At 65.7% G+C, this 57671-nt stretch carries 49 protein-coding genes and 2 tRNA genes (1 of these 51 running past the window's edge); 31 read left to right on the top strand and 20 right to left on the bottom strand.

Going from position 1 to position 57671, the window contains the following annotated elements; all coding sequences use genetic code 11:
• The 5 genes from AC1DZT_RS22515 to AC1DZT_RS22495 all read right to left on the bottom strand — a co-directional run.
• Window positions 1–399, bottom strand: partial view of an ABC transporter ATP-binding protein gene (locus AC1DZT_RS22515; protein WP_478008893.1) — the 5' portion only. It extends 276 nt beyond the left edge of the window; the window shows 399 of its 675 coding nt (coding positions 1–399); the start codon lies at window positions 397–399; the stop codon falls past the left edge of the window.
• The gene (locus AC1DZT_RS22510) at window positions 392–1639 is read right to left on the bottom strand and encodes a lipoprotein-releasing ABC transporter permease subunit (RefSeq protein ID WP_478008937.1); all 1248 of its coding nucleotides are present in this window, start codon (window positions 1637–1639) and stop codon (window positions 392–394) included. The genes AC1DZT_RS22515 and AC1DZT_RS22510 overlap by 8 nt, the downstream gene beginning before the upstream one ends.
• Window positions 1640–1816: 177 nt before the next feature.
• Entirely contained in the window at window positions 1817–3781 is a 1965-nt protein-coding gene (locus AC1DZT_RS22505) for a beta strand repeat-containing protein (RefSeq protein WP_478008892.1), read from the bottom strand.
• Window positions 3782–3920: 139 nt separating this feature from the next.
• Complete coding sequence (locus AC1DZT_RS22500; RefSeq protein WP_478008891.1) at window positions 3921–4415, bottom strand: DUF2937 family protein; 495 nt, start codon at window positions 4413–4415, stop codon at window positions 3921–3923.
• 75 nt (window positions 4416–4490) lie between these two features.
• A complete protein-coding gene (locus AC1DZT_RS22495; RefSeq protein WP_478008890.1) occupies window positions 4491–5072 on the bottom strand; it encodes a DUF998 domain-containing protein in 582 nt (193 codons plus the stop codon).
• A gap of 189 nt (window positions 5073–5261) precedes the next feature.
• Here AC1DZT_RS22495 and AC1DZT_RS22490 point away from each other — a divergent pair, with 189 nt between their 5' ends.
• Window positions 5262–6017 carry a hypothetical protein gene (locus tag AC1DZT_RS22490; protein WP_478008889.1) on the top strand — a complete coding sequence of 252 codons (756 nt, stop codon included), beginning with the start codon at window positions 5262–5264 and terminating at the stop codon, window positions 6015–6017.
• Between the two features lie 142 nt (window positions 6018–6159).
• Here the strand turns inward: AC1DZT_RS22490 and proS are convergent, their stop codons facing one another.
• Window positions 6160–7497 (bottom strand): proline--tRNA ligase, encoded by a 1338-nt coding sequence (proS, locus tag AC1DZT_RS22485; protein ID WP_478008888.1) that lies wholly within the window; start codon window positions 7495–7497, stop codon window positions 6160–6162.
• Window positions 7498–7631: 134 nt separating this feature from the next.
• On the opposite strand from proS, the gene AC1DZT_RS22480 reads away from it, so the two are divergent.
• From AC1DZT_RS22480 to AC1DZT_RS22435, 10 genes are all read left to right on the top strand, one after another.
• Window positions 7632–9440: a methyl-accepting chemotaxis protein gene (locus AC1DZT_RS22480; protein ID WP_478008887.1), complete on the top strand. Its 1809-nt coding sequence runs from the start codon at window positions 7632–7634 to the stop codon at window positions 9438–9440.
• 187 nt (window positions 9441–9627) lie between these two features.
• Window positions 9628–10704: an AI-2E family transporter gene (locus AC1DZT_RS22475; protein WP_478008886.1), complete on the top strand. Its 1077-nt coding sequence runs from the start codon at window positions 9628–9630 to the stop codon at window positions 10702–10704.
• A complete protein-coding gene (locus tag AC1DZT_RS22470; protein ID WP_478008885.1) occupies window positions 10701–11369 on the top strand; it encodes a P-loop NTPase family protein in 669 nt (222 codons plus the stop codon). The genes AC1DZT_RS22475 and AC1DZT_RS22470 overlap by 4 nt, the downstream gene beginning before the upstream one ends.
• Before the next feature lie 42 nt (window positions 11370–11411).
• Window positions 11412–13580 carry an RNA degradosome polyphosphate kinase gene (locus AC1DZT_RS22465; protein ID WP_478008884.1) on the top strand — a complete coding sequence of 723 codons (2169 nt, stop codon included), beginning with the start codon at window positions 11412–11414 and terminating at the stop codon, window positions 13578–13580.
• Between the two features lie 77 nt (window positions 13581–13657).
• Window positions 13658–15208, top strand: coding sequence for a Ppx/GppA family phosphatase (locus AC1DZT_RS22460; protein ID WP_478008883.1), 1551 nt, complete (start codon window positions 13658–13660; stop codon window positions 15206–15208).
• Window positions 15209–15221: 13 nt separating this feature from the next.
• The gene (locus AC1DZT_RS22455; RefSeq protein WP_478008882.1) at window positions 15222–15830 is read left to right on the top strand and encodes a VOC family protein; all 609 of its coding nucleotides are present in this window, start codon (window positions 15222–15224) and stop codon (window positions 15828–15830) included.
• Window positions 15831–15841: 11 nt separating this feature from the next.
• On the top strand, window positions 15842–16336 hold the full coding sequence (locus AC1DZT_RS22450) for an N-acetyltransferase family protein (protein ID WP_478008936.1): 495 nt from the start codon (window positions 15842–15844) through the stop codon (window positions 16334–16336).
• A 31-nt stretch (window positions 16337–16367) separates the two neighbouring features.
• On the top strand, window positions 16368–17042 hold the full coding sequence (locus tag AC1DZT_RS22445; protein ID WP_478008881.1) for a TerB family tellurite resistance protein: 675 nt from the start codon (window positions 16368–16370) through the stop codon (window positions 17040–17042).
• Window positions 17039–18082, top strand: a complete 1044-nt coding sequence (locus AC1DZT_RS22440; protein WP_478008880.1) for an endonuclease/exonuclease/phosphatase family protein — start codon at window positions 17039–17041, stop codon at window positions 18080–18082. The genes AC1DZT_RS22445 and AC1DZT_RS22440 overlap by 4 nt, the downstream gene beginning before the upstream one ends.
• A gap of 40 nt (window positions 18083–18122) precedes the next feature.
• Entirely contained in the window at window positions 18123–19277 is a 1155-nt protein-coding gene (locus tag AC1DZT_RS22435) for a benzoate/H(+) symporter BenE family transporter (RefSeq protein WP_478008879.1), read from the top strand.
• A 64-nt stretch (window positions 19278–19341) separates the two neighbouring features.
• Here AC1DZT_RS22435 and AC1DZT_RS22430 read toward each other — a convergent pair whose 3' ends face one another.
• Both AC1DZT_RS22430 and AC1DZT_RS22425 read right to left on the bottom strand, forming a co-directional pair.
• Complete coding sequence (locus AC1DZT_RS22430; protein ID WP_478008878.1) at window positions 19342–21702, bottom strand: ATP-dependent helicase; 2361 nt, start codon at window positions 21700–21702, stop codon at window positions 19342–19344.
• Between the two features lie 83 nt (window positions 21703–21785).
• The gene (locus AC1DZT_RS22425; RefSeq protein ID WP_478008877.1) at window positions 21786–22352 is read right to left on the bottom strand and encodes a MarR family winged helix-turn-helix transcriptional regulator; all 567 of its coding nucleotides are present in this window, start codon (window positions 22350–22352) and stop codon (window positions 21786–21788) included.
• Between the two features lie 130 nt (window positions 22353–22482).
• Between AC1DZT_RS22425 and AC1DZT_RS22420 the strand changes: the two genes are divergently transcribed.
• The 5 genes from AC1DZT_RS22420 (at window position 22483) to AC1DZT_RS22400 (ending at window position 30494) form a co-directional block, all read left to right on the top strand.
• Window positions 22483–24012: an MDR family MFS transporter gene (locus AC1DZT_RS22420; protein WP_478008876.1), complete on the top strand. Its 1530-nt coding sequence runs from the start codon at window positions 22483–22485 to the stop codon at window positions 24010–24012.
• Window positions 24013–24099: 87 nt separating this feature from the next.
• On the top strand, window positions 24100–25932 hold the full coding sequence (locus tag AC1DZT_RS22415) for a M10 family metallopeptidase C-terminal domain-containing protein (RefSeq protein WP_478008875.1): 1833 nt from the start codon (window positions 24100–24102) through the stop codon (window positions 25930–25932).
• Between the two features lie 203 nt (window positions 25933–26135).
• Window positions 26136–29582, top strand: a complete 3447-nt coding sequence (locus AC1DZT_RS22410) for a pyruvate carboxylase (protein WP_478008874.1) — start codon at window positions 26136–26138, stop codon at window positions 29580–29582.
• Window positions 29579–30172, top strand: coding sequence for a DUF2314 domain-containing protein (locus AC1DZT_RS22405; RefSeq protein WP_478008873.1), 594 nt, complete (start codon window positions 29579–29581; stop codon window positions 30170–30172). The genes AC1DZT_RS22410 and AC1DZT_RS22405 overlap by 4 nt, the downstream gene beginning before the upstream one ends.
• A 247-nt stretch (window positions 30173–30419) precedes the next feature.
• A tRNA-Gly gene (locus tag AC1DZT_RS22400) sits at window positions 30420–30494 on the top strand.
• A 38-nt stretch (window positions 30495–30532) separates the two neighbouring features.
• Here AC1DZT_RS22400 and AC1DZT_RS22395 read toward each other — a convergent pair.
• Window positions 30533–31531, bottom strand: a complete 999-nt coding sequence (locus tag AC1DZT_RS22395; protein WP_478008872.1) for an ABC transporter transmembrane domain-containing protein — start codon at window positions 31529–31531, stop codon at window positions 30533–30535.
• A gap of 198 nt (window positions 31532–31729) precedes the next feature.
• On the opposite strand from AC1DZT_RS22395, the gene AC1DZT_RS22390 reads away from it, so the two are divergent.
• A tRNA-Gly gene (locus AC1DZT_RS22390) sits at window positions 31730–31804 on the top strand.
• 175 nt (window positions 31805–31979) lie between these two features.
• Window positions 31980–33332 carry an FGGY-family carbohydrate kinase gene (locus AC1DZT_RS22385; protein WP_478008935.1) on the top strand — a complete coding sequence of 451 codons (1353 nt, stop codon included), beginning with the start codon at window positions 31980–31982 and terminating at the stop codon, window positions 33330–33332.
• Window positions 33333–33339: 7 nt separating this feature from the next.
• Here the strand turns inward: AC1DZT_RS22385 and rhaM are convergent, their stop codons facing one another.
• The 6 genes from rhaM to AC1DZT_RS22355 form a co-directional block, all read right to left on the bottom strand.
• Complete coding sequence (gene rhaM, locus AC1DZT_RS22380; protein WP_478008871.1) at window positions 33340–33651, bottom strand: L-rhamnose mutarotase; 312 nt, start codon at window positions 33649–33651, stop codon at window positions 33340–33342.
• A gap of 8 nt (window positions 33652–33659) precedes the next feature.
• Window positions 33660–34619: an ABC transporter permease gene (locus AC1DZT_RS22375; protein ID WP_478008870.1), complete on the bottom strand. Its 960-nt coding sequence runs from the start codon at window positions 34617–34619 to the stop codon at window positions 33660–33662.
• Window positions 34619–35626, bottom strand: a complete 1008-nt coding sequence (locus AC1DZT_RS22370; protein ID WP_478008869.1) for an ABC transporter permease — start codon at window positions 35624–35626, stop codon at window positions 34619–34621. The genes AC1DZT_RS22375 and AC1DZT_RS22370 overlap by 1 nt, the downstream gene beginning before the upstream one ends.
• Window positions 35626–37140, bottom strand: coding sequence for a sugar ABC transporter ATP-binding protein (locus tag AC1DZT_RS22365; protein ID WP_478008868.1), 1515 nt, complete (start codon window positions 37138–37140; stop codon window positions 35626–35628). Before AC1DZT_RS22365 ends, AC1DZT_RS22370 begins: the two co-directional genes overlap by 1 nt.
• A gap of 75 nt (window positions 37141–37215) precedes the next feature.
• Window positions 37216–38259 (bottom strand): rhamnose ABC transporter substrate-binding protein, encoded by a 1044-nt coding sequence (locus tag AC1DZT_RS22360; RefSeq protein WP_478008867.1) that lies wholly within the window; start codon window positions 38257–38259, stop codon window positions 37216–37218.
• Between the two features lie 31 nt (window positions 38260–38290).
• Window positions 38291–39091 (bottom strand): DeoR/GlpR family DNA-binding transcription regulator, encoded by an 801-nt coding sequence (locus AC1DZT_RS22355; RefSeq protein WP_478008866.1) that lies wholly within the window; start codon window positions 39089–39091, stop codon window positions 38291–38293.
• A 102-nt stretch (window positions 39092–39193) separates the two neighbouring features.
• Here AC1DZT_RS22355 and AC1DZT_RS22350 point away from each other — a divergent pair, with 102 nt between their 5' ends.
• From AC1DZT_RS22350 to hisA, 6 genes are all read left to right on the top strand, one after another.
• A complete protein-coding gene (locus AC1DZT_RS22350; RefSeq protein ID WP_478008865.1) occupies window positions 39194–41293 on the top strand; it encodes a bifunctional rhamnulose-1-phosphate aldolase/short-chain dehydrogenase in 2100 nt (699 codons plus the stop codon).
• 3 nt (window positions 41294–41296) lie between these two features.
• Window positions 41297–42577 (top strand): L-rhamnose catabolism isomerase, encoded by a 1281-nt coding sequence (rhaI, locus tag AC1DZT_RS22345; protein ID WP_478008864.1) that lies wholly within the window; start codon window positions 41297–41299, stop codon window positions 42575–42577.
• A 365-nt stretch (window positions 42578–42942) separates the two neighbouring features.
• Window positions 42943–43527, top strand: a complete 585-nt coding sequence (hisB, locus tag AC1DZT_RS22340; RefSeq protein ID WP_478008863.1) for an imidazoleglycerol-phosphate dehydratase HisB — start codon at window positions 42943–42945, stop codon at window positions 43525–43527.
• On the top strand, window positions 43524–44174 hold the full coding sequence (gene hisH / locus AC1DZT_RS22335; protein WP_478008862.1) for an imidazole glycerol phosphate synthase subunit HisH: 651 nt from the start codon (window positions 43524–43526) through the stop codon (window positions 44172–44174). The genes hisB and hisH overlap by 4 nt, the downstream gene beginning before the upstream one ends.
• Entirely contained in the window at window positions 44171–45109 is a 939-nt protein-coding gene (locus tag AC1DZT_RS22330; RefSeq protein ID WP_478008861.1) for a glutaminase, read from the top strand. The genes hisH and AC1DZT_RS22330 overlap by 4 nt, the downstream gene beginning before the upstream one ends.
• Before the next feature lie 57 nt (window positions 45110–45166).
• Window positions 45167–45886 (top strand): 1-(5-phosphoribosyl)-5-[(5-phosphoribosylamino)methylideneamino]imidazole-4-carboxamide isomerase, encoded by a 720-nt coding sequence (hisA, locus tag AC1DZT_RS22325; RefSeq protein WP_478008860.1) that lies wholly within the window; start codon window positions 45167–45169, stop codon window positions 45884–45886.
• 3 nt (window positions 45887–45889) lie between these two features.
• On the opposite strand, the gene AC1DZT_RS22320 is transcribed toward hisA, so the two are convergent.
• On the bottom strand, window positions 45890–46810 hold the full coding sequence (locus tag AC1DZT_RS22320; RefSeq protein WP_478008859.1) for an HNH endonuclease: 921 nt from the start codon (window positions 46808–46810) through the stop codon (window positions 45890–45892).
• 144 nt (window positions 46811–46954) lie between these two features.
• Here AC1DZT_RS22320 and hisF point away from each other — a divergent pair, with 144 nt between their 5' ends.
• Together hisF and AC1DZT_RS22310 are read left to right on the top strand one after the other, a co-directional pair.
• The gene (hisF, locus tag AC1DZT_RS22315; protein ID WP_478008858.1) at window positions 46955–47716 is read left to right on the top strand and encodes an imidazole glycerol phosphate synthase subunit HisF; all 762 of its coding nucleotides are present in this window, start codon (window positions 46955–46957) and stop codon (window positions 47714–47716) included.
• Complete coding sequence (locus tag AC1DZT_RS22310; protein WP_478008857.1) at window positions 47713–48021, top strand: phosphoribosyl-ATP diphosphatase; 309 nt, start codon at window positions 47713–47715, stop codon at window positions 48019–48021. The genes hisF and AC1DZT_RS22310 overlap by 4 nt, the downstream gene beginning before the upstream one ends.
• Before the next feature lie 118 nt (window positions 48022–48139).
• Here the strand turns inward: AC1DZT_RS22310 and ychF are convergent, their stop codons facing one another.
• Window positions 48140–49237, bottom strand: coding sequence for a redox-regulated ATPase YchF (ychF, locus tag AC1DZT_RS22305; RefSeq protein WP_478008856.1), 1098 nt, complete (start codon window positions 49235–49237; stop codon window positions 48140–48142).
• 179 nt (window positions 49238–49416) lie between these two features.
• Here ychF and AC1DZT_RS22300 point away from each other — a divergent pair, with 179 nt between their 5' ends.
• From AC1DZT_RS22300 to AC1DZT_RS22280, 5 genes are all read left to right on the top strand, one after another.
• A complete protein-coding gene (locus tag AC1DZT_RS22300) occupies window positions 49417–50376 on the top strand; it encodes a glycoside hydrolase family 43 protein (protein WP_478008855.1) in 960 nt (319 codons plus the stop codon).
• A gap of 194 nt (window positions 50377–50570) precedes the next feature.
• Window positions 50571–51362, top strand: a complete 792-nt coding sequence (gene trpA, locus AC1DZT_RS22295) for a tryptophan synthase subunit alpha (protein WP_478008854.1) — start codon at window positions 50571–50573, stop codon at window positions 51360–51362.
• 75 nt (window positions 51363–51437) lie between these two features.
• On the top strand, window positions 51438–52016 hold the full coding sequence (locus tag AC1DZT_RS22290) for a TMEM175 family protein (protein WP_478008853.1): 579 nt from the start codon (window positions 51438–51440) through the stop codon (window positions 52014–52016).
• 4 nt (window positions 52017–52020) lie between these two features.
• Window positions 52021–53184, top strand: coding sequence for an alpha-hydroxy acid oxidase (locus tag AC1DZT_RS22285; RefSeq protein ID WP_478008852.1), 1164 nt, complete (start codon window positions 52021–52023; stop codon window positions 53182–53184).
• Window positions 53181–53990: an alpha/beta hydrolase family protein gene (locus tag AC1DZT_RS22280; protein WP_478008851.1), complete on the top strand. Its 810-nt coding sequence runs from the start codon at window positions 53181–53183 to the stop codon at window positions 53988–53990. The genes AC1DZT_RS22285 and AC1DZT_RS22280 overlap by 4 nt, the downstream gene beginning before the upstream one ends.
• Here the strand turns inward: AC1DZT_RS22280 and AC1DZT_RS22275 are convergent.
• The 3 genes from AC1DZT_RS22275 to AC1DZT_RS22265 form a co-directional block, all read right to left on the bottom strand.
• Window positions 53987–55165: an MFS transporter gene (locus AC1DZT_RS22275; protein ID WP_478008850.1), complete on the bottom strand. Its 1179-nt coding sequence runs from the start codon at window positions 55163–55165 to the stop codon at window positions 53987–53989. The two genes, AC1DZT_RS22280 and AC1DZT_RS22275, sit on opposite strands and share 4 nt — an antisense overlap.
• Window positions 55166–55305: 140 nt before the next feature.
• The gene (locus AC1DZT_RS22270) at window positions 55306–56700 is read right to left on the bottom strand and encodes an aspartate aminotransferase family protein (RefSeq protein WP_478008849.1); all 1395 of its coding nucleotides are present in this window, start codon (window positions 56698–56700) and stop codon (window positions 55306–55308) included.
• Between the two features lie 125 nt (window positions 56701–56825).
• Window positions 56826–57482 carry a GntR family transcriptional regulator gene (locus AC1DZT_RS22265; protein WP_478008848.1) on the bottom strand — a complete coding sequence of 219 codons (657 nt, stop codon included), beginning with the start codon at window positions 57480–57482 and terminating at the stop codon, window positions 56826–56828.
• Window positions 57483–57671 lie beyond the last annotated feature (189 nt).

Genomic DNA, 57671 nt, shown 5'->3' with positions numbered 1-57671 from the left:
CACGCGGTTCAACAGATCGCGCGAGCGGGCGTCGGCCTCGCGCCGCGGCACGCCATTGGCCAGCTGCGGCAGGGTGACGTTTTCCAGCGCAGAGAACTCGGGCAGCAAATGGTGGAACTGGTAGATGAAGCCAACCTCCTGCCGCCGCGCCTCGGTTCGCGCCCTGTCGCCCAGACCAGCCATCTCGCGCGCCCCAAAGCGGATCGCGCCGGCATCGGCCACGTCCAGCAGGCCCGCGATCTGCAACAGCGTCGATTTCCCCGCACCTGAGGGGGCGACCAGGGCCACGACCTCGCCCTCGCCCACCACCAGGCTTGCACCGCGCAGCACCACGACCTCCGAGGGCTTGCCGCGGTTATAGGCCTTCTCGATCCCTTGCAATTCCAAGGCCTTATTCATAGCGCAGCGCCTCCACCGGGTTCATCCGCGCGGCCTTGCGGGCCGGGATCAGGGTGATGACGAAAGACAGGCCCAAGGACAGCGCCATGGCAGAGCCGACGTCATGCCATTGCAGCTTGGCCGGCAGGTTGTAGATGCCGCGGATCGACGGGTCCCAGACGCCGCCGCCGCTCCAGTAATTCACGAAAGAGAAGATCGGGTCGATGTAGATCGCGAAAAGGCAGCCGAGCAGCACCCCCATCGCCGTGCCGATCACCCCGGTGAAGGACCCGCAGAGGAAAAAGACCCGCAGGATCGACCCTTCCGTCAGCCCCATGGTCCGCAGGATTCCGATGTCGCGGCCCTTGTTCTTGACCAGCATGATCAGGCCCGAGACGATGTTCATCGTCGCAATCAGCACCAGGATCGAGAGGATGACGAACATCACGTTATCCTCGATGGTCAGCGCGCGCAGAAAATTGCCCGAGCTCTGCTTCCAGGTCCAGAGCAGCACATCCGGCTCGGCCGCCTGCGAAATCGCATCGAGGTAGCTGTCGATCTGCTCGGGGTCCTTGACCATGACCTCGAACTCGTCGGCCATGCCCTCGCGGTTGAAATAGCTCTGCGCTTCGGCGAGGGGCATGTAGATGCGGATCTTGTCGATGTCATAGCGCCCGGCGGTGAAGATATATTCGACCGTATAGGCATTGACCCGCGGGCTGGTGCCGAAGGCCGTCTTGACGCCCGACGGCGCGATCAGGCGGATGCGGTCGCCCACCGTCACGCCCAAAGTCCGCGCCAGTTCCGAGCCGATGGCGATGCCCTGCGGAAAGTCGGCGAGGTTGCCCTCGGCCTTGGACCCGGTGCCGATCCGCGGCAGCGAGGCGAGGTCCGCCTCCGAGATGCCATAGACATCGCCGCCCGTGGTCTGCTCGCCCGCCGTGACCATGACCTGGCCGCGCACCAGCGGCGCGGCACGGGTCACGCCGGGCACGGAACGCAGCCTTTCGGCCATGGCGTCGTAATCGGTGAAGCCTTTGACCAGATTGCCGTTTTCATCCATATGGCCGGAGGAATAGACCGTCACATGGGCATTGGCGCCAAGGATCGTGTCGACGAACTCGGCCCGGAAGCCGGCCCGCACCGCCAGCGTCGCAATCAGCGCGAAGACGGCCAGGGTGATGCCGATCAGGCTGATCCAGGTCATGACCGAGACCCCGCCCTCGGCCTTGCGGGCGCGCAGGTAGCGCCAGGCGATCATGAATTCGTAAGGCGAAAAGGGGGGCGTGGCCAAGATATGCTCTTTCGATTTGGCGGACGATGGTCTGGCGCGCCGGGGACGTCAAGCCTTAGCCATGGCCCCGGCTTCACTTTTGAGTTGACCCGGGCCACGCGTGACCCGGGTCGGACTGCAGGATATCAGCGAAGGCGCTTGGGTTCAGAAGATGAAATGCGAGGTGTCGTGGATCTGCGCCAGCGTCACGCCATCGACCAGAACCTGATCCGCCCCGACCGTCAGCAGCACGCCGCCGCCCTGCACGGTGAAGCTGATGTCGGCAAGGCTATGGGCCGCGGCAAAATGGATATGGTCCGCCGTCAGCGAGAAATCGGTGATGCGATCATTGCCATCGCTGGTGCCGAACTCGAACTGGTCGGCCCCGGCGCCCCCGGTCAAGGTGTCATTGCCCTGCCCGCCGGTCAGCGTGTCATTGCCGAGGCCACCGGCCAGGGTGTCATTGCCCTGCAGGCCGAACAGGCGATCGGCCCCGGCCAGACCGCTCAGCTTGTTGGCGGCACCATCGCCCTCCAGACGGTCGCCTGCCTTCGATCCGTTCATGTTCTCGAACTCGAAAAGGCTGATCTTGCCGGGCCCGAGGCTCTGGAACGCGCCGTTCTTGTTGAGCGAGATTGTGACGCCTTGCGACATCTGGCTGAAATCGACCAGATCGGTGCCGCTGCTGCCGCGTGCGACGACAAAGGCGCTGGAATTCAGGGCGTTCAGCTTCAGAACGTCATCGCCGGCGCCCAGGGAAACGCTTTCCACTGTCGTATTGGCGCCCAGCACGACCGTGTCATTGCCAAGCCCGGTGACGACCTGCCCGACCCAGGTGCCGCCGCCGATGGTGATGCTGTCATTGCCGCCGCCGGTCGAGACGCTGTTCGCGCCGCCGTTGAACACCGCCGTCGTGGTGGTCTGGTCAAAGCCCTGGAAAGAGCCGACCCAGCCCTCCGAGGTCACCTTGTTGACGCCGCCATCGCCCGACAGGACGATCTGCTGCGCGCCGCCCGTGCCCAGCGTGATCGTGTTGTTCCCGCCATAGCACAGGATGCTCGCGATATAGCCCGCCTGCGAGGTCACCGTATTGGTGCCGCCGCCGAGGTTGAGGTAACCCATCTTCGCCGTGCCGTTCAACGTGATCGTGTCATCGCCACTGCCGCCGATATAGCTCGAGATCAGCGCGCCATCGGCAAGCGTGGCGGTGGAGGTGTCGTTGATGCGGATCGAGTCGGTTTCCGTATTCACCCCGTAGACGAAATTGGCGCTGCCCCATCCGATGATCGACCCGATATAGGCCCCGGCCCCCAGTGTGACACTGTCGCTGCCGTGGCCCAGCGACAGGGCGTTGCCCGTGGCGCTGGCGCCCATGACGACATTGTCATTGCCGCTGCCGAGCTCGGCAGTCGCGAAGGAGGCGCCGGCGAGCAAGGTCAGATTGTCGCTGCCATCAGCCAGACCGATCGAACGCACACCGCCGGTGCCGATGGTGATATGGGTCGTGTCGCCCGCACCGCTGTAGGAATTGATCGTGCCGACGAATCCCGCGCCGGTGGTGATGCTGTCATTGCCTGAACCCAGGCTGATCGACTCGGCCGAGGCCTTCAGCGTCACGGTGTCATTGCCGCCCAGACCGCGGATGAAGCCGACGAAACCGCTGCCACCGATGAAGGTGTTGTCGCCGGCCCGCAGGTCGATCGTGTCGATCGAGCCGCTGCCGCCGCGCACCGTGTCATCACCATTGGCCAGGATCACCGCCGCAGCACCTGCCGAACCGAAGGTCAGGTTCGTCCCAGTGGCGCCGGCGATGTTGTACATCTTCAGCGTCTCGACATAGGTCGTGGTCAGCGTCACCGTGCCGCCATAGCCGGACAGCCTGAGCGTCTCGAGGTTGCGTGACAGGCCATCACTGGAATCGGTGATATTGGTCACCGCCCAGCCGCCAAGGTGCAGGTTGCCGACGATCCAGCTGCCCTGAAAGCTCAGGTTGAAGGTCGGGTTTCCCGTCCCCTCGCTGGCCCAGGCGTCGAGGCTGGCGAGGTAATTGCCGTTCCAGCTATAGGTCGTGCCGTAAAAGGAAAAGCTGTGCGCGCCATCCAGCGTCGCGCTGTAGGTGGTTCCTGCCATGATCTGCCCCGATCCCGTTTTTCACGTCCCGCTTCACCGCGGGGCTGGGGCTGACAATAGACCACAAGGGATGGGTGGCAAAAGATCCCAGGCCCACAACCGGCTGGTTTGGCCCTGCGGTCGGCAGATCTGCGCCGGGTCAGTAGGCAGATTTGCGCCGCCGGAACGGCCGGGTCAAAAGCGCCCAGAGCCCGCCGAGCAGCGCCCAGCCTCCGACATAGCCGATCCCCGCCGTCACCGCCCCGTCCAGCGTGGTCGGGATCGCCGGTTTGTAGTCGGCCCAGGTGTCCTGCAAGGTTTCCACATCGCCAAGCTTCTGCGGCATCATCAGCCGCTCCAGCGGCGAGGCGGCGCGCAGCTGCGCCAGATTATCGGACAGGATCTGCGCCTGGGCGAAGGTCGCCCGCAGGTCGGCCTGGTGGTTCTGGTTGAAGGTCGTCCCGGTCAGCTGCGCCAGCGCCGCCTCGCGGCTCAGCCCGCTTTTGGCCGCCGTCGCATCGAAATCCGCCGTCACGGCGGCGAGGGCATCGACCTTGCCCGCCAGGCGTTGCAGATATTGCTGCGAGAATTCAGGGAATTGCGACAGCGCCACCGCCCCGCTGACCCCGCCCAGGATAGCCACCATCCGCCACATCGCGCGTCCCTTCCCTCTTGCCCCGCAAGGCTTGCACGCCCCGCCCCGCTTGTCGAGCCGTCGCAGCCTCCCCCCTCAGACCGGCGGCAGCGTCAGCGAGGCGGCCAGGCACCAGATCGCGCAGGCGTAAAGGAAGACCCGCTCCGTCAGGCCGAAAAAGCGGCGCAGCGGCGGCGAGACGGTCACCATGACGGTGAAGAAGGCAAAGCTGATCACATGTTTCAGCCCGGCCAGCACCGCGCCGAGCTTGCCGCTGACATGCTCGGCCAGAAGCGGCGTCGCCTCGACCACGGTCATATAGGCGCAGATCGCGGCGAAGAGGGTGGCCGCATGGTGGATATGCCCCGACCGCGTGCGCGGCGCCCCGCGCGGATCATTGGGATAAAGCCCGATCGCCAGCCGCCCGACCATGACCAGCAACAGATAGAGCGGGATGTTCTCGGGATAGGACGGATCGCGCGCCACCCAGAATTGCCAGGCCAGCAGGGGTGCCGCGATGCTGCCAAAGACCACATAGGCCTTGAAGGCCCGCGCCGTGCGCCCCAGCCCATAGTCGCTGACCGGACGGGCCACAGACAGATAATCCCGGCTCAGGACCTGAAAGGAGACCAGCAGCAAGAGATCGGCACAGTAGAGGGCGGCGGCGACCTTCTCCATCAGATCGGGGCCCGACCTGCGTATTCCCGCTGCTGCGCGTCCATGCCATCCCCCTGCCCGCTGCGCCTCGGGCCCGCTGCGGCAAATCTGCCGTCCCGGCCCCCTGGCGAGAGTTAAGCCACGAAAGCCCTTTGACTTCCAGAGGCTACCCACTTCAGCTTGGCCTGCAGCAAAGGCAGGAGGCGGACCATGCTCCGGATCTGGAAGACCACATTCACCAGCATCGGGCGCCACGCCTTGTTCTACCTCATCACCGCCGTCTTGCTGGAGGCTGTCCCCCTGTTCTCCCCCGGCAGGTCGCACCTTGGCGCGCTTCTCTTCGTGCAGTTCGGCTTTCTCTACATCCTGCACCGGCACTTCTTGCTGGGCGAGGCCCCGATGGCGGTCTGGGCGCCGGCGAAAGGCGTCAAGCGCCCCGGGCGTTGGGCGTTTTTCGGGCTGAGCGTCGGCTATTTCATTGCCCTCCTCGCCCTGTCTATTGGCCTCGTCGCCAAAGCCAGTCCCGGCGGGCTTGGCGGACCCAACGCGATCCCCTGGCTCCTTCTTGCGGCCCTTGTCGGCAACTGGATCGGCCTCTCCGTCTTCGGCACCGCCTTTCCCGCCTGCGCCCTTGGCGAAAGGTTCGGTCTGGCCCTGACCCTGCGCCGGGCGCGGTCGACGGCCCTCGGCTTGAGCGGGCGCCTGCTACTGGGACCGGGCCTCTTCGGCCTGATCGCCATGGCCGCCGCCATTGCCCTGATCAATCATTTCGGGATTTCCGCCGGGCTTGAACCGGACGACTTCACCAAAGCCTTCACGCCGATGCTGATCGTGAGCGGGGCTACGGGCATTGCGTTGACGATGATCGGCCTGACCACCTCGGCCCTGGCGGTCGCAACCCTCTGCGACGCCTATCGCCGCGTGCAGCCTGCCGGGGTGCCCGCTGTGGAGCCGGTGGCCGGATAGACACCCAAGTCTTGCACAGCTTCGTCGCAGGGCAAGGTTAACAAAAGATGAAGGCCGCAGGCCATTATTATGTGAAATCAACAAGATAAAGGGGATTGCACGCGTGCAATCCCCCGGTTTTCACAATCTCTGGCGGCCGAGGTCAGATCCCGGCATAGATCTCGACCAGCCGGGCCACGGCGGCCTCGGGGGTCATTTCCTCGGACAGACCGGTGCGGCGCGAGGTCAGTTCCACCACGCCATTGGCCAGACCCCGCGGCCCGACCGTGATCCGCCAGGGCAGACCGATCAGGTCCATCGTGGCGAACTTGGCCCCGGCCCTTTCGTCGCGGTCATCGTAGAGAGGCTCGAGCCCGCGCTGCAAAAGCGCGCCTTCCAGCGCCGCGCAAGCCGCATCCGCCGCCGCATCGCCTTGCTTGAGGTTCACGATCCCCACCGGGAAGGGCGTGACCCCTTCCGGCCAGATGATCCCCTTGTCGTCATGGGAAGCCTCGATGATCGCGCCCAGCAGGCGGCTGACGCCGATGCCGTGGCTGCCCATCTCGACCGGGATCTTCTCGCCCTTGTCATTGACCACCGTGGCGCCCATCGCGGCCGAATACTTGGTGCCGAAGTAGAAGATCTGCCCGACCTCGATGCCGCGCGCAACCTTGCGGCGCTCCTCCGGGATGGCGTCGAACAGGGCCGTGTCATGGGTCTCGTCGGTGCGGGCGTAAAGCGTGGTGAACTCCTTGCAGACGGCAGCGACTTCCTCGCGGTTGTCGTAATCGACCTCGCGGTTGCCCAGCTTCAGCTCGGTCACGGCGCTGTCGAAGAAGACCTCCGACTCGCCGGTGGCGGCCAGGACCAGGAATTCATGCGTGTCATCGCCGCCGATCGGGCCACTATCGGCGCGCATCGGGATCGCGGTCAGGCCCATCCGCTCATAGGTGCGCAGGTAGCTGACCATGTGGCGGTTATAGGCATGCAGGGCCGCGGCCTTGTCGACGTCGAAGTTGTAGCCGTCCTTCATCAGGAACTCGCGCCCGCGCATCACGCCGAAGCGCGGCCGCATCTCGTCGCGGAACTTCCACTGGATGTGGTAGAGCGTCAGCGGCAGGTCCTTGTAGCTGTTGACATGCGAACGGAAGATATCGGTGATCATCTCCTCGTTCGTCGGGCCATAAAGCATCTCGCGACCCTGCCGGTCCTTGATGCGCAGCATTTCCTGGCCGTAATCGTCATAGCGCCCGCTTTCGCGCCACAGATCGGCCGGTTGCAGCGTGGGCATCAGAAGCGGGATGTGGCCGGCGCGGACCTGTTCCTCGTTCACGATAGCCTCGATCCGGCGCAGCACCCGCAGGCCGAGCGGCAGCCAGGAATAGATCCCCGCGGCCTGCTGCTTGATCATGCCGGCGCGCAGCATGTAGCGGTGCGAGACGATCTGCGCCTCGGCGGGGTTTTCCTTCAGGACGGGCAGGAAGTAGCGCGACAGACGCATGCTGGGCCTCATGGGTAGGGTTTTTTCGTTCCTACCGGGTTGCGGGGGGGCAGGCAAGCCAGAGGCGCTTAAGGGCTTCTCAATGTTTTCGGGGCATCGTGACCGGGTTCTGTGTAGGAGGACGCGTGAATCCGATGACTTCCCCCCCTAGCGCCCCGAAGAAAAGCCTGTCGGTTCCCGCCCGGCTCACCCTCGCTGCCAGTTTCGCGATTGCCGGCATTCTGGCAACCTTTCTGGCCGGCTATCTTGGCCTGATGGCAAGCGACAAGGGCTTGCGCGGGTCGATCGCCGCCACCTCGGCCGTGCTGGCCTCGATGGATGGCGACATGATGCATGACGCGCTGCGCGCCGACATGTTCAACGCCATCATCGCCGGGCCCGAGGCGGATGCCGCCTTGCGCCAGCAGATCAGCGCAGATGTCGAAGATCACGGGAAAAGGTTTCTCGACGATATGGAGAAGCTGAAGACCCTCCCCCTGCCGACAGAGGTGCGCATCACGCTCGATTCGACCCTGCCCCATATCCAGTCCTATGTCGCCGCAGCCCGGGCCGGCGTGGCCAAGGCCCTTGCCGACCGGGCGGCGGGCAAGGCGGAACTGCCCGGCTTCCTTCGGGTTTTCGACATGCTTGAGGGCGAGATGGGCACCCTGGGCGGGATGATCGAGGATCTGGGCAATGCGGAGGGGCAAAGGGCGCTCGCTCACAACAAAGGTCTGCTGCACATCGTGATGATCGCCTCGGCCTTCGCGGTGGCGATCCTGGCCTGTTCGAATTTTCTGGTCGGGCGCAGCATCACCAAGCCCCTGACCCGGGTCCGCGATGCGATCCGCGACGTGGTGGGTTTCGGTCAGGCCGATACGGTCGACGGCACGGCGCGGGCCAAGGTCAAGGTCGACGAGGTCAGCGAAATCGCCGCCTATCTGGAGGTGTTGCGGATGCGCCTTGCCGAAGCGCTGGAGATGGAACGGGCCATCAAGCGCACGCAGGAGGAACAGGATGCCGTGGTCTCGGCGCTGAGCGTCGGTCTGGGCAACCTGTCCTCGGGCAATCTCGGCCAGTCGATCGAGGCGAATTTTCCGCCGAATTACGAGGCTTTGCGCCGCAACTACAACACCAGCATCGAAAAGCTGAGCCAAACCATGACCGAGGTGGTGCAATCCTCGCGCAGCATCCGCACCCAGTCGGACGAGATCACCCGCGCCTCGGAAGACCTCGCCCGCCGCACCGAAAACCAGGCCGCCACGCTGGAGGAAACCGCCGCAGCGCTGGATCAGCTGACCGCCTCGGTCCGCTCTGCCGCCAATTCGGCGCGCGAGGTCGAAACCATCGTCCAATCCGCCCGGCGCGAGGCCGAGGACAGCGGCCAGATCGTGCTGGGGGCGGTCGATGCGATGAACGGGATCGAGAAATCCTCCGACCAGATCAGCCAGATCATCGGGGTGATCGACGACATCGCCTTCCAGACCAATCTTCTGGCGCTGAATGCCGGGGTCGAAGCGGCGCGGGCCGGCGATGCCGGGCGCGGCTTTGCGGTCGTGGCCTCCGAGGTGCGGGCGCTGGCGCAAAGGTCGTCGGAAGCCTCCAAGGAGATCAAGACGCTGATCAGCACCTCCTCGCAACTCGTCTCGCGCGGGGTGCAGGCGGTGGGCAGCGCGGGCAAGGCGCTGACGACGATGGTGGACCGGGTCACCAATATCTCGACCCTCGTCTCCGAAATCGCGGTAGGCGCGCAGGAGCAATCCCTGGGCCTGGGCGAGGTCAATGTCGGGGTGAACCAGCTGGATCAGGTGGCGCAGAAGAATGCCGCGATGGTGGAACAATCGCTGCTGGCCAGCCAGGCCCTGCGCGAGGAGGCCGTGGGGCTGGATGGACTGGTGGCGCATTTCTCGACCAAGGGTCAGCCGGGCTCTGCCCTGCCGCGCGCCGTGGGCCAGTCTTTCTGACCGACGCGAGGGGTGGCGCTGCGGATTATGTCGTTGATTTTCTTGGCACAAGGCCGGGGAGTGCGGCGAAACGCACGGAAGATCGCCGCTCCTTGGCCCTGCGGTCAGACCGGCTCTTCCGCCCGCCGCCTTGCATCCGGACGCGACAAGGGCAATATCGCAGGCTGGGGTCAAAGGAGAGCCGAGCGTGCCAAACCAGCTTCAGGGGCGATACTGGACCATCGCGGCCATCATATTCTTCGTGGCGCTTTGGTATCTTGGCGCGGTGCTGCTGCCCTTCCTGGTCGGCGGCGCGGTGGCCTATTTCCTTGATCCGGTGGCGGACCGGCTGGAACGGCTGGGCCTGTCGCGGCTGGCCGCGACGGCGGTCATCACCATGGGCGCCTTCCTTCTGGTCCTGCTGATCGTCCTCGCCGTCATCCCGGTTCTGGTGCAGCAGCTGACGGCCCTGATCAACGCGGCACCCGCCATCTCGGCCCGGCTCGAGGCTTTCATGGTCTCGCGCTTTCCCGAACTGACCGACAGCACCTCGGTCATGCGCACCACACTGGCGCAGATCGCGCAGGCGATCCAGGCCCGCGGCGGCGCGGTGGCGCAGGGGCTGATCACCTCGCTCTTCAGCGTGGTGAGCTGGCTCTTGTTCATCGTCGTCGTGCCGGTCGTGGCCTTTTACCTCTTGATGGACTGGGACCACATGGTCGCCCGCATCGACGAGCTTCTGCCGCGCGACCATGCCCCGGTGATCCGCCGCCTGGCGCGCGAGATCGACACGGTGCTGGCCGGCTTCGTGCGCGGCCAGGTCACGGTCTGCCTGCTGCTCGGAATCTATTACGCCACGGCGCTGATGCTGGCCGGGCTGCAGTTCGGGCTGATCATCGGCGCGATCGCCGGGGCGGTCACCGTCATCCCCTATATCGGCGCGATGATCGGCGGGGCCCTGGCGATCGGCCTCGCCTTCTACCAGTTCTGGGGCGACTGGGTCGCCATCGGCATCGTCGTGGCGATCTTTGCCTTCGGCCAGTTCATGGAGGGCAATGTCGTCACCCCGCGGCTGGTCGGCAAATCCATCGGGCTGCATCCGGTCTGGCTGATCCTCGCCCTCTCGGTCTTTGGCGGGCTCTTCGGCATCGCCGGCATGCTGGTCGCCGTGCCCCTGTCGGCGACGCTGGGCGTGCTCGCGCGGTTCGGGGTCGGCAAGTACAAGGAAAGCCTGCTCTATCTCGGCGAAAGCCGCGGCGTCGACAGCGAGGGGGGCACGGGTTGACCTTGCAGCTGGCCTTCGATCTTCCGGCGCGCGAGGCCTGGGCGCGGGCCGATTTCTTCACCTCGCCCGCCAATGCCGCCGCCCTGCAGAGCCTCGATTCATGGCGCGACTGGCCCGGCGGGCGGTTGATGTTGCTCGGGCCGCAGGGCACCGGCAAGACCCATCTCGCGCATATCTGGGCGGCCGAGACCGGCGCGACCTGGCTTGGCCCGGACGAGATCGACGCCCGCCTGCCCGAGATTGCCGCCGATGCCTGCGTCATCCTCGATGGCGCGCACCGCGTTGCGGGTCGGGCCGAGACGGCGCTGTTCTACCTTTACAACCGGCTGATGCCGCAGGGCCGGCTGCTGCTGACCGCGCCCCTGCCGCCGCGCGACTGGGGCCTTGGCCTCGCCGATCTTCTGTCGCGCCTGCAGGCCATGCCCATCGCCCGGCTGGAACCGCCGGATGACGCGCTGCTTGCCGCCGTTCTGGCCAAGCTTCTGGCCGACCGCCAGATCAGCGCGCCGCCCAACCTCATCCCCTATCTTCTGCCCCGGATGGAGCGGTCGATCGCCGCGGCCCGGGCGCTGATCGCGGCGCTGGATGCGCGGGCGCTGGCCAGCCATCGCCCCCTGTCGCGCCAATTGGCCGCCGAGGTGCTGGACTTGGGCGCGCCGGAGTGAAACAGTCACGCAAGTGTCACAATCCATCAGCATAAGCCGCGCATGACTCAGGCAGATTTCCTTAAGGCCCCCTTCGCAGACGGCGCCTCCTACCCCGCCGCCGAAACCGCAGGCCCGCGCCGGTTCTTCAACCGCGAGCTTTCGTGGCTTGGCTTCAACTGGCGCGTTCTGGACGAGGCTTCGAACCCCGGCGTCCCCCTGCTGGAGCGGCTGCGCTTCCTGTCGATCTCGGCCACCAACCTCGACGAGTTCTATACCGTGCGGGTGGCGGGCCTGCGCGCCCAGGTCCGCAACGGCAACACGACCCTGTCGGACGATGGCCGCAGCCCGGCCGAGCAGCTGACCCTGATCCACGCCGATGCGCGCCGCCTGATGGCGCTGCAGCAGACGGTTTTCAACAAGCTGCGCAAGGAGATGGAGGCCGAGGGGATCGTGATCCTCACCCGGTCGAAGCTGACGGTGCGCGACCTGAAGCTTTTGGAAGAGAACTTCCTGACCAAGGTTTTCCCGGTTCTGTCGCCCTTGGCCATCGACCCGGCCCACCCGTTTCCCTTCATCCCCAACACCGGCTTTTCGCTGGCGCTGGAGCTGGAACGGGTCAGCGACCGCCGCACCCTCAAGGCCCTGCTGCCGATCCCGCAGCAGATCGCCCGTTTCGTCCCCCTGCCCGGCAAGCCCGGCGAGGCGCGTTTCCTCCCGCTGGAGGAGCTGCTGCTCCTCCACCTCGACATGCTGTTTCCTGGCTACACCGACCGCGGGCACTGCATGTTCCGCGTGCTGCGAGACAGTGACCTTGAGGTCGAGGAGGAATCCGAAGACCTGGTGCGCGAGTTCGAGACGGCCTTGAAACGCCGCCGCCGGGGCGAGGTGATCCGGCTGAAGATCTCGGCCACGGCGCCCAAGGAATTGCGCGCGCTGATCATGGAAGAGCTCGCCGTCACCCCCGACGAGGTGGTGGAGGCGCGCGGGCTTCTGGGGGTTGCGGACCTCAAGCAGCTGGTGCTTTCGTCGCGCCCCGATCTGCTTTGGCCGCCCTTCACCCCGCGGGTGCCCGAGCGGGTGCAGGACCACGGCGGCGACATGTTCGCGGCGATCCGGCAGAAGGACATGCTGCTGCATCACCCCTACGAGACCTTCGACATGGTGATCCGCTTCCTCGAACAGGCGGCACGCGATCCCAATGTGCTGGCGATCAAGCAGACGCTCTACCGGACCAGCCACGACAGCCCGATCGTCTCGGCGCTTTGCGAGGCGGCGGAGAATGGCAAGTCGGTCACCGCACTGGTGGAGCTGAAGGCCCGTTTCGACGAGGCCGCCAACATCCTGCAAAGCCGCCGTCTGGAACGCGCCGGGGCGCATGTGGTTTACGGCTTCATGCATCTGAAAACCCATGCGAAAATCTCCACCGTCGTGCGTCGCGAGGGGGAAAACCTCGTCACCTACACCCATTACGGCACCGGCAATTACCACCCGATCACGGCGCGGATCTACACTGACCTCAGCTTTTTCACCTGCGACGCGCCCTTGGGCCGCGATGCGACCAAGGTCTTCAACTTCCTCTCGGGCTATGTGCAGCCCGAGGGGCTGGAGAATCTCGCCATTGCGCCGATCACCCTGAAGCCGCGCCTGTTGCAGCTGATCGCGGAAGAGGCGGAACATGCCAGGGCCGGGCGCACGGCAGAGATCTGGATAAAGCTCAATTCCCTCTTCGAACCCGATGTGATCGACGCGCTTTATGCGGCGTCCCAGGCCGGGGTGAAGATCAGCCTGATCATCCGCGGCATTTGCGGATTGCGGCCCGGAATCAAGGGCTTGTCAGAGAATATTCGCGTCAAGTCCGTGGTCGGCCGCTTTCTGGAACACAGCCGGATCGTCTGCTTCGGTTCGGGTCACGGGTTGCCCTCGAAACAGGCGCGGGTGTTTCTGTCCTCGGCTGACTGGATGGACCGCAACCTGTCGCGCCGGGTCGAAACCCTGGTCGAGATCCACAACCCGACCGTGCGCAGCCAGATCATGGGCCAGATCATGGCCGCCAATCTGGCCGACGAGGCGCAAAGCTGGGTGCTCAGCCCCGATGGCGGCTATGTCCGCGACCTTCCGACCACCGGCAAGACCCTGTTCAACTGCCACCGCTTCTTCATGGAAAACCCCTCGCTGTCCGGTCGCGGCACCGCCGGGGCAAAAGACGCGCCACGCCTCGCCGGAGACTAGCCCGGCCCATCACCGCATTGACCCTGTGCCCATCCTGCGCCATGCAGAGGGTCAGAAGCCCATCGGGGGAACCGCCCATGACTGCCGAAATCATCTCTTCCCCCGCTGCGCCGGATTGGGGCCCCTTTGGCCGCCCCCTCTTCGATGACCCTTCGGTGCGCGCCCTCAGCCGGGTCGGCGTGGTCGATGTCGGCTCGAACTCGGTCCGGATGGTGGTGTTCGACGGCGCCGCGCGCTCGCCCGCCTATTTCTACAACGAAAAGATCATGTGCGGCCTTGGCAAGGGTCTGGCCGAGACCAACCGCCTGAACCCCGAGGGCCGCAAGCGCGCGCTGGACGCGTTGAAGCGGTTTTCCCTGCTCGCCAAGGGCATGGGGATCGAGAAGCTGACCGTCGTCGCCACCGCCGCCACCCGCGAGGCCGAGGATGGCCCGGCCTTTCAGGCCGAGGTTCTGGCCCAGACCGGCTTGAAGATCTGGGTCGTCGACGGGGCCGAGGAGGCGCGGCTTTCGGCGCAGGGCGTGCTTCTGGGCTGGCCCGATGCCAAGGGCGTGGTCTGCGACCTCGGCGGCAACTCGATGGAACTGGCGCAGATCGCCGATGGCAAGGTCGGCCGCCGCGCCACCTCGCCGCTGGGGCCCTTCAGGCTGCAGCAGGTTCCGGGGGGCGCCAAGGCCCGTGCCGAGCATATCGACAAGATCCTCAAGGACTTGCAGGCCGAAATTCGTTCAACGGGTGAACGGATCTATCTGGTCGGCGGTTCGTGGCGGGTGATCGCAAGGCTGGATATGGAGCGGCGGAATTACCCGCTCACCGTCCTGCACGAATACCGGATGATGCCCGACAGCCTCTTGGAAACGCTGGACTGGATCGAGGCTTCCGACCTTTCGACCTTACGCGCCCGCACCGGCACCTCGTCGGAGCGGATGGAACTGGTGCCGCTCGCCTGCGAGGTACTGCGCGAGGTCATCCTGATGCTGAAACCCTCCGAGATCGACGTCTCGGCCTTCGGCATCCGTGAAGGCCTGCTTTACGAGATGATGCCCGAGACCCTGCGCCAGCGCGACCCCCTGATCGAGGCGGCGCGGATGAGCGAGATGACCACCTCGCGCATTCCCGGTTCGGGCAAGCTTCTCTACGATTTCCTGCTGCCCCTGTTCCCCGGCGCCGATTTCGAACGCCAGCGCCTGATCAAGGCCGCCTGCCTTCTGCACGACACGACCTGGCGCACCCACCCCGATTACCGGGCCGAGGCCTGTTTCGACAATGCGACCCGCGCCAACCTTGGTGGTCTCGACCATCCGGGCCGGGTCTTCCTCGGGCTCGCGCTGCTGCACCGCTACAAGAACTCGCGCTCGGGGTCGCGGATGGAGCCGCTCTTCAAGCTGCTGGACGACAGCCAGATCCAGGATGCCGAAGTTCTGGGCAAGGCGATGCGCTTTGGCGCGATGTTCTCGGCGGGCGATCCCTCGCAGGCGGGCACGCTGAGCTGGAACCCCAAGAAGCGCAGCCTGGAACTGAAGCTCACCCCCGAGGGGCACGACCTTTTCGGCGAGGTGGCGCAGGCGCGCTTCGCCTCGCTGGCGCAGTCGCTGAAAGCCTCTGTCAAGATCGTGCAACCTGACTGAACCGGGAGCTTCCATGCTGACCCTCGATCACATCGCGATTTCGGCGCAGACCCTGCAAGAGGGGGTCGACTGGGTCGAGGCCTCGCTGGGGGTCAAGATGGCGGGGGGCGGCCAGCACCCGCTGATGGGCACCCACAACCGCCTGTTGGGCCTTGGCGACATCTATCTGGAGGTCATCGCCATCGACCCTGCGGGCATCCCGCCGGCACGGCCGCGCTGGTTCGACCTCGACCGGTTCACTGGTGCGCCGCGCCTGACCACCTTGATCGCCCGCACCGACAATCTGGAGGCGAGCCTCGCAAAAAGCCCGCCGGGCACCGGTATCCCCACCGCCTTTTCCCGGGGCGATTACCGCTGGCGGATGGCCCTGCCCGAGGATGGCATCCTGCCCTTCGACAGCGCCTTTCCGGCCCTGATCCAGTGGCAGACGGCGCTGCATCCGACGCAAAGCCTGCCCGATTCCGGGCTGCGGCTGAAAATGCTGACCATCACCCATCCCGAGGCCGAGGCGCTGCGCGCCGCCGTTCCCCTGAACGATGCCCGCGTGCAATTCGTGCCGGGCCCGGCCAAGGCGCTGTCCGCCACCTTCCACACGCCCAACGGCGCCCGGAGCCTCGCATGACCGCTAACGCCCTGATCCGCCCTGCCATCGTGCTGGACGCCGCCGCCATCGCCGCGGTCTGGAACCCTTTCATCCGCGACACCGCCGTCACCTTCAACGCCGTCGAAAAGCGCCCCGAGGATGTGGCGGCGATGATCGTCGCCCGCCTTACCGCCGGGCATGGCTTTCTGGTCGCCTGCGACCCGGACGAGGGCACCCTCCTCGGCTTTGCCACCTACACGCAGTTTCGCAGCGGCATCGGCTATGCCAAAAGCATGGAACACACGATCCTTCTGGCGCCCGAGGCCCATGGCAGGGGGCTGGGGCGCGCCCTGATCACCGCGATCGAGAAACATGCCGCCGAAGAGGGCGCGCATCAGATCCTCGCCGGGGTCAGCGGCGAGAATGCCGCTGGCATCCGCTTTCACCTGGCGATGGGCTATGCCGAATGCGCCCGGATTCCGGCTGCGGGCTACAAATTCGGCCGCTACATGGATCTTGTGCTGTTGCAGAAATTCCTCTCCTGACATGGCGGGCTTCACAGGCTAGGATGGCGCCATGTCGATCTGGACCCGTATCTCCGAAGCATTGCAGGCCCTTGCCAAAGGCGAGGGGCTGGGCACCGTCTTCGAACGCCTGCGCGTGTCGCCGGAACGCTCGGTGGGCTTCACCATCGCGGTGATCGCGCTTGGCGCCAAGATGGCCAAGGCCGATGGCCGCGTCACCCGCGACGAGGTGACGGCCTTCCGCCAGGTTTTCCTCATTCCCAAGGGCGAAGAGGCCAGCGCCGCCCGGGTCTTCAACCTCGCCCGGCAGGATGTCGCGGGTTTCGACGTCTATGCCCGCAACATCCGCGCCATGTTCCGCCCCGAGGACCGCGAGGTGATGATCGACCTGATGGAGGGTCTCTTCCACATCGCCCTTGCCGATGGCGAATTTCACCCGGCCGAGGAGGAGTTCCTTCACGAGGTCGCCCGCATCTTCGGCCTCGACGAACGCTGCTTCCGCGCGTTGCGCGCGCGCCATGTCAAGGACGACCCCTATGCCGTGCTGGGCCTGCCGCCCGGCGTGCCGCTGGACGAGGCGCGCAAGGCCTGGCGGGAGGCGGTCAAGGCCTCGCATCCCGACATGATGCTGGCGCGCGGCGTGCCGCCCGAGGCCGTCAAGCTGGCCGAGGACCGCTTGCGCGCCGTCAACGCCGCCTGGGAAGAGATCACCCGGCAGGCCGCATGAGCCTGCGCCTCGCCACCTACAACGTCGAATGGATGAACGCGCTGTTCGACGATGACGGCCGCCTTGACGCCTCGGCCGAGCTTTCCGCGCGTTACAACATCTCCAAGGCCGATCAGCTGGCCGCCCTTGGCATCGTCTTCACCGCGCTCGACGCCGATGGCGTGATGATCATCGAGGCGCCCGATCAGGGCTCGCGCCGCTCCACCACCCGCGCGCTGGAGGCTTTTGCCGCCCATTTCGGCCTGCGCACGAGAAAGGCCATCATCGGTTTCGCCTCCAGCACCGAACAGGAGATCGCCTTTCTCTACGACCCCGATGTGCTGAGCGTGACCCACGATCCGCGCGGCATTCCGGCCCCCGCGAAGGGCGCGCCGATCGGCGCCGAGGGGGCGCCGCGTTTTGACACCGGGCTGCGCCAGGACATCGATGCCGACGGGATCGACGAGCTGGTGGTCTTCTCCAAACCGCCGCTGGAGGTTTCGGTGCGGGCAGGCGACCGCCTCCTGCATCTGGTCGGCGTCCATGCCAAGTCCAAGGCGCCGCATGGCGTGCAGAACCCCGAGGAGTTCCGCCGCATCTCGATCGAGAACCGCCGCAAGCAGCTGGCCGAATGCCACTGGCTGCGCGCCCGGGCCGAGGAGCATCTGACGCGCCACGAAAGCCTGGTCGTGATGGGCGATTTCAACGATGGCCCCGGTCTTGACCGCTACGAACGGCTCTTCGGCCAGTCCGGGGTCGAGGTGATGCTGGGCCTCGGTCTGCCGCGCCCGGACCGGCTTTACGACCCGCATGCCTTCATGGCGCTGAACCAGCGCGCCGGCCTGTCGCCGACCTCGGCCCGGTTCTGGGCCCCGGCGCAGAAATGCTATTTCGAGGCGCTGCTGGATTACATCATGGTTTCGGCCGATCTCTACGACCAGCACCCGACCTGGCGGATCTGGCACCCGTTCAACGACCCGCGGATCCAGAAAGTGCCCGAGCTCTGCGCCGCGATCCTGACCGCTTCCGACCATTTCCCGGTGACTATCGACTTGCCCTGACCCGGGCGCCCCCCGATAAAGGCGAAAAATCGGGGGCGTGATGCGGATTTCGATGATTTCGGCGGCTTTGGTGGCAGCACTGGTCGGCTATGGCAGCACCATCGCCCTCGTGCTGGCCGCGGCCCATGCCCTGGGCGCCTCACCGGAGGAGACCGCAAGCTGGGTCCTGGCGATCTGCCTCGGCAAGGCGCTCGGTTCCGCCGCCCTCTCCTTTTCGACCCGCGTGCCGGTGGTGCTGGCCTGGTCCACCCCCGGCGCGGCGCTGATCGCCGCGACGCAGGGCATCACCATGGCCGAGGCGGTAGGGGCTTTCCTCCTCGCCGGGGTGATGATCGCGCTGACCGGGGTGATCCGGCCCCTGGGAAAGCTGGTCGCAACGATCCCCGATGGCATCGCGGCCGCCATGCTGGCGGGGGTGCTTTTGCCTTTCTGCCTCAAGGGCATGGCGGCTGCGGGCCTGCTCGGCCCGGCGGCGCTCGCGATGGGGGCGGTTTTTGCCCTCGTCCGGCTGGCCAATCCCGCGCTCGCGGTGCTGGCGGCCCTGGCGGCAGGCCTCATCGCGGCCTTCGGCCCCGGCGGCGTGGCTTTTCCGGCCCTCACCCTGCCCGTCCCTGCCCTGACCTTCATCACCCCGGATTTCCGCCCCGACGTGCTGGTGGGCCTCGGCCTGCCGCTCTACCTCGTCACCATGGCGAGCCAGAACCTGCCCGGTTTCGCCACCCTGCGCGCCGCGGGCTACGCGCCGCCGGTGGCCCCGGCCCTGATGACCACCGGGGCGATCTCGGCCATCACCGCGCTTTTTGGCGCCCATACCGTCAGCATGGCCGCGATCACCGCCGCGATCTGCCTCGGCGATGATGTCCACCCCGACCGCAACCAGCGCTGGAAGGTCGGCCTCGTCTATGGTGGTTTCTGGCTGCTCCTCGGCCTCGCCGGTCCGGTCCTCGTGACGCTCCTGCAAGCCATGCCGCCGCAGATCCTGACCCTGCTGGTCGGCCTCGCCCTCCTCGGCCCGCTGACCGGCGCGCTGGCCGGCGCCTATGCCACCCCGCAGAACCGCTTTGCCGCCAGCATCACGCTGACCGTCACCGCCTCCGGCCTCGCCCTATTCGGCGTCGGCGCCGCCTTCTGGGGGCTGCTCGCCGGCCTCATCATGCTGGCGCTGGAGACTGCAGCCAAACGCCTGCGCCCCTGACCCTTTTCATTGGTCCATAAATATCCCGGGGGTGCGGGGGCTGGCCCCCGCTCCTGCCGCCCGTTCAGAACGGCACGTCCGAAACCTGATGCGCCGGGATCACCCAACGCGCCACGATCTTCTTCGACCCGGCATGGTCGAATTCGATGTCGAGCTTGTCACCCTCCACCGCCATCACCTCGCCATAGCCGAACTTCTGGTGAAACACCCGGTCGCCGATGCCATAGGGGCTGATCGCCTCGGCGTCGATGATGATGTTGCGCGCCTCGGTCGGGTGGCTGACCGGGCGCTGGCTGCTGCGTTCGGTCATCCGCTTCCAGCCGGGCGAGTTATAGACATCCGCCTTGGTCGCCCGCTGCTCGATCGTCGAATTGAAACTGACTGCCGCCGCGCCATAGCCGCCGCCGTAAAGCCCGGGCGGGGTCAGCACGGTGACATGATCGGCGGGCAGTTCGTCGATGAAACGGCTGGGCATCTGGCTTTGCCACTGGCCATAGACCCGGCGGTTCGACGCGAAGGAGATGGTGCAGAGCTCCTCCGCCCGGGTGATGCCGACATAGGCCAGCCGCCGCTCCTCCTCCAGCCCCTTCTTGCCGCTTTCGTCCATGCTGCGCTGGCTCGGGAACAGCCCATCCTCCCAGCCCGGCAGGAAGACGGCGGGAAATTCCAGCCCCTTGGCGGCATGCAGCGTCATGATCGAGACCTTTTCGGAGGCCTCTTCCGTCTCGTTGTCCATGATCAGCGAGACGTGTTCGAGGAAGCCCTGCAGATTTTCGAACTGTTCCAAGGCCTTGACCAGTTCCTTGAGGTTCTCCAGCCGCCCCGGCCCCTCCGGCGTCTTGTCGTTCTGCCACATCGCGGTATAGCCGGACCCATCAAGGATCGCTTCGGCCAGTTCGATATGGTTCTGCCCGCGCTGGATCGCCTCGTGCCAGAGGTCGATATTCTCGACAAAGCCGCGCAGCTGGGCGCCGCCCTTGCCGCCGACCACGCCCTGCGCCACCGCCTGCCGCGCGCCGTCCAGAAGCGGCAGACCTGCCCCACGCGCCAGACGCTGGATATCGGCCTGCGCCTTGTCACCCAGACCGCGTTTGGGCGTGTTGATCACCCGCTCGAAGGCCAGATCATCGGCGGGCGAGACGGCGAGTCGGAAATAGGCCATCGCGTCGCGAATTTCCTGCCTCTCGTAGAAACGCGGGCCGCCGATCACCCGGTAGGGCATGCCGATGGTCAGGAAACGGTCTTCGAAGGCGCGCATCTGGTGGCTGGCGCGGACGAGGATCGCCATGTCGTCCAGCGTCAGGGCGCGGATGCCCCGGGCGCCGCGTTGCAAGGCCTCGACCTCTTCGCCGATCCAGCGCGCCTCTTCCTCGCCGTCCCAATGGCCGATCAGGCGGACCTTCTGGCCTTCGGTCTCTTCCGTCCAGAGCGTCTTGCCCAGACGCCCGGCATTGGCCTTGATCACCCCCGAAGCGGCGGCGAGGATATGCGGGGTGGACCGGTAGTTCTGTTCCAGCCGCACCACCTTGGCGCCGGGAAAATCGGTCTCGAAGCGCAGGATGTTGCCAACCTCGGCCCCGCGCCAGCCATAGATCGACTGGTCGTCATCGCCCACGCAGCAGATGTTGCGATGGCCTTGCGCCAGCAGCCGCAGCCAGAGGTATTGGGCGACGTTGGTATCCTGATACTCGTCGACCAGGATATATTTGAACCAGCGCTGGTACTGTTGCAGCACGTCCGGGTAGGTCTGAAAGATCGTCACGCAATGCAGCAGCAGGTCGCCGAAATCGGTGGCGTTCAGGGTCTTCAGACGCTCCTGATAGGCCTCGTACAGCTCGGTGCCCCGGTTGTTATAGGCCGAGGCTTCCGAGGTCGGCACCTTGTGCGGCAAGAGGGCGCGGTTCTTCCAGCCGTCGATCAGGCTGGCCAGAAGCCGGGCGGGCCAGCGTTTCTCGTCGATATTGGCGGCGGCGATCAGCTGTTTCAAGAGGCGGATCTGGTCGTCGGTGTCGAGGATGGTGAAGTTCGACTTCAACCCCACCAGTTCGGCATGGCGGCGCAGGATCTTGACCGAGAGGGAGTGGAAGGTGCCCATCCAGGCGATGCCCTCTGCCGTCTCGCCCAGGATGCGCGAGATGCGGGATTTCATCTCCCGCGCGGCCTTGTTGGTGAAGGTGACCGAGAGGATCTCGTTCGGGCGCGCCTTGCCCATGGCCAAGAGATGCACGATGCGGGCGATCAGCGCCTTGGTCTTGCCGGTGCCTGCGCCGGCCAGCATCAGGACCGGGCCATCCAGCGCCTCGACCGCCTCGCGCTGTGCGGGGTTGAGGTCGTCCAGATAGGGCGCGGGGCGCGCGGCGAGGGCGCGGCGCGACAGCGGGATCATATCAGGCGCGGGGTCGGAGGGGGTGGCAGAGTCGCTCATCCCCCAAATCTAGCGCCGAAGCCCCCAAAGGGGAAGCGCCGTTCTTGGAATGTTCAGGATATGCAGGCCATTTGCCGGCACGCCTAGCCGCGATCCGGGCCGCGGGTCGGGTAAAGATCGTGCATCCCGTCGATATAGCGCCCGTATAGCCGGGCGAAGGTCAGGATCTCTTCCTCTGACCAGCTGGCGAAAAGCCGCATCGTGCGTTGCCATTTCGCCTGCAGAAAGCTGTCGAGCAGGGTCCAGGCCGCCTCGGTCGGCACCAGGACCGAGCGGCGGCCGTCCTCCTGGCTGACCGAACGTTCGACCAGACCGCGATCGACGAGGTCGGCGGCGATCCGGCTGGCGCGCGAGGGGTCGAGCGCCATCTCCTCGGCCAGAAGTCCCACGGTCGCCTCTTGCGCGGGCCTGCCGGCGCCGCCCCAGATCCGCATGATCGCCGAGAGGGCGTGGAACTGCGTCACCTCCAGCCCGGCGCCGATCTCGGCCATCAGGTTCTGCGGCACATCGCCCTTCATCACCCGTCGGACATTGCGGAAATTGTCGCTGTCAAAGGACAGCAGCGCCTCTGCCGCGGCTTCGGAAAAGCCTGCGCCATGGAGCCGGGATTTGATATGGTCGTTCAGACGACGCGGAGCTTTGGTGGGCATGGGCCGGATATGGCCATTCGCCTGGGCCCTGTCAATAAGATGCCATTGGCAACTACATGTTATAGACATATATTTACCCGATAGTGTGTGTGGTAGATAGAATTGCCGCTTTGCAGATCAGAAAGATCCCATGTCAGAACCCATTGCCCAGCCGAACGCCTCGCCTGCCCCCAACCCCAATGAAACCGGCTCGATGCGGCTGGTGATCCTGTCGATCGGGCTGTTGCTGCTGCTGGCCTCGCTGGATCAGAGCATCGTCTCCACCGCCCTGCCGACCATCGTGGCCGATCTGGGTGGGCTGGAGCATCTGAGCTGGGTGGTGACGGCCTATATCCTGACCTCGACCATCGTCGCGCCGCTTTATGGCAAGCTCGGCGACCTCTACGGGCGGCGCAACACGATCTTTGCCTCGGTCGCGATTTTCCTTGTCGGATCGGCGCTTTGCGGTTTTGCCACCTCGATGGCCTTCCTGATCATCGCCCGGGCCATCCAGGGTCTGGGCGGCGGCGGATTGTTCGTGCTGGCGCTGTCGGTGGTGGGCGATGCGGTGCCCGCCAAGGACCGCGGCAAGATCCAGGGCGTCTTTGCGGCGGTCTTTTCGGTCTCGTCCGTGCTCGGGCCGCTGGCGGGCGGTTGGCTGTCGCAGAACGCCAACTGGCACTGGATCTTCTTCATCAACATCCCCCTGGGTCTTGTGGCCCTGGTCGGCTTTGCGGCCTCGTTCAAGCCGCGCGGCACAAGGACCAGCCACAAGATCGACTGGTGGGGCGCCATCACCCTCTCGGTCAGCCTGGCCGCGCTGACGCTGCTGACCAGCCTCGGCGGACGCAGTTTCGACTGGGTCTCGGCCACTTCGGCGGTGCTGGCGGTCGTGGCGATCTGCGGCTTTGCGGCCTTCGTGCGGATCGAGACCCGGGCCGCCGAGCCGATCCTGCCGATGTGGCTGTTCAAGATGAACGTGTTCTGGGTGACCTCGGTGATCGGCTTCATCGTGGGGGCGGCGATGTTTGGCGCGATCACCTTCCTGCCGATCTATCTGCAGATCGCCAAGGGCGCCACGCCGACCGGATCGGGGCTGCAGCTGATCCCGCTGACGGTGGGGATTCTCGTCGCCTCGACCATCGCCGGGCAATATATGGGGCGGACCGGGCGCTATCTGATCCTGCCGAAGATCGGCATGGCCTGCCTCTCGCTGGGGCTTCTGGCGCTGACCCAGCTGACGCAAGATTCCGGCATCGTCTATTTCAGCCTGGCGCTGCTTCTGGCGGGGTTGGGCATGGGCTGCATCTTCCCGGTCGTCACCACCGCCGTGCAGAACGCCGTCCCGCGCGAGACGCTGGGCACCGCCACCGCCGCGGGCATCCTGCTGCGCCAGACCGGCGGCGCGCTGGGGGTGGCGGCCTTTGGGGCGCTCTTCTCCGCCCGGCTGATCGCGGGCCTCGGCGATGCGGCGTCGCGTCTGGACGGTGGCGCGGATCTGGGGCCGCAGACGCTGGCCCTGCTGCCGCCCGAGATGCAGGCCACCGTGGCCGCCGCCGTCGTCGCGGCCATCCACCCGATCTACTGGATCGCGGCCGGCATGGCGCTCTTCGGCCTCGCCTTCGCCTTCCTGCTGGAGGAGGTGCCCCTCGTCAACCGCGTGGTGCCAAAGGGCGAATAGGCCCGACCGGCCACTTAGCAGATTGCCAGACTGGGCGCGCCCCCTTAGCGTGGCGCCCCATTGGAGCCTTTCTGCGGAGATTTCCCGTTGAGCACATTCATTATCACCCCGAGCAATTCCATCCTCGCCCCCTCGGGCCCCGGCAAGCTTCTGTCCTGGGGCGACACGCTGAACATCCTCTCCGGCGGCTATGTGATCGCCTCGGCCTTCGATTACGGGATCAACAGCACCAATTCCTCGCTGATGCCGATCAACATCACCGTCGATGGCACGGTCTGGGGCGAGCGGGGCGGCATCCGGCTTTATGACGGGGTCTTTACCAAGGCGAGCATCACGGTCGGCGCCACGGGCGTGGTGGGGTCGACCGGGACGGCGATCCTGGGTGATGCGGCGCTGGCGGGGATGGAGCTTTCGATCTTCAACGCCGGGCGGATCGCCTCCTCGGGGGTGCAGGACACGGATGAGACGATCCAGGTGCTGAACGCCGGCCTCAACCTGGTCAACAGCGGCACCATCGTGTCGCTGGCCGGCGACGCGGTCCAGACGGGGGGCGGTTCGACCTTTGCCCATGTCCGCAACACGGGCGAGATCGACGGCAACATCTGGCTGTTCGGCAATACCGCCACCGAAGTGCTGGTGCGCAACAGCGGGCTGATCACCGGCAATGTCACCGCAGGCCATGCCTATGGCGCGCTTTACAACAGCGGGACGATCCTCGGCTCGGTCACGGTCACGACGCTGCAGGATGCGGGCTTTGGCCTCTTGCTCGCCGGGGGGCATGTCGCGGGATCGGTGAGCCTGAACACCACCGGCGCCTCGTCGCTGGATCTGACGGGGGCGACGGTCGATGGCCAGGTCTCGATCCTCACCGCATCGGATGTGACCTATCTCGGCTTTGCCGGGGCGCATATCGGCCAGGCGCTGGAGCTTGGCGATGCCGCAAAGACCGTGGATCTGTCCGGCGTGACGGTCGGCGGCACCTTCTATTCCGGCGCGGGAGCCGATGTCCTGATCCTGCACGGCGGGCTGATCCGGGGCGCCTTCGCCACCGGCAGCGGCGATGATGTGCTCGACATGGTGGGCGGCCAGATCAACGGGCTGATCCTGACCGGCTATGGCGATGATAGCGTCACGAGTGGCGATTTCGCCGAGAACCTGCTCGACAGTTTCGGCGATGATTCCTACGAGCTTGGCGGCGGCAACGACACTTACCGCATCGGCGGCTCCGAAGGAGACGGCAACGACACCGCCGATGGCGGCGCCGGGATCGACACGCTGAACCTGACCGAGGTCTCCATCGGCTACGACTTTTACGACGCCAGCACCGGCGGGGTCTATGTCAACCTTGACGAGGGTCTGGTGCGCGGGGCGCCGGGCAATGCAGCCAATCTCTTCGGCTTTGACCTGATCAGCAATTTCGAGAATGTCACCGGCGGCGATTTCGCCGACCAGATCACCGGAAGTGTCGCAGCCAACCGGCTTTGGGGCGGATTGGGCGACGATCTGTTGACCGGCCTTGCGGGCAACGACAGCCTGCGCGGCGGTCAGGGCAGCGACACGCTGGAAGGCGACAAGGGCCGCGATCTGCTGACCGGCGGGCTGGGCGCCGATATTTTCCTCTTCGCCGCCGCCACCGACAGCGGGGTGACGCGGGCCACCCGCGATGTGATTCTGGATTTCACTCCGGGCGAGGACAAGATCTCGCTTTCCGCGATCGACGCGCTGACCGCGACTTCGGGCCTGCAGCATTTCACTTTCGCCGGGCAGACCGCCGTCTCGGGCGCGGGCACGATCCGCTATGTTTATGATCACGGCGACACGCTGGTCCTGGCCAATACCGGCGGCACGAATGCGGCGGAATTTGCCCTTCTGCTGGCTGGAACCCTGGTTCTGACGGCCGATGACTTCGTTCTGGCCTGATCATCCCCACGCCCGGCCCTCATCGGGGCCGGGCCTCTCCCGCTCCCATCCCCGCGCAAAACTTGGGCAGCCGGCGCCGGATTGCGGAAATCTTGCGCGTAACGTCGTAAACCCCCCTTGTGCTGCGCCGCAGCAGACATAGGATGCGAGGGCAAACCTGCGACAGGGACGCGCAGGGGCCACGGGGCTGGACAGAGGGCCATATGACCGAATTCAAGAAAATCCTGATCGCCAACCGCGGCGAAATCGCCATCCGCGTGATGCGCGCCGCCAATGAGCTGGGCAAGAAGACGGTCGCCGTCTATGCCGAGGAAGATAAGCTCTCGCTGCACCGGTTCAAGGCCGACGAGGCCTATCTGATCGGGGTCGGCCTGTCGCCCGTCGGCGCCTATCTTTCGATCGCCGAGATCATCCGGGTGGCCAAGGAATCCGGCGCCGATGCGATCCACCCCGGCTATGGCCTTCTGTCGGAAAACCCTGATCTGGTCGATGCCTGCGACCAGAACGGCATCACCTTCATCGGTCCCAAGGCCGAAACCATGCGCGCGCTTGGCGACAAGGCCTCGGCCCGCCGCGTCGCGATGGAGGCTGGTGTGCCGGTCATCCCGGCGACCGAGGTCTTGGGCAATGACTTCGCCGCCATCAAGAAAGAGGCGGCCGAGGTCGGCTATCCCCTGATGCTCAAGGCCTCCTGGGGCGGCGGCGGGCGCGGCATGCGCCCGATCAACGGGCCTGACGAGCTTGAGGCCAAGGTGCTGGAGGGCCGGCGCGAGGCCGAGGCCGCCTTCGGCAACGGCGAGGGCTATCTGGAAAAGATGATCATCCGCGCCCGCCACGTCGAGGTGCAGATCCTTGGCGACAAGCACGGCCAGATCTACCACCTCTACGAGCGCGACTGCACCGTGCAGCGCCGCAACCAGAAGGTCGTCGAACGCGCCCCTGCCCCCTACCTGACCGAAGCGCAACGCGCCGAGGTCTGCGACCTTGGCCGCCGCATCTGCGCCCATGTCGGCTATGAATGCGCGGGCACCGTCGAATTCCTGATGGATATGGACAGCCAGAAGTTCTACTTCATCGAAGTGAACCCGCGGGTTCAGGTCGAACATACCGTGACCGAACAGGTCACCGGCATCGACATCGTCCAGGCCCAGATCAAGATCGCCGAGGGCAAGACCCTGGCCGAGGCGACCGGCGTCGCCTCTCAGGCCGAGGTGCGGCTGAACGGCCATGCGCTGCAATGCCGGATCACCACCGAGGACCCGCAGAACAACTTCATCCCCGACTATGGCCGCCTGACCGCCTACCGCTCGGCCACCGGCAACGGCATCCGTCTGGATGGCGGCACGGCCTATGCCGGCTCGGTCATCACCCGCTATTACGATTCGCTTCTGGTCAAGGTCACCGCCTGGGCGCAGACGCCGGAAGCCTCGATCGTCCGGATGGACCGGGCCTTGCGCGAATTCCGCATCCGCGGCGTCAGCACGAATATCGAATTCGTCATCAACCTGCTGAAGCACCCGACCTTCCTTGACTACACCTATACGACCAAGTTCATCGACACGACGCCCGAGCTTTTCACCTTCAAGAAGCGCCAGGACCGGGCGACCAAGATCCTGACCTATATCGCCGATATCACGGTCAACGGTCACCCCGAGACCGCAGGCCGCCCGAAACCCCATGCCGAGGCGAGAAAACCCCGCCCCCCGAAGCCGCGTGAGGGGGCCGAGGCCCTGATGGGCACCCGCAACCTTCTGGAACAGCAGGGCCCTCAGGCCGTGGCCGACTGGATGCTGAAGCAGAAGAAGGTGCTGATCACCGACACGACGATGCGCGACGGCCACCAGTCGCTGCTCGCAACCCGGATGCGGTCTTTCGACATGATCCGGGTGGCGCCGGCCTATTCGGCCAACCTCAGCCAGCTCTTCTCGGTCGAATGCTGGGGCGGGGCGACCTTCGACGTGGCCTACCGCTTCCTGCAGGAATGCCCCTGGCAGCGCCTGCGCGATCTGCGCGCGCGGATGCCGAACCTGATGACCCAGATGCTGCTGCGCGCGTCGAACGGGGTGGGCTATACCAACTATCCCGACAATGTGGTGCAAAGCTTCGTCAAGCAGGCGGCGACCTCGGGCGTCGATGTATTCCGGGTGTTCGACAGCCTGAACTGGGTCGAGAACATGCGCGTCGCGATGGATGCGGTCTTGGAGGCCAACAAGGTCTGCGAAGGCTCGCTCTGCTATACCGGCGACATGCTGGACCCGAACCGGGCCAAGTATAACCTGAAATATTACGTCGATCTCGCCAAGGAGCTGAAGGCCGCCGGCGCCCATGTGCTGGGGCTGAAGGACATGGCGGGCCTGTTGAAACCCGCCGCCGCCCGGCAACTGGTGAAAACGCTGAAACAAGAGGTCGGCCTGCCCGTCCACTTCCACACCCACGACACCTCGGGGGCTGCGGCGGCCACGATCCTTGCCGCCTGCGATGCCGGGGTCGATGCGGTGGATGCGGCGATGGATGCCTTCTCGGGCGGCACCTCGCAGCCCTGCCTCGGCTCGATCGTCGAGGCCCTGCGCCACACCGACCGCGACACCGGCCTGGACATCGCCGCGATCCGCGAGATTTCCAACTATTGGGAGGCCGTGCGCGGCCAGTATGCCGCCTTTGAATCGGGCCTGCCCGCCCCGGCCTCGGAAGTCTATCTGCACGAAATGCCCGGCGGCCAGTTCACCAACCTCAAGGCCCAGGCGCGCAGCCTTGGCCTCGAAGAGCGCTGGCACGAAGTGGCGCAGGCCTATGCCGATGCCAACCAGATGTTCGGCGATATCGTGAAGGTCACGCCCTCCTCGAAAGTCGTGGGCGACATGGCGCTGATGATGGTGGCGCAGAACCTGACCCGTGCCCAGGTCGAAGACCCGGCGGTGGATGTGGCCTTCCCGGAATCGGTCGTGGACATGCTCAAGGGCAACATCGGCCTGCCCTATGGCGGCTGGCCGGAAGGCATCCAGAAGAAGGTCCTGAAGGGCGAGGCGCCGCTGGACGAGCGTCCGGGCAAGAGCCTGCCCCCCGTCGATATCGAGGCGACGCGGGCCAAGCTCGAAAGCGATCTGGAAGGCTACAAGATCGATGACGAGGATCTGAACGGGTACCTGATGTATCCCAAGGTCTTCCTCGACTACCTCGGCCGTCACCGCGCCTATGGGCCGGTGCGGGTCCTGCCGACCAAGGCCTTCTTCTACGGGATGGAGCCGGGCGAGGAAATCTCGGCCGAGATCGACCCCGGCAAGACGCTGGAGATTCGCCTGCAGGCCGTGGGCGAGACCACGGATGACGGCGATGTGCGGGTGTTCTTCGAGTTGAACGGCCAGCCCCGGGTGATCCGCGTGCCCAACCGCGCGATCAAGAGCAAGACCGCCGCCAAGCCCAAGGCCATCGAGGGCAACCCCTCGCATGTCGGCGCACCGATGCCGGGCTCGATCGCCTCGGTCGGCGTCGTGGCGGGCCAGAAGGTCAATGCCGGCGACCTCATGCTGACCATCGAAGCGATGAAGATGGAAACCGGCATCCATGCCGAAAAGGCTGGCGTGGTCAAAGCCGTCCATGTCCATCCCGGCGCCCAGATCGAGGCGAAGGATCTGCTCATCGAGTTCGAATGAGCGGACTTCGGTCCGGCCCAAGCATTTGCCTGGCGCTCGCCCTTCTGGCGGGCCCGGCATGGTCTGACGGCCAGGTCCATATGGTTCAGAAATCCGACCCGGCGATGGCTGCGGCTGTCGCCGAGGCACGGGGGACGCTTGGCCTGTTTCTGGCCCATGCGCTGGATGACGAGGGCTACAGCCTGCCCCCCGCCGTAATCAAGGTGGGCATTCCAAGCCCGGGCAGCGGCCAGATGAATGAATTCATCTGGCTGGCCCCGTTTCAGTGCCTGGCCGACGGCAGGTTGCGCGGCATCTCGCTGGACGATGGCAGCATCGTGACATCCCTGAAAGCGGGCGACCTGGTCGATTTCACCGTAGCACAGGTGATCGACTGGAGCTGGATGTTCGACCAGCCCCGGATCTGGGGCGACTACACCACCCGCGTCATCGCCGCCGAAGAGGGGCTTGATCCGATGGATCTTTACGGCAAGCCCTGGGCGGCGGATCCGGTCCCGCCCGGCTGGCGCGGACAGGCGGCCCATGGGGACCGCGGATCCCCCGCGGAGACGGTCCTGCCCAAGCCCTGCGTGATGGCCCCCGCGAGTTAGCCCCGCTTTGGCACCATGTGCCCCCTTGTCGAAGGCCCGAAGATGGGCAAATTGCCCATCCTACCAACCACCCGCGCGCGCCGGGCCCTTGGCGCGGGCCCTCTTCTGGTCCGCTCCGGCGCTCTCCCGCCAGCGGATCCCTCGGCTTTGCGGGCCTCGTCACAAAATCCACAAAATCGCGCCGGCCTTGCGCTTTTCCTCTTGCGGCGCCGCGGCCTCTCCCCTAAATCCCCGCCATCGACGGAGTGCGGGCGTAGCTCAGGGGTAGAGCATAACCTTGCCAAGGTTAGGGTCGAGGGTTCGAATCCCTTCGCCCGCTCCAGTCGAAAGCCGGAAGGCGCGCCTAAGCCGGATCGCCGGTCAAGCGGCCCCGGCAGGCGCAGCAGAAATCCCCTCTTCAATCGTGTCGCCGATCATCCGGTACAGCACCTCGCTGTTGGAAATGGTGCGGTAGAAGGTGACGATCTGGTCCCAGGGGTCCGACACCCTTTGAAAGCCCGAGATGAAGACGAAGAGCGTGCTGACCTCGGCCTTGCCCGCCGCCACCAGCCAACCGCCGATCAGCAGCACGACAATCGGCCCCAGCGCATCGAGAAAATTGCCGAGCGCGGTCAGCAGGTATTTCCGCTTGTAGATGCGGATGCGGACGGTGAAGACGCGGTCGATCAGGTCGCTGCCGGGCGGGCGCCTCGCATCCAGGGGTGCTTTCTGCCCGGATTGCACGGCCAGCAGGCCCAGATGGCGCAGCGCGCGGCGGACGATCACGGTCCAGCGGTTGATGATGTTCTGCGTCCTCGGCACGATCACCGCCTGGGGGAAGTAGATCACCAGGGCGAGGACGGCGATGATCGGGTTCAGCCAGATCAGGTATCCCAGCACGAACAGGATCGTCCCGCCCTGCAGCAGGGGCAGCGAGAAGGCATCGGCGGCAAAGCCCGCGACATCCTCGCTTTCGGAGGCCAGCATCGAGACGACCTTTCCCGCATCAATCTGGGGCGCGTCACCCCCGGCCTCTGGCGCCGCGGCATTGACCCGCAACAGGATCCGCCGCCTGAGATCGCGCGCCGCGGTTTCCAGCGCCTTGCCGCGCTGGATGTTGAGGGCATATTTCAGCGCCCCGAGCGCGAGGATGGCGGCGAGATAGGCCAGGCCAAGCTCCACCAGCAGGGTGACATCGCGCGACACCGTGACATCGTCGATGATCCTGCGCTGCAGTTCCAGCGGCACGAGGGCCAGCGGCGACAGCAGCGCCGTCAGGATACAGATCCGGATCTGCAGCTTTCGGGTCGTCCGCCAGACAAAGGCGTAAAGCGGGATTTGCAGCGAGGGAACCGGCGTCGGGGGCAAGGGGTTCGACAATTGCGCTCCTGTCCATGGCTTCTTCCCTCTATCCATAGGCGCTGCCTGCATAACTGCAAGCGTGCTGGACCGGTGGCACAGGGTCGCAGCCCCCCTGCAGCCGCCCCTCCTCCGCGCAAATTTTCGACCTGCCGCAAAATCCTTTCACAAACCCGCTTGCCCCTGCCTGCGACACGCGCTAGTACACCGCCACGGAGTGCGGGCGTAGCTCAGGGGTAGAGCATAACCTTGCCAAGGTTAGGGTCGAGGGTTCGAATCCCTTCGCCCGCTCCAGTCAAAAAGGCCAGCCGCGGGGCTGGCCTTTTGCTTTGGCGGGGTCGGGATGCCCCCCTTTGCGGGGTTGCAAAAAGGTCGAAAGAATCCGGTCCGAGCCTTTGTTTTCCTTGGGATTTCGCCGCAGATCGGCTAGTCTGGGCAGGCGGATTTCGGGGAGGATCTCTTGCAGCATGTGGCCGTGATCGACATTGGCAAGACCAATGCCAAACTGCTTCTGATCGACCTTGCAACCGGGCAGGAGCGCCGGGTTTTCAAGATGCCGAACCGGGTTCAACCCGCCCCGCACTATCCGCATTTCGACACGGACGCGCTGTGGGACTTCCTGCAATCGGGGCTGCAGAAGCTGGCCGCCGAAGGGCCGGTCGATGCGATTTCGATCACCACGCATGGCGCCTCGGCGGCCTTGGTCGATGCGGCGGGGGATCTGGTGCTGCCGATCCTCGACTACGAATTTGCCGGGCCGGACAGCCTGCCCGAGTACGACCGGTTGCGGCCCGACTTTGCCGAAACCGGCTCGCCCCGCCTGCCGGGCGGGCTGAACGTCGGCGCGCAGCTTTACTGGCTGGCGCAGAGCTTTCCAGAAGGTTTCGCCAAGGCGCGCCATATCCTGACCTATCCGCAATTCTGGGCCATGCGGCTGAGCGGGGTGGCGGCCAGCGAGGTGACCTCGCTTGGCTGTCATACCGATCTATGGAACCCTTGGGCGGGGCGATTCTCCAGCCTTGTCAGCCGGATGGGCTGGCAAGCGCTGTTCCCGCCGGTGCAGCCGGCGAATGCAAGCTTTCCGCTTCGCCCCGACCTCGCAAGTCACTTGGGCCTTGCCCCGGGCACCCCGGTCCTGTCCGGCATCCATGATTCCAACGCCTCGCTTCTGCCCTATCTCGCCGGGGAGGAGCCGTTTTCGGTGATCTCGACCGGCACCTGGATGATCAGCCTTGCGGTCGGCGGACCGCAGGTCGCGCTGGAGGCGCGGCGCGATGTGCTGGTCAACGTCAATGCCAAGGGCGGCCCGACGCCGACCGCGCGCTACATGGGCGGGCGCGAGTTCGATGCGCTGACCGAAGGCCGCGTGGTGCCGCCTTCGACCGAAGACCGGCGCGCGGTGCTGGCGGGGCTGATGATCCTGCCCTCGCTCCACCCCGAGACCGGCCCCTTCCCCGGCCTCAGCCTCGGCTGGACCGGCACGCCCGCGACCGATGGCGCGCGCAGCCTCGCCGCGAGTTACTATACCGCGCTGATGGGGGCGGAGTGTCTGGCGCTGATCGGGGCGGAGGGGCCGATCCATGTGGAGGGGCCTTTCGGCGGCAACCCGGATTTCGCCGCCATGCTGTCGACTGCGACCGGTCGCCCGGTGATCGCGGCTGGGCAAAGTGCGGGCACGGGGCTTGGGGCGGCGCTGCTGGCCGGGCCGGTTCTGGCGGCGCGGGCGATGGCGGCGCCGGTTCTGCCGGACCCGGGCCTGCAGCCCTATGCGCAGGACTGGCGCGCAAGGGTGGCCGCACTTTGGCAGGCCAGGGCGGGCTGAAGCCGCCCTATTCCATCAAGAAGGTCGGCACCAGATCCACCGCCACGGGCGAGCCGTCGGGGTTGGTCCGCATGATATCGCCCATATGCGCCCACCAGCGCTGCATCACCGGGTGCTGCGGCAGATCGGCCATCCGGTGGCCCTCCTCCCTCTCGAGACAGCCGATCAGAATGCCCGTCTCGCGGTCGAGGTGGATCGTGTAGTTGCTGACCCCCACCTCGTGCAGCAGGGTCACCAGCTCTGGCCAGATCGCGTCATGGCGGCGGATATATTCCGCCTCCTGACCGGGGTTGAGATACATCTTGAAGACGTGGCGCATCGGACCTCTCAGCTCCGCCGGCGGGCGCGGAGATCGGCCGCCAGGTTGGGGATCAGGACCGAGGCGATCAAGAGGATGCCGATCACCCCGGTTTGCAGATGGCCGGTGATGCTGGTCAGCGCCATGCCATTGCGCAGGTTCAGGATGATCAGGATCGACAGGAAGACCCCGGTCATCGAACCCTTGCCGCCAAAGATGCTGACCCCGCCCAGAAGGACCATGGTGATGATGTCCAGCTCGAACCCCGAAGCCGCATCGCCGCGCACCGAGCCGAGCCGCCCGGCATAGAGAAGCCCCGCCAAAGCCGCCACGAAGCCCGACATCAGGAAGAGCACGGTCTTGACCCGCGCCACATCGAGGCCGGAAAACCGCGCCACCTCGGCATTGGTGCCGATCACCACGACCGCCCGGCCAAAGCCGGTCCGGTGCAACAGGATGCCGAGGCCAAGAAGCAGCACGACGAAGAGGATCAGCGACAGCGGCAGCGGCCCGATCAGCGCCTGCGCGCCGAGGTTGTCGAACCATTCGGGAAAGTCGCCCATGCTCTGATCCTTGGCCAGCACCCGAGCAAAGCCGCGGACGCCGATCAGCATGGCCAGCGTGACCACCAGCGAGGGGATGCCGACCCTTGCGATCAGGAAGGCGTTGATCAGCCCCGCCACCAGCCCGATGCCAAGGCAGATCACCACGGCAAAGCCGATCGGGAAGCCGTGGGTGAACATATAGCCGAAGGCGCAGGCCGACAGCCCCATGACCGAGGCCACGGAGAGGTCGATCTCGGCATTGATGATGATCAGCGTCATCACCAGCGCGACGATGATCTTCTCGATCGACAGCTGGAACAGGTTGATCTGGTTGCGGACGGTCAGGAAGGACGGCGCCAGGAGCGCATTGCCGGCAAAGGTGATCAGGAAGAGGATCAAAAGCATCCCTTCCCAGCTTTTGAGAAACCGCAAGGCCCGCTCCATCACACCTCTCCCTTCTTCGCACCCAGCCGGCCGAGCGAGCGCGACATGAAGGTATCGACCGTCACGGCGGCCATGATCAGCATCCCCAGAAGAGCATCGCGCCAGAACTCTGACACCACGGCCCAGCGGGTCAGCGAATTGTCGATGGTGTCGACCAGCACGCAGCCGATCACCACGCCGATCATGCTGCCCGAACCGCCGAGGATGGAAACCCCGCCGACCACGACCGCCGCCACCGCTTTCAGTTCAAAGCCAAGGCCCGCCACCACAGTGATATTGCCGAATTTCGCAAGGAAAATCAGGCCCGACAGCCCCGCCAAAGCTCCCGACAGGACGAAGGCGGTAAAGACCACGGCGCCGGAGTTGATCCCCGCCATCACCGCCGCATCGGGGTTCGACCCCACGGCATAGAACCGCCGCGCCGCGCGCAGCCGGGTCAGCGCCAGCCCCATCACGATGGCCGCCGCCACAGCCATGACCACCGTCACCCGCACTTCAAGCCCGAAGATCGAGAAGGCATTGGCCTGCGGCAGATCGACCAGCCACCCCGGCAGGCTCGCCGTGGTGATGGTCCGCGCATCGGAATATTGCACGAGAAAGCTGCGGTAGAGTGCGAGCGTCCCCAAGGTCACGATGATCGAGGGCACCCGCCCCCAGGCCACCAGCACCCCGTTGATCGCCCCCATCCCGGCCCCGATCCCCATGGCGAGGATGGCCACCATGATCGGGCTCATCTCGCCATGGCCGGCCAGAAAGGCGCCGGTGACATAGGCCACGACGCCCACGGTGGAGCCGATCGACAGGTCGATGTTGCGCGTCATCACCACGATGGCCTGCCCCACCGCAATCGGCAGGATCACCGCGGCCGAGGTCGAGATGCGGGTGAACATCCGCGCCGACAGATAGCCGTCGATCTGGGTGGCAAAGAAGGCGACGGTGGCAAGCAGTGCCACGCCGAGGGCGATCAGCCGCAGGTGCTGCGGGTGGATCTTGGCAAACACCCCCATCACGCCGCCCCCGCCACTGCGTCATGGCCCGCGGCGAGGGTGATCACCCTTTCCTGGCTGGCCTCGGCAATGTCCAATATCCCCACCTGTTTTCCTTCCCGCATCACCAGAACCCGGTCCGCCAGCGCCAGCACCTCGGGCAGGTCGGAGGAGATCACCACCACAGCCACGCCCTCCTTCGCCAGCTGACGGATGATGTTGTGCACCTCGGCCTTGGCCCCGACATCGACACCCCGCGTCGGCTCGTCAAAGATCAGGATGCGGGGCTTGGTCTCGAGCCACTTGGCGAGCATCACCTTCTGCTGGTTGCCGCCGGAGAGCTTGCCGACCTCGATCCGCACACCGGGCGATTTGATAGCCAGTTGCTTGCGGTAGCCTTCGGCCAAAGCCATCTCGGCCTTGCGGTCGATCAGGCCGAAAAGGCCAAGCAGGTTCTTCAGGCTGGCGAGCGAGATATTGGCGAAGATCGGCAGGCTCATCGCAAGGCCCAGCTTGCGGCGGTCTTCCGAGACATAGGCGATCTTGCGCGCCATCGCCTCGGCAGGCGTGCGGATCGTCACCTCCGCCCCGTCGATCAGGATGCGGCCTTCGGTGGCGGGGGCGATGCCGAAGAGCGCCAGCGCCACATCGGTGCGCCTTGCCCCCACGAGGCCCGCAAAGCACAGGACCTCTCCGGCGCTGAGGTCGAAAGTGATGCCGCGAAACACCCCGGCGCGGCCGAGGTTTTCCAGCCGCAGGACGGAAGGGCCATGCGGGTTCGCCTCGGTCTTCAGCGCGAAAGTGTCGATGGCGCGGCCGACCATGTCCTTGACCATGCTGTCGGTCGTCACCTCCGCCAGAGGCTTGGTCGAGATGTGCTGGCCGTCGCGGATCACGGTGACCCGGTCGGCGATCTCGAAAATCTCGTCCAGGCGGTGCGAGATATAAATGACCGCGACCCCCTTCGCCTTCAAGGCACGCGCGATCTTCAACAGCCGCGCCACTTCATGCGCCGAAAGGCTGGCGGTGGGTTCGTCCATGATCAGGACCTTGACGTTGAGGCTCAGCGCACGGGCAATCTCCACCGTCTGCTGTTCGGCGAGCGTCAGGCCAGAGGCGGCGCGGTGCACATCCAGCGTGACGCCCAGTTGCGCCACCAGCCGTTCAGCCTCGGAGTAGATGCGCTTCCAGTTCATGAAGGCGCCCTCGGCGCGGTTCGAGATGAAGATATTCTCGGCCACGTCGAGATCGGGAAACACCATCGGTTCCTGATAGATGGCGGCAATGCCGTGGCTTTGCGCCTCTTGCGTGGTGCGCAAGGTGACGGGCTGGCCGTTCACCGCGATCGTGCCGCTGTCGGGCTGGTGGACCCCGGTCATGATCTTGATCAGGGTGGATTTGCCCGCGCCATTCTCGCCCACGATGGCGTGGATCTCGCCGGGCGCGATCGCCAGGTTCATGTCCTTCAGCGCCTGGGTGGCGGCAAAGCTTTTGCAGACATTGCTCAGGTCCAGAACGGGGGCGGCTTGGGTCACTTCGGGGATTCCAGGATGCAAGAGACCACAGGGCCGCCACCGGGGCGGCCCTGCAAAAGCTTGGGAAGGCGGCGCTTACTTCGCGGCGGCTTCGACGTTGTCCTTGGTGTAGATGGTGAAGGGCCCCATCAGCACGCGCTTGGCACCGGCACGGCCCGGGTCTTCCTCGATCTTGAAATTGCCCATCCGCCCGGCCTTGAATTCTTCGCCGACTTCGCCCTTCAGCGACCCGGTGGCGAGCATGTAGCTGGTGTAATAGGTCAGATACCCAAGGTCGACGAAGCTCCACAGCGCGAATTCCGGCGCACATCCGTTCATCGTGTAGCTGACCATTTCCGCCGGCAGACCGAGGCCCGAGACCTTGACCTTGTCGCAGAGCTTTTCGTCCTGCATCGCCTTGGCGGCGGCCACGATGCCCACCGTGGTCGGCGCCATGATCACCTTCAGATCCGGGTATTTGTCGACCAGACCCAGGGCGCGGTTGTAGGATTCCTCGGACTGGTCGTTGCCGTAGACGACATCATCCAGCTTGAGATCCTTGTACTTGGCATCCGAGGCGAGGACCTTCTTCATCGCGTCGATCCAGGCGTTCTGGTTGGCCGCATCGGGGCTGGCCGAGAGGATGGCAAACTCGCCCTTCCCGCCCGCCTCGTCATAGACCATGTCGGCCATCACGGTGCCGATCGAGCCGAAATCGACCTGCGCCACGAAGACGCTTTCGCCCTTGCCCGAGGGAATGGGCGAGTCCCAGGTGACGACCTTGGTGCCTGCGGCCTGTGCGGCCTCGGCGGTCGGCGCGATCTGGTCGCCCGCGCCATTGGACAGCATCACCACGGCCTGTTTCTGGGTGGTGGCGGTGGTCAGCATCTCGATCTGGCCGGCGGCCGAGTTTTCGGCGGTCGGGCCGATGTACTGCAACTCTCCGGTATTGCCGAGCTCCTTGGCCGCTTCCTGCGCGCCGCGGTTGGCCTGATCGAAGGGCAGGATGCCGAGGAATTTCGGCAGCAGGACCATATTGGCGGCCTGACCCGGTTTGGCCTCGATCACATCGGCCATGACGGTGGTGCCCATCAGCCCCGCCGCGATCGAGAGTGCAAGCCCCAGCTTGTTCATCTTCATGTCGTTCCTCCCTCTTGGTTTCACTTCCGGCTCATGCGGCCGAAAGGTTGGTCTCCGCTTCTCCTTCGGCGATGAGGACCTCCACCCCCAACGACCGAAGATGATCTGTCATCGCCTGTGGTGCGCCTTGATCGGTCACCACCGTCGACACACGGCTTAAGGGGCAGACAACCATGTTGCCCCGCGCCTCGAATTTCGAACTGTCCGCGATCACGACCAGCTTTTCGGCCCGGCTGAGCAGTTTTGCCTCGGCCCGCGCGATCAGGGGATCACTTTCGATCACGCCCATCGGGGTGAGCGCGTAACAGGACATGAACATCTTGCCCGCCGCAAAGTGCTGGATCGCATCCTCCTCGAAGGGCGACAGGATGATCCCCGGCTCGCGGTACAATTCGCCCCCCGGCAGCACGACCCGGTTGCCGGAATTGGCAATCAGCTCTTGTGCGATCGGGAAGGAATTGGTCAGCACCTGCATCCGGTGCTGGCGCAGGCATTGCGCCATGAACCAGGTCGTCGACCCGGCGTTGAGGATGATCGAATCGCCATCCGCACAGAGGCTGGCCGCCTTGCGCGCCACGGCGCGCTTGGCCTCGGCATTGGTGGTCTGGCTGACCCCGAAAGAGGCCGCCGTCAGGTCGCCCTGCCCCGAGACCTCTGCGGTTTCCGCCCCGCCATGGACCCGGCGCAATTGGCCGGAGTCTTCCAGCCGCGCCAGATCCCGGCGCAGCGTTGCGACAGAGGCCCCGGTGAGTGCGGCGAGATCGTTCACACGAACGATGCCGCGTTCACGCAGCCTTGTCAGGATAAGTTGCCATCTTTCACGTTCATGCATGTCGTCAAGCTAGTCAGAATCGCTCATATCCGTCAATAACCAATCGTATTGCTGCATTGCAGTAAGTTTTCTGCGCTGCAGTATGCGCTAAAATGATTGACCATGAGCGATTCTCGCCCTAGCTTCGCCGCCATGACCCAAAATCTCCTCCTCAAGTCCCTCTGGGACGATGCCATCGCCGCCCCGCTCGATGAGCCGGGCAAACTCCTGTACCGGTCGAACCTTCTGGGCTCGGACCTGAGGATCACCAATTTTGGCGGGGGCAACACCTCCGCCAAGGTCGCGGCGAAAGACCCGCTGACCGGCGCGGATGTGACCGTGCTGTGGGTCAAGGGTTCGGGCGGCGACATCGGCAGCATGAAGCTGGACGGGTTTTCGACCCTTTATATGGACAAGCTCTTCCAGCTGCGCGCCCAGTACAAAAGCCTGGATCAGGAAGACACGATGGTCGAGGCGCTTGGCCACACGATCTTCAACCTCAACCCGCGCGCGCCCTCGATCGACACCTGGCTGCATGGCTTCGTGCCGCACACCCATGTCGATCACGTCCATTCCGATGCGGTGATCGCGATTGCCGCGTCCAAGGATCAGGTCCGCCTGACGCAGGAGATTTTCGGCGACGAGATCGGCTATCTGCCCTGGCAGCGCCCCGGCATCGACCTGGGCATCAAGCTGGGCAAGATGGCGGAGGAAAACCCCAACATGGTCGGCCTCGTTCTTGGCAGCCATGGCCTCTTCACCTGGGGGCCGACGGCGAAGGACTGCTACGAACAGACCCTGCGCATCATCAACAAGGCCGCCGTCTGGCTGGACGCCAATGTGAAAAAGCCGGTCTTCGGTGGTGAAAAGACCCCGGCGCTCGCGGCTGACGCCCGCAAGGATGTGGCCCGCCGCCTGATGCCGCTGATCCGCGGAAGGATTTCCAAGGCCGAGATGAAGGCCGGTCATTTCACCGACGCGCCCGAAGTGCTGGAATTCGTCAATTCCAACGCGTTGGAGGCCTTGGCCCCCCTTGGCACTTCCTGCCCCGACCATTTCCTGCGCACCAAGATCAAGCCGCTGATCCTGCCCGCCGATGCCGATGCCGCCACCCTTGACGCGCTGATCGCCGGCTACCGCGCTGATTACGCCGCCTATTACGAACGCTGCAAGCACCCCAATTCCCCCGCGATGCGCGACCCCAATGCGGTGATCTACCTGATCCCCGGCGTCGGCATGCTGTCCTTCGCCAAGGACAAGGCCACCGCCCGCATCTCGGCCGAATTCTACGTCAACGCGATCAACGTGATGCGCGGCGCCTCCGGCGTGTCGGAATACCAGGGCCTGGACGAGCAGGAAGCCTTCAACATCGAATACTGGCTTCTGGAAGAAGCCAAGCTGCAGCGGATGCCGAAGCCGAAGGCGATGCAGGGCCGTGTCGCCTTCATCACCGGCGGCGCGGGCGGCATCGGCTCGGCCAGCGCGGAGCGGCTGTTGCGCGAGGGCTGCAACGTGGTTCTGGCCGATATCGACCAAGCGGCGCTGGATGAGGTCGTGGCCGGTTTCTCCAAACGCTATGGCCGCGACATGGTGCGCGGCGTGGTGATGAACGTCACCCAGGAAGATCAGGTCGTGGCCGCCATCGAACAGACCGTGGCAGAGTTCGGCGGGCTGGACGTGCTGGTCAACAACGCCGGCATCACCTCGGCCGCCCCGGTCGAGGACACGACTTTGGCCATGTGGAACAAGACGATGGACATTCTGGCCACCGGCTATTTCCTCGTCGGTCGCGAAGGCTACCGCGTGATGAAGGCGCAGGGCATCGGCGGTTCGATGGTTTTCATCTCGTCGAAGAACGGGGTCGCGGCCTCGCCCGGCGCCTCGGCCTATTGCACTGCCAAGGCGGCAGAGATCCACCTCGCCCGCTGCATGGCGCTGGAGGGGGCACCGATGGGCATTCGCGTCAACGTGGTGAACCCCGACGCCGTGCTGCGCGGCTCGAAGATCTGGAAGGGCGAATGGAGCCAGCAGCGCGCGGCTTCGAACAAGATCGCCGTGGGCGAGCTGGAGGAGCATTACCGCAAGCGCAGCCTCCTCCTCCGTTCGGTCTTCCCCGAGGATATCGCCGAAGGGGTCTATTTCTTCGCCTCCGACCTCTCGAACAAGAGCACCGGCAATTTCCTGAACGTCGACGCGGGCAATGCCGTGTCCTTTACGAGGTAAGCGATGACCGAGATTTCCACCGACCTGATCGGCACGCTGAACCATCAGGCCGCCGAGGCGCAGGCCGAAGACTACGCCGCCCTCGGCCGCCAGCTTTCCCGCCGCGGCCTTGATATCGAGGCCCTGACCCGGCGCGCGATCGACTGGTCGGTTGCGATCCCGACCTGGGGTGTCGGCACCGGCGGCACCCGTTTCGCCCGGTTTCCGGGCGCGGGCGAGCCGCGGAATATCCACGACAAGCTGGCCGATTGCGGCGTGATCCAGGCCCTGACCCGCGGCACCCGCACCGTCTCGCCCCATATCCCCTGGGACAAGGTGAGCGATTACAACGCCCTGCGCCAGGAGGCCGCGCAATACGGGCTTGGCTTCGATGCGATGAACTCCAACACATTTCAGGATCAGGTCGGCCAGAAGCTCAGCTACAAGTTCGGCTCGCTGGCCAATGCCAGCCCGATGACACGGGCTCAGGCCGTCGAGCATAACCTCGAATGTATCGAGATCGGCCGCGCCCTCGGCTCCACCGCGCTGACGGTCTGGATCGGCGACGGCACCAACTTCCCCGGCCAGCAGAACATGGGGAAGATGTTCGAGAACTACCTCGATGCGATGGGCAGGATCTATGCCGGCCTGCCACAGGACTGGACGCTGTACATCGAACACAAGATGTACGAGCCGGCCTTCTATTCCACGGTGATCTCCGACTGGGGCTCAAGCCTCATCGCGGCGCAGACGCTCGGCCCGCAGGCCAAATGCCTCGTCGACCTCGGCCACCACGCGCCCAACACCAATATCGAACAGATCGTGGCGCGGCTCATCCATGTGGGCAAGCTGGCTGGTTTCCATTTCAACGATTCGAAATATGGCGATGACGATCTGGACGCGGGCAGCGTCGACCCGTTCCGGCTGTTCCTCGTCTTCAACGAGCTGGTGGATGCCGAACCGAAAGGCCAGAAGCTCGCCTATATGATCGACCAGAGCCACAATGTGACCGATCCGATCGAAAGCCTGATGGCGTCCTCCATCGAGATCGCCCGCGCCTATGTCCAGGCGAGCCTCGTCGACCGCAAGGCCCTGGCCGCGGCGCAAGAGGCCAATGACGTCCTGGCCGCGCACCGCATGCTGAAGGCCGCCTACCTGACCGATGTCTCGCCGATCCTCGCCGAAGCCCGCGCCCGGCAAGGCGGCGCCCTCGACCCGATCGCCACCTACCGCGCCAGCGGCTACCGGGCGGAAAAGGCCAAGGAGCGCCCCGCCGTGCAGGGCTCTTCCTCGGGCATCGTCTAGCCACGATTTTTCTGCGAAAAATCAGCACGGTGCCCGGCCGTTTCGCCATGGAGCATGGTCTTGCACCCTCTGTCCCCATGACAAAGCTGCGCCTCCGGCGGGAGTATTTGGACAAAGAGCAAATAGGGGTCAGCACGTCCTTCAGGCGACAGTGCCTGGCACTTTCCCATTGCTCTTTGCGCAAATACTCCCGCGCGGAGCGCAGCGGAGACAAGCGGCTTGGCCGCGCAGGCGACCTCAAGGGCTTGCGGCGCAGCCGCTCCGCTGGGTTGGGGGCGGCACCCCGGCCGGGAAACCTGCCGATTCCGGGCCTTTCCCCGCGCCGTCCCAGCCCCTATAAGGCCGGGGCAGCGATGGAGGCCCCGATGCGTGACGCCCAGATTTCCCGCAAGACCGCCGAGACAGAGATCACCGTCTCGGTCAATCTCGATGGCAGCGGTGCGGCGCAGATCTCCACCGGGGTGGGTTTCTTCGACCATATGCTGGACCAGCTGGCCCGCCATTCGCTGATCGACATCACGGTCTCGGCCAAGGGCGATCTGCATATCGACGACCACCACACGGTCGAGGATGTCGGCATCGCGCTCGGTCAGGCTCTGGCCCGAGCCGTTGGCGACAAGAAGGGCATCCGCCGCTATGGTCATTTCGCGCTGGCGATGGACGATGCCCAGATCGAATGCGCGCTGGATCTTTCGGCGCGGCCTTACCTGATCTGCAACCTCGATTTCCCGACCCAGAAGATCGGCACCTTCGACACCGAACTCGTGCGCGAGTTCTTTCAGGCGCTCGCCACCCATGGCGGCATCACGCTCCACATCGACAAGCGCCACGGTTTCAACAGCCACCACATCGCCGAGGCCGCCTTCAAGGCCCTCGCCAAGAGCCTGCGCATGGCCGTCGAGAAGGACCCGCGCAACGATGCCCTGCCCTCGACCAAGGGCGCGCTATGAGCCTCACGGTCCTCGTCGATTACGACAGCGGCAACCTGCATTCGGCGCAGAAGGCCTTCGAGCGGATGGCGGCGGAGGGGGACGGCGGGCAGATCCTCGTCTCCTCCCGGCCCGAGGATGTCGCCCGCGCCGACCGCATCGTGCTGCCCGGCGATGGCGCCTTTCCCGCCTGCCGTCGCGCGCTTGGCAGCTATGGCGGGCTCTTCGAGGCCATCGAGGAGGCCGTCACCCAAAAGGCCCGTCCCTTCCTTGGTATCTGCGTCGGCATGCAGATGCTGGCCACCTGGGGTCGCGAATATGCCGATACCGCGGGCTTTGGCTGGATCCCGGGTGAGGTGGTGCGGATCACCCCTGCCGATCCGGCGCTGAAAGTGCCGCACATGGGCTGGAACGACCTGATCCTCGATCCCGGCGCCAGCGCCCATCCGGTTCTGGACGGCATCGCCTCGGGCGATCACGCCTATTTCGTCCATTCCTACCACTTCCGTGTCAGTGACCCGGCCCAGCGTCTGGCCCATGTCGATTATGCCGGAGATGTCACCGCCATCGTCGGGCGCGACACGATCATCGGCACCCAGTTCCACCCCGAGAAAAGCCAGAAGGCTGGCCTGCGCCTGATCGGCAATTTCCTGTCCTGGAAGCCATGACGGAGGCGGGTCCGGACTTCCCCGCCCTTCTGGCGGAGATCGCCTCCCGCATCGCGGAGGAGACCGACCGCGGCCAGCCCGCCTCCTATATCCCGCAGCTTGCCCGCATCGACCCCGGCCAGTTCGGCATGTCGGTGGCCCTCGCTGACGGCCGCCAGTTCAGTGTCGGCGATGCCGCGGTGGGCTTTTCGATCCAGAGCATCTCGAAGGTCTTCACCCTCGCCATCGCGCTTGGCCGCACCGGCGACCAGCTTTGGACAAGGGTGGGGCGCGAGCCCTCCGGCCTCGCCTTCAACTCGATCCTGCAGCTCGAACATGACAATGGCCGGCCCCGCAACCCTTTCATCAACGCCGGGGCCATCGTGGTGACCGACGCCATCCTCGCCGGCCACAAACCGCGCGAGGTCTTGGGCGACCTCCTCCGCTTCATCCGCGATGCCGCCGATGACCCCGACATCCATATCGACGATGCCGTGGCGCGGTCCGAGGCCGCCACCGGCCACCGCAACTTTGCGCTGGCCCATTTCATGAAGGCCTGCGGCAACCTGATCCATGCGCCCGAGCTGACGCTCGGCACCTATTTCCACCAATGCGCCATCGAGATGAGCTGCGACCAGCTGGCCCGCGCCGGACGGTTCCTCATGTCCGCCCCCGGCATGCCGCATCTCGTCTCGCTAGACCGGGTGCGCCGGATCAACGCGCTGATGATGACCTGCGGCCATTACGACGCCTCTGGCGAGTTCGCCTATCGCGTCGGTCTGCCCGGCAAGAGCGGGGTCGGCGGCGGCATCCTCGCCATCGCGCCGGGTCGCGCCTCGATCGCCGTCTGGTCGCCGGGCCTGAGCGCGCAGGGCAATTCCAAACTCGGCGCCAAGGCGATCGAGATGCTGGTGCGCCGCCTCGGCTGGTCGGTCTTTGGCGAGGCCCGGGCCTGAGCCACTTGCCCTGCCGCCGCCTTGCGCCTAAACCCCGCCCAAAGCCGGAGGAAGCCCATGATCCTGTACCCCGCCATCGACCTCAAGGACGGCCAATGCGTCCGCCTGCTGCGCGGCGAGATGTCCGCCGCCACCGTCTTCGGCGATGACCCGGCAGCGCAGGCCGGCAATTTCGTCGCCGCCGGCTGTGAATGGCTGCACCTCGTGGATCTCAACGGTGCCTTCGCCGGCGCCCCGGTCAATGGCGCGGCGGTCGAGGCGATCCTGGCGGCGGTCAATGTCCCCTGCCAGCTCGGCGGCGGCATCCGCGACATGGCCACCATCGAGATGTGGCTGAAGAAGGGCCTCGCCCGCGTGATCCTCGGCACGGTCGCCGTCGAGAACCCCGATCTGGTGCGCCAGGCGGCCAAGGCCTTCCCCGGCCAGGTCGCCGTCGGCATCGACGCCCGCAAGGGCTTTGTCGCCACCAAGGGCTGGGCGACCGAGACCACGATCCAGGCCACCGACCTCGCCCGCAGCTTCGAGGATGCCGGGGTGGCCGCCCTCATCTACACCGACATCGACCGCGACGGCGCGATGGGCGGCCCGAACATCGCGGCGACCGAGGCCCTCTCCCGCGCCGTCACCATCCCGGTGATCGCCTCAGGCGGTGTTTCGACCCTCGACGACCTCCTGGCACTGCGCGACACCGGCACGATCGCCGGGGCAATTTCGGGACGGGCGCTTTATGACGGGGCGATTGATTTGCGCGCGGCTTTGGCGGTGCTGGCCGGCTGAGGTTCAGCCCCAGGGGGCCGGGTCATCACTCATGATCTGGCCGAAGATGTTTTCCCGGTGCCATTTCAGGTTCTCGGGATGCGGCCAGTCCCGCTCATCGCGGGGCAGCGACAACTTGCCCTGCGGCAGGATCAGCCGGTCCACCACTTCCGACGGCACCTTGTTGCGCGAAACCAGGATCGTGTAATCCTCGGCGACCGAAATCAGGCCCCGGTCGAACATCCAGTGCAGGGTGCCTGACAGCGCCAGACCATTGCGGACCGAGTCGCTGCCCTTCCGTTCCACCGGGCGGATATGGGCGGCCTGCACCTCCGGCCGCCCGCCGCCATTCCGCAGACGCAGGCCGGAGATCGCGCAGCGGTAGTCATAGGCAAGCCTGACCTTGCGGCGAAAGGCGACATCCCGGTAGGGACGGCTGAGCAGGCGCTCGATCACAGGCCGCTCGAAGGGCATCACAGGTTCATCAAGCTGAGCGCCCGGCCTGTCGTAACGTCTGGCCTCCTGCGCCTCCAGATCCTGCGGCAGACCGCGCGCGACGATTGCGGCAAAGTCCCGATCCGGCAGGCGCCGCACGGCCAATTGCTGGGCGCCCCCGGACTTCGGGCTGCCATCCTCGGCCGCGAGGGCAGTCTCCAGCGGGCGCCCGTCAATGAGGCGCGGCACCTCCCTATCGAAGGGCAGAAAGCTGCCCGGCGCGATCCGTGCCAGAAACCGGCCCTCGGCGCCCGGCTTGGGCTCGACCCGGTCGATCCGGGCCACCGCGAAATATCCGCGCGGCCCGGCCTTGACCGGCTCGTAATAGATCGCCCAATCTCCCACCCCCTCCTGCACCGCCTTGAGGTAGGATCTCGGGAAATCGTAAACAACATCAGGCTCGTCGTCGTAGATCGAGTCCGCCTTGTGCAAGAGAATGAGCTTGACCATGCCGCCAGGAAACCCGACTGCCCTGAATTGGCAAGGGCTTTTGACGGATCGCTGCTTCATTCAGACCCAAATATCCCGGGGGACGGCGCAGCCGGGGGGCAGCGCCCCCTTCCCCCCGCCCTCCACCCGCGCTACACCCGAGCCATGCTGAAAACCCGCCTCATCCCCTGTCTCGATGTCGCCGATGGCCGCGTGGTCAAGGGCGTCAACTTCGTCAACCTGATCGACGCCGGCGACCCGGTGGAGGCGGCGCGCGCCTATGATGCGGCGGGGGCGGATGAGCTGTGTTTCCTCGACATCCACGCCACCCATGAAAACCGTGGCACGATGTTCGACCTCGTGACCCGCACGGCCGAGCAGTGCTTCATGCCGCTGACAGTCGGTGGCGGGGTCAGGACGCATCATGATGTGCGGGCGCTGCTGCTGGCCGGGGCCGACAAGGTCAGCTTCAACTCCGCCGCCGTGGCCGATCCCGATGTGGTGGCCGAGGCCGCCGACCGCTTCGGCAGCCAGTGCATCGTGGTGGCGATCGACGCCAAGACCGTCGCCCCGGGCAAGTGGGAGATCTTCACCCATGGCGGCCGCAAGGCCACCGGCATCGACGCCGTGGACTTCGCCCGCACCGTCGCCGCCAAGGGCGCGGGAGAGATCCTGCTGACCTCGATGGACCGCGACGGCACCAAGGGCGGCTACAACCTGCCCCTAACCCGCGCGATTTCCGATGCGGTCGGCATTCCGGTCATCGCCTCGGGCGGGGTCGGCACGCTGGACCACTTGGTCGAGGGCGTGACGCAAGGCGGCGCCTCGGCGGTGCTGGCGGCCTCGATCTTCCACTTCGGCACCTTCAGCATTGGCGAGGCCAAGGCCCACATGGCCGCCGCCGGCATCCCGATGAGGCTGACATGAGCGCGCTCGGCCGGCTTGCCGCCACGATCGAGGCCCGCAAGGGCGCCGATCCGGAAACCTCCTGGACCGCGAAACTCTTCGCCAAGGGGCCGGAGAAATGCGCTGAGAAATTCGGCGAAGAGGCGGTGGAGGCGATCATCGAAGCCGTCAAGGGCGACCGCGCCAAGCTGACGGCAGAGGCGGCGGATGTGCTTTACCACCTTCTGGTGATGCTGGCCGCCCGCGATGTGAGCCTTGCCGATGTCGAGGCGGAACTTGCCCGCCGCGAGGGCACCTCGGGCATCGCCGAGAAAGCCGCGCGCTGAGGGAAGATGGGCAGATTGCCCATCCTACCAACCGGCCGTATCGCAGGCCCCCTGTCACAAGCGCCCACGGGAGGCGGTAGGATGGGCAATCTGCCCATCTTCACGAAGTTTCAGCCGCTCAGGCGTTGAACAGGAAGTGCAGCACGTCGCCGTCCTGGACCTCGTAGGTCTTGCCCTCGACGCGGAACTTGCCCGCTTCCTTGGCGCCGGCCTCGCCCTTGCCGGCGACATAATCGGCATAGGCCACGGTTTCGGACCGGATGAAGCCCTTCTCGAAATCGCCATGGATCACGCCTGCCGCCTGCGGCGCCAGCGTGCCCTTCAGGATCGTCCAGGCGCGGGCCTCTTTCGGGCCGACGGTGAAATAGGTCTGCAGACCCAGGAGCTCGTAGCCGGCGCGGATCAGGCGGTCGAGCCCGGCCTCGTGCAGCCCCATCTCTTCGAGGAACATCGCGGCCTCCTCGGGCGGAAGCTGGCTGATCTCCTCCTCGATCCGGGCCGAGATCACGACCGAACCCGCGCCCTGCGCCTTGGCCATCTCGGCCACACGGGCCGACTGGCTGTTGCCGGTGGCGGCGCAGGCCTCTTCGACATTGCAGACATACAGCACGGGCTTGGCGGTCAAAAGCTGCAAGAGCCGCCAGGCGCGCTGGTCGTCGGCATCGACCTTGACGGTGCGCGCCGGACGGCCCGCCTCGAGCGCCACCTGGGCCAGGGCCAGCAGACGGTCCTGGTCGGCCAGTTCCTTGTCGCCGCCCTTCAGCTTGCGGGCCAGACCCGCACGGCGCCGCTCGATCGATTCCATGTCGGCCAGCATCAGCTCGGTCTCGATCGTCTCGGCATCGGCCACCGGATCGATTCGGCCTTCGACATGGGTGATGTCGCCATCTTCAAAGCAGCGCAGCACATGGGCCACGGCATCGCATTCGCGGATATTGGCCAGGAACTGGTTGCCCAGGCCCTCGCCCTTCGAGGCGCCCCGCACGAGGCCTGCGATATCGACGAAGGTCATCCGGGTCGGAATGATCTGTTTGGAGCCGGCAATCGCGGCCAAAGTGTCGAGCCGCGCGTCCGGCACCGCCACTTCGCCGACATTCGGCTCGATCGTGCAAAAGGGGAAGTTGGCGGCCTGCGCGGCAGCAGTCCGGGTCAACGCATTGAAAAGGGTGGACTTCCCGACATTCGGCAAACCCACGATACCCATTTTGAAACCCATGACACCCTCCGGATCTGACGTCCTGCGGCATAGGAGCAGCGCGGCTTGGGGTCAAGGCCTGCAAAACCACCGCGCAAGGGGGCTTTTCGGCTTTTGTTTACCGCCTCGCAACCCTTTGACTTGCAGGATGGCCCGGACCGGACGACGCTGTGCCCAAAGTGTCTTAACCAGGAGTTTTCATGTCAATCCGCCGCATCATGGCCATGGTCCTTGTGCTGGTGCTGGGCCTGCCCAGCCTCGCCTCGGCCTATGAAAACCCGATCATGACCGACATCAACGACCCCGATGTCGCGCAGATGGACGGGGTCTACCACCTGACCTATCCCAAGGGGCATGGCGACGGCGGGCAATATCTTTACAGCACCTCGCGCGATCTGCTGCACTGGTCCGATCCGGTGCCGATCCTGAAACAGGACAAGGGCACGGCGCTCTGGCAGGGCAGCTTCTTTCGCGACACGGACGGGCAGCTGTACCTTTACTACACCACGGTCAAGAAAGGCCCGCAAAAGGCCGTCCATGTCGCCAAGGCGGCGGATTTCACCGGGCCCTTCACCGATCTGGGCGTCGTGGCGCCCGACAGCATCGATCCTTTCCCGATGCGCGACGCCAATGGCACGCTTTGGCTCTACTACAAGAACGACCTGAAGGGGCAGAAGGGCATCTGGGTGCAGAAGATGTCGGACCCGGCCACGCCGGTCGCAGGCTCCGCCAAGGAAATCCTGCATCCTGAGGCCAATACCTTCGAGGACAGCGGCTACCAATCGGTCGAAGGGCCGACCGTGATCCAGCGGGCCGGGCTTTATTTCCTGATCTACACCGGCGGGCCTTTCGGCGCCAAAAGCTATGCCGTGGGCTATGCCGTGTCGAAATCGCCCGACGGACCCTTCACGCGGGGCAAGAACAACCCGATCCTGGCCAATTCGCGCAGCCCTTCGGTCTATTCGCCCGGGGTGCCGACGGTGGTGGTCGATGGCGCGGGCAAAAGCTGGCTGGTCTATCGCCAGCGCGAGACGGCCAAGAACCGCAGCCCGCGTGAGCTGACCCTCGACCGCCTGGACGATTCCAAGGCGGCGGAGGGTATCCTGAGTGCGACGGCCACCAATGGCGTGGTCGAACCCGACCCCGTCCCCCTGCCCTGAGCGCGCCCGCGCAAGGGACCGGGACGCGCTTTTGCCCGGGGTTCACGCCCCCGGGCCCTGAAAGCCTGACCGAAGCACGCGGCAAGGCAGGATCCAAAGCAATGGGCAGGGCGGGCAATTCCGTCCTGCCCATTGCTTTTCCCCGCGCCCCCGTGCAAATCCGTTCAGGAATTTCCCTTGCAGAGATCGCTGACATGACCCGAATCGATGACACTTTCGCCCGGCTCAAAGCTGAAGGCCGCAAGGCTTTCGTGTCTTACATCATGGCGGGTGATCCCGATGTGGAACGGTCTCTGGCCGTGATGCGCGGTCTGCCGGGTGCGGGCGTCGACATCATCGAACTGGGCCTGCCCTTCACCGACCCGATGGCCGATGGCCCGACGGTGCAGCTCGCCGGTCAGCGCGCGCTCGAAGGCGGCATGACGGTGGACAAGACCCTGCAGATGATCCGCGATTTCCGCGCCGGCAACCAGACCACGCCGATCGTGCTGATGGGCTATTACAACCCGATCTATTCGCGCGGCGTCGACCGCTTTCTGGCCGAGGCGAAGGAGGTCGGCATCGACGGGCTGATCGTCGTCGACCTGCCGCCGGAAGAGGATGACGAGCTTTGCATCCCCGCCCAGAAGGCCGGGCTGAACTTCATCCGCCTCGCCACGCCGACCACCGATGACAAGCGCCTGCCCAAGGTGCTGCAGAACACCTCCGGCTTCGTCTATTATGTCTCGATCACCGGGATCACCGGCGCCGCCGCCGCCCAGGCCCGCGATGTCGGCCCCGAGGTCGCAAGGATCAAGGCCAAGACCGACCTGCCCGTCATCGTGGGCTTTGGCATCAACACCGCCGAGACCGCCCGCGACATCGCGGCCGTGGCGGATGGCTGCGTCGTCGGCTCCGCCATCGTCAAGGAGATCAGCACCGGCCGCCCGGTCGCCGAGATTCTGGACTTTGTCGCGACCCTCGCCGCCGGCGCGCACAGCTCCTGACATAGGGCCCGTCGCGGCCCCTTGCATCGGCAGCCACCGGCGTTCTACCCTTCGGCGAACAACCAGAGGGCGGGCATGACCAAGGGGCGGATCGAGGCGTTTTCAGACGGGGTGATTGCGATCATCATCACCATCATGGTGCTGGAGCTGCATGCCCCGCATGGCCATGAATGGGTTGATTTCAAGCCGCTGGTGCCGATCTTCCTGTGCTATGTCCTGTCCTTCGCCAATGTGGGCATCTACTGGAACAACCACCACCACATGTTCCAGGCGGTGCGCCATGTCGGCGGCTGGGTGCTCTGGGCCAATCTGCATCTGCTGTTCTGGCTCTCGCTGATGCCCTTCGTCACCAGCCTGATCGGCGAGAACGAATTCGCCGGGGTCACGGTCTTCCTTTACACCGCCGATCTGCTGATGTGCGGCTTTGCCTATTTCCTGCTGGTTCGCGCGCTGGAAAGCCAGCACGGGCGCGACAGCCAGTTTTCCAAAAGCCACGGCAGCAACCGCAAGGAGGTCATCTCGATCCTGGCCTATCTGGGTGCGCTGGTGCTGTCCTTCCTCATGCCGATCGTGTCGATGCTGCTGGTCGCCTTCGTGGCTGCACTCTGGATCGTGCCCGACCGCCGTTTCGTCCGCGCCGCCGGACAGGAGTAAGCCCATGCCGCCCATCACCTGCATCGAGGATCTGCGCCAGATGCACCGGCGCCGCGTGCCGAAGATGTTCTGGGATTACTGCGAAAGCGGGTCATACACCGAACAGACCTTCGGCGAGAACTCCAGCGATTTCAGCAAGATCCGCCTGCGCCAGCGCGTGGCGCGCGATCTGACCGGGCGCAGCACCGAAACCACGATGATGGGCCGCAAGGTCGCGATGCCGGTGGCTTTGTCGCCAGTCGGCTCCTGCGGGATGCAGGCCGCCGATGGCGAGATCAAGGCCGCCCGCGCCGCCGAGGCTTTCGGCGTGCCCTTCACCCTCTCGACCTTTTCGATCTGCTCGATCGAGGATATCGCGGCCCATACCACGACCCCCTTCTGGTTCCAGCTTTACGTCATGCAGGACGAGGATTTCGTCGATGGCCTGATCGAGCGCGCCCGCAGGGCGAACTGCGAGGCCTTGGTGCTGACGTTGGACCTGCAGATCCTCGGCCAGCGCCACAAGGACATCAAGAACGGGTTGACCGCGCCGCCGAAGATGACGCCGCGCAACATCCTCGACATGGCGCTGCATCCGGGCTGGTCGCTCGGCATGGCGATGACGAAGCGGCGGACCTTCCGCAACGTGGTGGGCCATGCCAAGGGCGTGGTGAGCCTGAGCGACCTCAACACCTGGTCCAACGCCAATTACGACCCGCATCTGGACTGGGGCAAGGTGCGGAAACTGCGTGACAAATGGGGCGGCAAGCTGATCCTGAAGGGGATTCTGGATGCCGAGGATGCAAGGCTGGCGCTCGACAGCGGCGCCGATGCGATCCTCGTGTCGAACCACGGCGGCCGGCAGCTGGACGGCGCCCTTTCCACCATCCGCAGCTTGCCGGAGGTGGTGCGCGCCGTGGGTGACCAGATGGAGGTTTACCTCGACGGCGGCATCCGATCCGGTCAGGATGTGCTGAAGGCGCTGGCCATGGGGGCGAAATCCACCTTCATCGGGCGCAGCTTCCTTTACGGCCTCGGCGCCATGGGTCAGGCCGGCGTCACCAAGGCGCTGGAGGTGATCCACAAGGAAATGGACATCACCATGGCGCTCTGCGGCGTGCAGAAGGCGCGGGAGTTCGGGCGAGAGCATGTGCTGGTCCCCGAAGGATTTGAAGGACGCTGGGAATGATCGAAACTCTGTTGCACTTCACCGTAAACGGTCAGCAGGTCATCGGCACGCTCTGCCTGCCCTCGGGCGCGCCTGCGCCGGTGGTCCTGATGCTGCATGGCTTCACCGGCACCCGCGACGAGATGCCGGTGACCGGCACCGGCGAGGGCGTCTTCTCGCGCTCGGCCCGGCGGATGGCGCAGCAGGGGCTGGCCTCGCTGCGCATCGACTTTCGCGGCAGCGGGCAAAGCGAGGGCGACTTTGCCGACACGACCTATGAGGGCCAGATCGCCGATGCGCTGATGGCCTTGCAGGTGCTGCAGGCCGAACCCCGGGTGCAGGGCGACCGGATCGCCGTGCTGGGGTGGAGCCAGGGCGGCCTTGTCGCCTCGGCCGTGGCGGGGCGCACCAATCTGCCGATGGCGGTGGCGCTCTGGGCGGCGCTGGCCGATCCGATGGAAAGCCTGAGCGCGCTTCTGGGCGCGGAGACGGTGGCAAAGGGGCTGACGGCGGGCGACACGGCGGTGCCGATCAAGATGATCTGGGGCGAGATCGCGCTGAAACAGGGCTATTTCGAAGGGATGCGCGACTTCGACCCGCCGGCCGAGATCGCGGCCTACCACGGCCCCCTCTTCGTGGCGCATGGCACCAGGGATGTCGATGTGCTGCCCCATGCCGCCGACAAGTTCCTTGACGCGCATGACGGCCCGCAAGAGGCGTTCCTCGCCGAGATGGACCATTCCTTCAACGCGACCATCGGCCCGCAGATGCTGGACGCGCTGCTCGACCGGACGGTGGCCTTCTACCGGCAGGTCGGGCTGGTCTAATCGCGCCCCGTCGCGGCCTTGCCCAGCCGCACGAGGATCGGCGCCAGCAGCCAGACGAAGGCGAGCATCAGGGCGGCAAAGACAAAGGCCGCGCGCAGGCCGAAGGTGCCGGCGACCAGGCCCAGGCTCGGCGGGCCGACGAAATAGCCGGCATAGCCCAGCATCGTCGCCCGGGCCACGGCGCGGGCGCGGTCCCTGGGCCGGGCCGAGGCGCCGACCATGGTGAAGGCCGTGGGCGAGATCACCGAAGCCCCCATCCCCATCACGATGAAACCCGCATAGGCCAGCGCCGGGCTGGTGGCCGCCGCCACCGCCACCGCCCCGGTCGCAGCAATCGCCGATCCGGTCAGCAGCAGGCGCTGGGGCGTGAACCGCTCCGACAGCCCATGCCCCAGAAGCCGCGCCAGCCCCATCGTCATCGCCAGCACCGCCGGCCCCGCCGAACCCAGCGCGGGCGAGCCGTGCAGCGTCTTCTCGATATGCAGCGCCGACCAGCTTTCGGCGGCATTCTCCGACATGAAGGCGATCAGCACGATGCCGCCGCCGATCAGCGGGATCAGGCCAAGCCCCGGCCCCGTCTCGCCCTTCGGACGGCTGAGGCCGCTGATCCTTCCATCGGCCTCCAGCGTCAGCAGCGCGGCCAGCGCCACCGTCAGCGCCACCACGCTCAGCACCACCGAAGGCGGCGCCCCGAGCGAGCGCAGCGCCCCGGTCCCCAGCGCGCCAAATGCATAGCCGAAGGAATAGGCGGCATGGCAGAGGTTCATCAGCGGCCTGCCTTTGGCCTCCATCGCGGCGACGCGGGCGTTCATCAGCACATCCAGCGCCCCGGTCGCCGCCCCGCAGCCCAGCATGGCGAGGGGGAAGAGGTACCAGACCGAGACCTGCCCCGTGACCGCATAGGCCAGCGCCATGGCCAGCGTGGTGCCCGGCAGGGCAAAGCGGCCCAGCGCCGCGCCGATCCGCCCCGCCGCCAGCATGGCGAGCATGGCGGAGATCGGCGTCATCAGCAAAAGAAGCCCCAACTGGCTTTCATCGACCCCCAGCAAGGCCTTGATATCCGGCAGATCCGCCGCAAAGCAGCCCCAGATCAACCCCATGCCGAAGAAGGCCGCCAAGGCGGGTCGGGCCAGCACAAGGCTCGAGGTCGTCGGGGGAGCTTCGGTTCTGATCATGGACCTGCCCTATACGATCGCGGCCGTCCCCGCCCATCCGGGGCCGACTTCGCACATTCTGTCTGCGGCAGGGCCCTGACCTCTGCGCAGCAAAAAGGGGCCCCGCGAGGCCCCTTTCCATCGCGGTGTCGCAGCTCAGGTCAGGCCGCTTTCAACAGCCCATCGGCCTTCAGCCCGGCATAGCACTCGTCCAGCGACTTCCAGGCGCGGGAGATCAGGATGTCGATCTCTTCCGGCGTGATGATCAGCGGCGGCGAGATGATCATCCGGTCGCCGACATGGCGCATGATCAGGTCATTGGCAAAGCAGCGCTCGCGGCAGCGGTAGCCGACGGTGCCCTGCTCGCCCGCGAACTTGGCGCGGGTCGCCTTGTCCGGCGTCAGCGCGATGGAGCCCATGAGGCCGACGAGCTTGGCTTCGCCCACCAGCGGATGCTCGGTCAAACCGGCCCATTTCTGCGCCAGGTAGGGATTGGCCACGTCGCGGACATGTTCGACGATATGTTCTTCCTGCATGATGCGCAGGTTCTCCAACGCCACGGCGGCGGCGACCGGGTGGCCGGAATAGGTATAGCCGTGGTTGAAGTCGCCCGAGGACCCCATGACCTCGGCCACCTCGTCACAGACGATCGAGCCGCCGATCGGCTGGTAGCCCGAGGACAGGCCCTTGGCGATGGTCATGATATGCGGCTTGATCCCGAAGGTCTGGCTGCCGAACCAGTTGCCGGTGCGGCCAAAGCCGGTAATGACCTCGTCGGCGATCAGGAGGATGCCGTATTTGTCGCAGATGCGCTGGATCTCGGGCCAGTAGGTCGAGGGCGGGATGATCACGCCGCCGGCACCCTGCACCGGCTCGCCGATGAAGGCCGCGACGTTTTCGACGCCGAGGTTCAGGATCATCTTTTCCAGTTCCTGCGCCCGCATCAGGCCGAAGGCCTCCGGCGTCATGTCACCGCCCTGCGCCCACCAGTTCGGCTCGCCGATATGGACGATGCCGGCGATCTTGCCGCCATGGGCATGGATGCCCGACATGCCGCCGAGCGAGCCGCCGCCCATGGTCGAACCGTGGTAGCCATTGGTCCGCGCGATGATGATGCGCTTTTCCGGCTGGCCCTTGATGTCCCAATAGCGGCGCACCATCCGGATGTTGGTGTCATTGGCTTCCGAACCGGAGCCGGCAAAGAAGGTGTGGTTCATCCCCTCGGGCGCGAGCTCCGCCAGCTTGGCGGCCAGCGCGATGGCCGGCACATGCGAGGTCTGGAAGAAGGTGTTGTAATAGGCCAGCTGGTCCATCTGCGCCTTGGCGACATCGCCAAGCTCGGTGCGGCCATAGCCGATGTTGACGCACCACAGGCCCGCCATGCCGTCGATGATCTTGTGCCCTTCCGAGTCGGTCAGCCAGACGCCCTTGCCCTTGGTCATGATCCGGGCGCCCTTCTTGGCCAGCGCCGAATTGTCGGTGAAAGGGTGCATGTGGTGGGCCGCGTCCAGCGCCTGAAGCTCGGCTGTCGGCATGTGGTTGGTGATCTTGTTCATCGTGGCCCCCTATCTCTTGGGTAAACTGTGTCAGGCGAATCCGCCGCCCTTTCCCGGAGTTTATGATCAAATCCGGGGGCGATCAAGAAATTTGATCAAATTTTCCGCCCGGGACCGGGTGCGAGTCAGATTTCGCCGCGTTCCAGGGCAGAACGCACCTGATCGACGCCCTGGGCGATGTCGGAATAGAGCGATTTCGCCAGCGCCGCCGCATCGCCGCGCTTCATCGCCTCCACCGCCTCTTCATGGCGGTCCGGCAGGGTCGAGGCCGCGCCCTTGGCAATCACGATCCGCAGGGAGGGCCCGAAGCGGAGCCAGAGCGAGCGCGCCATGTCGACCAGGACCGGCGCCTCCGAGGCCTCGTAAAGGGCGAAGTGGAAGGCGTGGTTGCTGGCCAGATAGGCGGTGATGTCGCCCTCGCGGATCGCCGCGTCGACGGTGCTGTCGATCTCCTCCAGCCGGGCGATCAGGGCGGGGGTCAGATGGACCGCCGCCAGTTCCGCCAGTTTCGGCTCGATGGTCATGCGGGCAAAGGCGATCTGGTCCAGAAGCCCCGGGGTCAGCCGTGGCACGGTCACGCGGCGGTTGCCCTGCGGCAGCAGCGCGCCCTCGGCTGCCAGCCGGCGGATCGCCTCGCGCACCGGGGTCATGCCCGCGCCCAGATCGTTGATCAGACCCTGGATGGTCACCGGCGCCCCCGGCTCCAGCAGGCCAAACAGGATCATGTCCCTCAGCCGGGCATAGGTGACTTCATGGGTCGGGATCTTGCGCGTGTCGTCCATCAGCCATCCTGGTTTGATCAAACGCCGTTATGACCGCTTTTTCCCCGCAATCAAGCTTGTATTTCCGGCCGGACCCCGCCTCCCCCGCCTTCCCCCTTCATCCAGACAAAAATATCCCGCCGGGGTTCCCCAAGGGCGCGCGCAGCGCCCTTGGGCGCGGGGGGTTCGGGGGGGCGCGCAGCCCCCCCC

The sequence above is a fragment of the Rhodobacter sp. P1_C2 genome (assembly GCF_056406375.1).
The sequence above is the reverse complement of the archived record's forward strand: the minus strand, read 5'-3'. Positions and strand labels throughout refer to the sequence as shown.

Bases quoted from the DNA above. Each gene is read 5' to 3' on its own strand.
- rhaM (WP_478008871.1), bottom strand. From the start codon at position 33,651: ATGCGCCACGTCTTCAAGATGTATCTCAACCCCGGTCAGGAGGCGGAA.
- AC1DZT_RS22455 (WP_478008882.1), top strand. From the start codon at position 15,222: ATGCTGACCCTCGATCACATCGCGATTTCGGCGCAGACCCTGCAAGAG.
- AC1DZT_RS22330 (WP_478008861.1), top strand. From the start codon at position 44,171: ATGACGGAGGCGGGTCCGGACTTCCCCGCCCTTCTGGCGGAGATCGCC.
- AC1DZT_RS22445 (WP_478008881.1), top strand. From the start codon at position 16,368: ATGTCGATCTGGACCCGTATCTCCGAAGCATTGCAGGCCCTTGCCAAA.
- AC1DZT_RS22290 (WP_478008853.1), top strand. From the start codon at position 51,438: ATGACCAAGGGGCGGATCGAGGCGTTTTCAGACGGGGTGATTGCGATC.
- AC1DZT_RS22370 (WP_478008869.1), bottom strand. From the start codon at position 35,626: ATGGGGGTGTTTGCCAAGATCCACCCGCAGCACCTGCGGCTGATCGCC.
- AC1DZT_RS22405 (WP_478008873.1), top strand. From the start codon at position 29,579: ATGAGCGGACTTCGGTCCGGCCCAAGCATTTGCCTGGCGCTCGCCCTT.
- hisA (WP_478008860.1), top strand. From the start codon at position 45,167: ATGATCCTGTACCCCGCCATCGACCTCAAGGACGGCCAATGCGTCCGC.
- AC1DZT_RS22490 (WP_478008889.1), top strand. From the start codon at position 5,262: ATGCTCCGGATCTGGAAGACCACATTCACCAGCATCGGGCGCCACGCC.
- AC1DZT_RS22265 (WP_478008848.1), bottom strand. From the start codon at position 57,482: ATGGACGACACGCGCAAGATCCCGACCCATGAAGTCACCTATGCCCGG.
- AC1DZT_RS22320 (WP_478008859.1), bottom strand. From the start codon at position 46,810: ATGGTCAAGCTCATTCTCTTGCACAAGGCGGACTCGATCTACGACGAC.
- AC1DZT_RS22360 (WP_478008867.1), bottom strand. From the start codon at position 38,259: ATGAAGATGAACAAGCTGGGGCTTGCACTCTCGATCGCGGCGGGGCTG.
- AC1DZT_RS22410 (WP_478008874.1), top strand. From the start codon at position 26,136: ATGACCGAATTCAAGAAAATCCTGATCGCCAACCGCGGCGAAATCGCC.
- hisH (WP_478008862.1), top strand. From the start codon at position 43,524: ATGAGCCTCACGGTCCTCGTCGATTACGACAGCGGCAACCTGCATTCG.
- hisF (WP_478008858.1), top strand. From the start codon at position 46,955: ATGCTGAAAACCCGCCTCATCCCCTGTCTCGATGTCGCCGATGGCCGC.
- AC1DZT_RS22480 (WP_478008887.1), top strand. From the start codon at position 7,632: ATGACTTCCCCCCCTAGCGCCCCGAAGAAAAGCCTGTCGGTTCCCGCC.
- rhaI (WP_478008864.1), top strand. From the start codon at position 41,297: ATGACCGAGATTTCCACCGACCTGATCGGCACGCTGAACCATCAGGCC.
- ychF (WP_478008856.1), bottom strand. From the start codon at position 49,237: ATGGGTTTCAAAATGGGTATCGTGGGTTTGCCGAATGTCGGGAAGTCC.
- AC1DZT_RS22505 (WP_478008892.1), bottom strand. From the start codon at position 3,781: ATGGCAGGAACCACCTACAGCGCGACGCTGGATGGCGCGCACAGCTTT.
- AC1DZT_RS22465 (WP_478008884.1), top strand. From the start codon at position 11,412: ATGACTCAGGCAGATTTCCTTAAGGCCCCCTTCGCAGACGGCGCCTCC.
- AC1DZT_RS22425 (WP_478008877.1), bottom strand. From the start codon at position 22,352: ATGCCCACCAAAGCTCCGCGTCGTCTGAACGACCATATCAAATCCCGG.
- AC1DZT_RS22435 (WP_478008879.1), top strand. From the start codon at position 18,123: ATGCGGATTTCGATGATTTCGGCGGCTTTGGTGGCAGCACTGGTCGGC.
- AC1DZT_RS22285 (WP_478008852.1), top strand. From the start codon at position 52,021: ATGCCGCCCATCACCTGCATCGAGGATCTGCGCCAGATGCACCGGCGC.
- AC1DZT_RS22280 (WP_478008851.1), top strand. From the start codon at position 53,181: ATGATCGAAACTCTGTTGCACTTCACCGTAAACGGTCAGCAGGTCATC.
- AC1DZT_RS22350 (WP_478008865.1), top strand. From the start codon at position 39,194: ATGAGCGATTCTCGCCCTAGCTTCGCCGCCATGACCCAAAATCTCCTC.
- AC1DZT_RS22510 (WP_478008937.1), bottom strand. From the start codon at position 1,639: ATGATCGCCTGGCGCTACCTGCGCGCCCGCAAGGCCGAGGGCGGGGTC.
- AC1DZT_RS22430 (WP_478008878.1), bottom strand. From the start codon at position 21,702: ATGAGCGACTCTGCCACCCCCTCCGACCCCGCGCCTGATATGATCCCG.
- AC1DZT_RS22355 (WP_478008866.1), bottom strand. From the start codon at position 39,091: ATGCATGAACGTGAAAGATGGCAACTTATCCTGACAAGGCTGCGTGAA.
- AC1DZT_RS22460 (WP_478008883.1), top strand. From the start codon at position 13,658: ATGACTGCCGAAATCATCTCTTCCCCCGCTGCGCCGGATTGGGGCCCC.
- trpA (WP_478008854.1), top strand. From the start codon at position 50,571: ATGACCCGAATCGATGACACTTTCGCCCGGCTCAAAGCTGAAGGCCGC.
- AC1DZT_RS22275 (WP_478008850.1), bottom strand. From the start codon at position 55,165: ATGATCAGAACCGAAGCTCCCCCGACGACCTCGAGCCTTGTGCTGGCC.
- AC1DZT_RS22270 (WP_478008849.1), bottom strand. From the start codon at position 56,700: ATGAACAAGATCACCAACCACATGCCGACAGCCGAGCTTCAGGCGCTG.
- AC1DZT_RS22500 (WP_478008891.1), bottom strand. From the start codon at position 4,415: ATGTGGCGGATGGTGGCTATCCTGGGCGGGGTCAGCGGGGCGGTGGCG.
- AC1DZT_RS22420 (WP_478008876.1), top strand. From the start codon at position 22,483: ATGTCAGAACCCATTGCCCAGCCGAACGCCTCGCCTGCCCCCAACCCC.
- AC1DZT_RS22495 (WP_478008890.1), bottom strand. From the start codon at position 5,072: ATGGAGAAGGTCGCCGCCGCCCTCTACTGTGCCGATCTCTTGCTGCTG.
- AC1DZT_RS22440 (WP_478008880.1), top strand. From the start codon at position 17,039: ATGAGCCTGCGCCTCGCCACCTACAACGTCGAATGGATGAACGCGCTG.
- proS (WP_478008888.1), bottom strand. From the start codon at position 7,497: ATGCGTCTGTCGCGCTACTTCCTGCCCGTCCTGAAGGAAAACCCCGCC.
- AC1DZT_RS22375 (WP_478008870.1), bottom strand. From the start codon at position 34,619: ATGGAGCGGGCCTTGCGGTTTCTCAAAAGCTGGGAAGGGATGCTTTTG.
- AC1DZT_RS22310 (WP_478008857.1), top strand. From the start codon at position 47,713: ATGAGCGCGCTCGGCCGGCTTGCCGCCACGATCGAGGCCCGCAAGGGC.
- hisB (WP_478008863.1), top strand. From the start codon at position 42,943: ATGCGTGACGCCCAGATTTCCCGCAAGACCGCCGAGACAGAGATCACC.
- AC1DZT_RS22300 (WP_478008855.1), top strand. From the start codon at position 49,417: ATGTCAATCCGCCGCATCATGGCCATGGTCCTTGTGCTGGTGCTGGGC.